The sequence below is a fragment of the Novosphingobium sp. BL-S-19 genome (assembly GCF_055521675.1).
This window is the reverse complement of record NZ_CM145498.1, coordinates 1,592,099-1,649,769: the sequence shown is the minus strand read 5'-3', so window position 1 is coordinate 1,649,769 and position 57,671 is coordinate 1,592,099. Positions and strand designations below refer to the sequence as shown.

Sequence of the window (57,671 nt, the reverse complement as noted above, 5' to 3'; positions counted from 1 at the left end):
GGCGCATGTCGCGCATCCTTCAATTTTACCCAGCTCCAAAACCGGATCTAAAACCACAAAACAACTGCATATCGCCGATATCGCAAGCATCTATTCCCTTAAATTCAGCTTCCATCATCCAAATGTTGTCGTGGTATTTTATATTTTTATTATAAATTTTTTATAATTCTCGAATCGAGCCACCATTCCTTCGCCGTAACGTTGCGGCAGCAAACGAGGAATGTGACATGGTACAGGAATGCGAAACCATCGACCTGGGCACTGCCAGCGCCGAGACCAGGGGCCCGATCGGCTCGGGCGACGATGCTGTCCTCGCCCAGAAGAACCCGGGCCTTTCGGACGACTGACGATGAGGATGCGCGGCAATCGCCGCGCATCCTTATTCCTGCTCCATTGTGTGTATCGGGATAGCCCGGATGACGACCTCATTGCGTGAAGGACTCACATTCTGCCGGCTCGGAAACCGCGTTGTGTTCCTGGATATTCCGGCCGATCGCTACTTCTGCCTCTGCCATCAGGCGGAAGCCGTGTTCTTGCGGGCATGCGAGGGCGAACGGCTTGCAGAATTCGAGCGCGCCCTCCTCTACAAGGCGGGTGTCGTGAGACGGTCCTCCGGGCGCCTCGACTTGCGTGAATGCGCCCTGCTGGCGCCGCGGCAAAGCGCCCTCGAGCAACGTGCGATTGCGGGCAATCGGCTGACAACTGCGGGGCTTTGCGGCCGCTTCCTCCATGCACGTCGCAGCCTGCGGCATCGAGGCCTCGCCGCGACGATAGCCTCACTGGCCCGCCTCAAGCCGGAGCGAGACGGCGCCGGCTTCGCCGAAGTCGCTGCCATTGCGGATGCCTATCGCAAATGCAGCAGGATCATCGGCACGCACGATCAATGTCTTCCCTATGCGATCGCGGTTGCCCGGGGCCTGTTCGCTATCGGTGCAGCGGCAGACGTCGTCATCGGCGTCGGCATGCCCCCATTTCGCGCTCATGCGTGGGTGCAATGGCGCGACGTCCTGGTGAATGAGCATCTCGAGATCGCCGCTCGCTATACCCCGATCGCGGTGCTGTAATGGCAGCGCGTTTCATCGCCGGCATCAATCTGGGCCAGGACGCCCAAGAACATCAGCGCCGCCTCGCCGAAGAGACCGGCGGGGTCATCTCCATCGATAACCCCGGCCTCTTCGTTTGCGCTGGTCGGGACACCCCCCAGATCCACCTCAATGAGGGCGGTATCGTGATCGGCGCTCTCTATAGCCGCGATTTCGGCGCAACGATCGCAAGGCTCGATCCGCATATTTGCGAGGAGATATTGCGCAGTCGCGGCCGCCATCTGCTTGAGCGATACTGGGGCGATTTCATTGCGCTCATACGGGGGCATGAGGCCGTCCATCTGCTGCGCAGTCCCTTCGGAACGCTGCCCTGCCTCTACCGTGCCGGACAGGGCACGACATGCATTGCCTCCGACATCGATTCCCTGAAGGTCGTCTCGGGCACAGGAAACTCCATCGATTACCTGGAGGTCGGCCACCAGCTGTTCGTGGGTGACATGCGCAGCGCCAGGACCTGCCTGAGCGGTATTCGGGAAGTTCGCGGCGGCGACGTAGTCTGTTTCACGGGCGTATCGACCGTGAGCGACACGCTATGGTCCCCCTGGTCCATCGATCAACGGTTGGAAGCCCCGACACCGCCGGAGGCCGATGCAGAGCAGCTACGCGAAACTGCAATCGCGTGTGTTGCCGCGAAGACCGGCTCTGTCGGATCCCCCCTGCTTATGCTGTCCGGTGGGCTCGATTCCTCGATCGTTGCAGCATGTCTCGCGGCGCACGCCCGGCCGTTTGACTGCCTCAATCTGGTGGCTCCCGCAGCGGCCGGAGACGAGCGCGCTTACGCGCGGGCGGTTACCGTATATGCCGCGAGGGAGCTCCACGAAAGGGACATGCCGCACGCCGCGCTCGATCTGCGCGAGCTTCCGGCAAGTCGATTGCCCAGACCGGTGGCCCGGGGTTTCGAGCAGCGCCTCTATCGGGAAGCCGCCGCAATAGCCGCCGAATTGGGATGTGACGCTATCATCGACGGCGGCGGCGGCGACAATGTGTTCTGCTCGCTTCAATCCGCGTCGCCCGCGGCCGATTGCCTGCTGGCCGGAGCCGGCCCCGCTGCATTCTGGCGCACCTGCCACGAAATCGGGGACCTGGCCCAGGCCTCCGTCTGGCACGTTGCAAGGAAAGCCCTGCTGCGAGCGGGACGCCGTTTCCGGCCATATCGATGGGAAACCAACGACAGCTATCTCTCTCCCGCAATTGTCGAGGCGGCAGACGCGAGAGCCCTGCACCCCTGGTTGGCCCGGCATTCATCGGGAATGCCCGGACGTGCCGGCCAGATAGCGCTGCTGGTCGCCGCGCAGAGCTTCATCGAGGATGGCCCTGCCGGAACCAAGGAGAGAGTAATTTCCCCGCTGGTCTCGCAGCCGCTGATCGAGCATTGCCTGTCTATCCCGAGTTGGCGCTGGTTCGAACATGGATGCAATCGTGCAATCGCCCGCCGCGCTTTCGAACGCCAACTGCCGCAGCAGGTCGCGTGGCGGCGCAGCAAGGGCATTCCCGACAGCTTCATAGTGCGGCTTTTCGAGGCCAACCGCTCGTACATCCGCGACAATCTCGCCGGCGGCCTGCTTGCCCGGGAAGGCGTGATCGATGCAGCGGCGGTTCTGAAGGTGATAGACGATCCGACGCCATTCAAGGGACGCGAATTCAGCCGGATCGTCAGATTGATGGATGCCGAGAAATGGGCGAAGGAGATCAGGGAGTCGTAGTGGAAGCAGTGGGCACGACCTTCTTCCGCAGGACATCCCAGCGTGCGTACTGATCCCGTTTTTCGGGGGCTGGATCCCGATAATCGCTCAGCCAGTATCTGAACCAGTCAATGTCACGATCGTAAATCGCGAGCCTGTGCGCCGGCTGCCACTTGTTGTGGTACTCGTCATTGAACACGAACACCTCGAGCGGCTTGCCGGCTTCGACCAAAGCCCCCATCGCCGGCAATCCGAGCGAAGCTTCTCGATCGGCCAGTTGCATGAGGATCGGCGTGTCGATCTGTCTCGCGTTGATCGAAAGCGAAATCGGTTTCCAGTAGTCGCGGTTGTTGTCGACTGACGGCGGGATGCCGCCGCGCCGGTTTTCCTCACCCCAGGCAAAACCTCCCAGAACCGTTTGCGTCAGAAGATCGTCGCAGCACGAACTCATGGCGGCCGCCTTGAAGCGCCGCGAATTTACCAGCGCGAATTCCACGGTTGAGGCACCGTCGCTCAGCCCACTGATCCCGATGCGTTCGGGATCGATGGTGCCGGTCGCGATAGCCGCATCGATGCCGTTCTCCAGCGCGGAAAGAATGCTCCTACGGTCCGCCCAGTTTCGCCGGCTTACTGCGCGGTTCTGCTCCCAAGTCTTCACCGTAGGATCGCTGTTGGCGACGTCTGGCGGACGCTCGAAACTGAGCACGGCCAGGCCCTTCGCCGCCATGGGATAAATGGGATAATCGTCCCCGACCCCGCCGCGTAGAAATCCGTCACTATGATACTGTACGATAACGAGCGGCAGCTTGTTCTTTCCATTGTAGTCGGGCGGCAGCGCGAGATCGCCCCAGGCCGGTAGCCCCGCACTGGTAGTAAACTTGAGGCGGGTGACCTTGCCCAGCCGGAATGCGGCGAACTCCGGATTGGGATCGAAGATGAGGCGGCTCCGCCCCGACGCAAGGTTTACCCCTACGATGCGCCGGGGCGTGGTGGCGTTCTCGCGGCCACAAATGAGTTCTTCGCCTCCAAAGATGCAGGCTGTGAGGGCATCGGTTGTTCTGAGGATGGTGGTCAACCGCCCGGTCCTGGGGGACCAACGGTGGAGGACGTATTCCTCCTTGTTCCATCCTTCGTGGCCGAGGAAAACGACCGACTTTCCGCCTTTTTCCCAGTAAAGCCGGGAAATTCTGCCCTCGCATCCGGCTCCATCGCACGGAATTTTCGGCCCGCCGGCAAATTGTGCCCATACCTTGCGCTTGGAAGCAGGATGCTCGCCGGTCCGCGCCGTCCAGGCGATGCCGCCGTTCCCGTTACTGACACTCAATTCGTATGGAGAACCAGGCGGCGGTGGCGGATTGATCGCCTTCTCTTCGTCGGTGCTTGCAGGCCTGATCGCTCCCGTAGACAAGTCTGCCACGAAGCTCTTGCGCACGAGATCCGACGCCCACGGCTGCGGCTCCCAGGATTGCATAGGGAGGATGCTCTTGTCGTAAAGCCAACCGGAAGGCGCTTCCTGCGCGACCCTCTCCTTTGCAAGCTGACGACTCGGCCGGGTGAAGTACATCAGCCGCGAACTATCGCCCGACCAGGCGAAGTCCTCGACGTTGCTGGTTTCGTGGGTAACCACCTGAGCGCCGCTGCCATCGGCATTGACGCGTATGAGTTGAACCACCCCATCGATCAGTTTGCGATAGGCGATGGACTTGCCGTCGGGCGACCAGATCGGAACGATCAGTTCCGGGAACCCGGTCGTGATGTAGAGATCCCGAAAAGGCGCTGCCAATCGAGGAATTGCGCCGCCGCGATCGACGATTCGCGGGGCCTCCTTGCCTGCGACCGACATGACGACCAAAGCCGAGCAGTACTGGTTTGATCTCGGATCACCCCGCGAAATCACAAAGGCCAGTGAACTCCCGTCCGGCGAAAGCGCATAGGGGCTGGCTGCGTTGCCCGTGTCGTCCGGATCGCCGACGTCGCGGAAGCGGGCCAGATCCATTGTCGTGATGGACCGAGGCTTGGCGAGGCCCTCCGCAGGTACCGGGAGCAAATCGTCACAGGCAGCAAGCGCCGGATGCGATAGCGAAATGGCACTCGCAAGCGCGAGTGCACTGGAAAAAACTCTTACCATTTCTTGGACACCGTAAGGCTTAGGACGCGACCGAAAGGCGAGTAGTTGGTGCTGTCGTACGGAGTGTCGTAGTACGACGTGATTGCGATCGAACTGGGCTTGTCGTTGAAGGCATTCTGGATCGAGGCGATGAGATCGATACCGGAAAGCAGGCCCTTGGAGCGATCGAGCGAATAGCGGACCGTAAAGTCGACGGGCAACATGCCGGACACCCGGACCGAAGGCGTGGAACGGATATCGCGGACTGGGCCGATGTAATTGACCGCGCCCATCAGCGAGAGCCCATCCCTTCCCCATGACATCTCTCCTCGCCCCCGGAAATGGGGCGGATTGAACAACGTTCCGGCCAATAGCGTTACCGGTTGCTCCGCGCTCAGTTGCTGCTTGCTGTCGATGTAGCTGCCATTGAGGGCGGTACGCAGCTTTCCGCCGCCAAGCGCGAACTCGTAGCTGGCGAGGATATCGACGCCGCGAACGGTTTGCCGCCCGGCATTGACGTTCGTGTTGTCGACTATGGCAACGACGGAGCTCGGATCGTAGGCGGCTCCAGTATAGTTCGTGAAAGTCGAGCCCCTGGCGATGGCCGCCGCCTGCTCGTCCGCAGTCGGATCCAGCGTCACGTAATCGGCATAGTCCGGGTTCGAAAGCGAGGTCGATGCGTAGGTGATCGGCGCGACAATCCGGTCGCGGTAGCGAATGTCGAAATAGGTGATCTGAAGGTTGGCGCCGTCGATCGCGCGTGGGTGCAGGTCAAGCGTCGCTGACCAGTTGGTCGAACGCTCGGGCTTCAGATCTGGGTTGCCCCCTGCCACATAAATTGCATTGCCGCCGGCAGTTCCACCCAGCGTAGCCGCCGTATAGAGCAAAGTCGTTGCAGGTCGGTACTGCTCATAGAGCGTAGGCGTGCGGAACGAACGCCCCCAACTGCCCTTTATCGAAACATCTTCGCTGAGCGCATAGATCACACCCAGTTTCGGAGTCACCACGGAATCGACGTCTGGATAGCGCTCGTAGCGCGCGGCGAGACTGAGATCGAGGCTATGGCCGAGCGCCGGAACTTGCCCGGCACCGAAGACCGGCACGCTCAGCTCGCCGAATGCATAATAGCTGTCCTGCGAGGCATCGATGAAGGCATTGGCCGTGGAGCCCGTCCGCCGGAATGTGGCCTTGCGATATCCGGCACCGACTGCAGCCTTGATGTCTCCGCCCGGAACCGCAATCACCTTGCCGTTGGCCGAGAGCTCAATGTTCCCGGTCGTGTTGCGATATACCCCGGAGTTGGCATCGACTTTTGTTGCGCCGTAGACGTACTCACCACCAAATTGCGAGCGATTCCAGCCATAGCTGCCGCCCAACGTCACCAGCCAGTCGGCCGGCAAAGCAAGCGTAAGCGACGGCGCGGCGCTCCACGATTCCGAAGGTCTCGAGAAGTCGGCCCTGCTGACCGAAAGATCGCCGGAAGCGTTGAGCGGGATCGTCTGTTCCCACCAGCGCCGGTTGTAGAGCGCATCGAAATCGAAAGTCAGATTGTCGAAGAGGCTCTGCCGCAGCACCAGAGAGGCATTGTGATGCCTGAGATAGGGAGACAATGTCAGTCCAGGCACGCGGTCTTCGGCGTAGGAGCGCTGGTCCGCCTCAATTGCCGTGGTGCGGGCATACTCGTAGGAAAGTACCGCGCTGCCCGACTGCCAGACTTTGCCTGCCGTTACACCGTATTGCTGCTGGAAGTTGCCGCCGTCCGTCGAACCGCCGACGCGGGCACTGGTTTCAAGGCCCTCGAAGCCATGTCGGAGTACGATGTTGGCGACGCCGGCCACGGCATCCGAGCCGAAAAGCGCAGAGGCGCCGTCGGGCACAATGTCGATCCGCTCGATCGCACCGAACGGTATGGCCGAGATATCGACCGCTTGCGCTGCGCCGGCGTAGCTCATCCGGCGGCCATCAAGCAGCGTCAGGGTCGCGTCGCTCCCCAGCCCCCGCAGGTTGATCGAGCTGCCACCATCAAGATCTGCGCCGCTCGCAGATGGGACGTTGTAGCCGAGCCCAGCATTCTGGCCGCCCCCAAAGTTTTGCGGAATGCTCCGAATGACATCGGCCACCGACGATTGACCCGCGTTGCGCATATCCTCGCGCTTGTAAGTCAGTGTGGTCGAGGCAACCGGCGCCCCTCGAATGCGCGATCCCGTGACCACGATACTGCCCTCATTGTCGCCCCGGCTGGCCTTCCCGACGACAGCGCCGCTACCCGAACGACTGGCCTGCAGACCACTGCCGGCAAGAAGCGCGTCGAGCGCGTCCTCGAATGTCATGTCACCATCGAGTGCACTGGCCTCCCGGCCTGAGACGTCGGAATCGTCGACGACGACATTTCGGCCGAACAGGCGCCCGAGGTCGCGCAGCGAAATGGCTAGCGATTGCGCAGGAAAATGAACTTCGAGCCGTTCGCCGGCTACACTCTGAGCTCCGGCCGAAACCGGCGCGCAAAGCATCGTTGCGGCCGCAGCAATGCTGCAGCACGCCAGGAGTTGATAACGCACTTATGAACCTCCGTCCCTGGGATCCGCTCTCAGCGAGATCCTTCAGGGCCGGAACACCGTGCGATCATGCCCCCCTACGGCAGCGATACATTTTTTTTCGAGGGGCCGTCGACCAGGGCAAAACTGCCGTCGTTGCGCCTTTCAACTGTCAGGCCGAAGGTCTGGGCAAGCTGGTTTGCAAAGAGCTGCGGGTCGGACCGCTTGAAAGCGCCTGTCACTTTCATCGGCCGGGCCGGTCGGGCATCGAAAACAATCGGAACCGACGCGGTGCGGTTGAAAGCCGTCACGGCATCGGCGATTTCGGCGCCTGCGAGTACGAGCATGTCGTCGGTCCAATCGCCGTTTGAAGCGGCGAGTTGCACGGCCTCGCCAACCGAGCCGCCCGCCACTGCCACGGCCTGCCCGGCGGCAAGTTCGATGCTCTTGCGTCCCGGGCCGCCGGAACTGCTGCGTACCTCGACAGCACCTTCGAGCAAGTTCACCTTCATCGCGCCTTGCGTCAGATCGACGTCGAAAAGCGTTCCATGAGCCGTGACACGTCCAGCGCCGGTCTCCACGATGAATGGCCGGGATTTGTCATGCGCCACCGAGAACCGCGCCCTGCCTGCTAGTAATCGCAGCAGCCGAATGCCCCCGCCAAATGCAATCTGCACGCGCGCGCCGCGGTCCAGGATCAACGCCGAACCGTCGGGAAGCGACACATGCCTGGGCTCCTCTTCAAGCGAAGCCACTTCCGTCCGCACAAGTTCGGCCTGCCCGATACCGTTCCTCCACATCGCGCCCAACACGAGCGAGCCGACAATGAGCGCGCCAAGCAGCGCAGCTGCGAGAGCCAGAATGGAACCACGCCCGGGCCTGATGCTGGCGGAGCCGAGGTTGCGTGCCTTTCCGGTCGCTGTGTTGGTCAGAAATTTCGTCGCGTCCCAGGCCCTCGATCTTCGATCATATGCAGCGGCATGTTCACGAACCGCATACCAGGCATCGAATGCCAGGCGCGCCTCCTCGGCTTCGGGGCCCCGCATGCGCGCGAACCAGTCATCGGCATCCCGGTCCAGACTCATGCATTTTCCATGGCGTTGAATGTCCGCATCATGCTTCGAATTGCCGCACCACATGTCCGATGGCCCGGCTCATGTGTTTCTCGACCGTCTTCACGCTGAGGCCCGTCCTGGCAGCGATTTCCGAGTAGCTCAAGCCGTCGATCCGATGCGCCAGAAATATCTCGCGCGTGCGGGGCTCCAGCAATGCCACGACATCTTCCAATCGGCCAAGCATGTCCCGCGCTTCGTAAGCCGCTGCGGGATCGGGGCCGGCAAGCTCGATGTCGTCGCACGAGACATGGAGATTTCCCGCCCGACGCTTAGTGTAGCGCGCGTCGTTGCGAATGAGGTTGATAGTCGCCTGACGCAGATAGGCATTCGGGTGCTCGACGCTGAGCGGATTGTCGCTACCTCTCGCTGCCAATCGTACGAAGAGCTGTTGCACCACATCGGGCGCACGGTCAGCCTGGGTGTGCCGCAGCGCGAACCGCAACAGTTTATCGCGATGAGTTCGGTATAGCCGCTCCAGCCAATCCATTCGGTGGATCGGCGCCCGGTCCTCCGGCGGAAGCGGATCACCTTCAGCTACCCTGCCAAAATTATCGTCCCGGTCTTCGTCTCGTTTCAGAAGCATGGCCGGAGGTCTCCAAACCGCCGGCTTGCAAGTTTGCCGTGTTCAATACGCGCAATAACGGTGCCCAGAACCATGGGCATTCTCCAATCAAGGAGGCCGCCCGTCGAAGACAGGCGGTGCCATTTCACCCCGGTTCGCTTACTGCCGCCTTTAGCTTGCGCCTGGACATTCGCGGCAATCGCCCGGCTCAAGTCCGAGCTGTTGTGACCCATCGGTGTGGCTGACTTGCCTCGGCACAGTTACTGTGCCGCACAACAAGCTAGGGATAAGCTAGCGACTTGCAAGTAAAACAAGCAGGCAAAGTGCCGGGCCTGAAGATCCAGCATCATGGTTGCTGGGCCGAAACCTTTAGCCACATCGAGACCTGGACATTCGCCTCGGCCACCCGGCATGTCAGAGTATCGCCATTCGAAACTGAGGGATGCCAATCAGTCCAGCAATCGTGAAACTGACATGGCAGGCCAGCGATCCTCATTTTTCCGCCTTATTGGACTGCCGCCACAATCAAATTAACGCTACCAAGCTGCCACGATGACCAGGAAGTTAAAATTCTGTATCTCATTTTAAAGGTTGGCAATTGGAGGCATAGTCCACTCGCCAAGCTTCAGGAACAATTCGACCGCCCGAATCCCGTCTCCGAAGAGTACTTGAATTCCCTCCATGGCGGTCGAGATTTTCGTACTTATGGCTCACCTCCTCGTGGCGATCGACACCTGGTCAGGAGGGGAGGTTTCCCTTACCGACCTTCAAGCAATCACCCACGGAAGCATTAGGGCTGCTCGGGCTTAGTTGTCGCCGCACCGCCTCTTGCCCACGACGGAAGATCGACCGCCAGGCATCCCCGCCTCGTCTCGCGCGTTACCCTTGACGGCGAACAAAGCAGCAGGTGGCAGATATCGATGGGTGCGGACTTCACCGATGCTGACCCGGCACCGGACCAGCACAACAACGAACATGACCGCGCCTCCCGGCATGAGGTTGCGCGGCGGCTCGCAGGCTTGTGCCGCGGCGTTTCCTGCCAAGAGCACGACCGGATCACCTGCTTTGACAGTGAGGGTCAACCCAGACCCTATTTCATCCCCGGCGACACGCTCCTGACATCTCAAGCCGGTGAACTGGGCATTGCCGGTGAAAAGGATCTCTATGGCGGCGTCGTTCCTTTCCGTTTCGTGGCCACGAAGGCCATCGGGCATCCGCTGGTTCCAAATCCGCGAACAGTGCCCGAAGGTTGGAACGCAGGCCTGGGAAAGACTCTGGGTGAAACGGTGCTTCCGGGCTTTTCCGCGTTCGATCTCGCTGACGCACTGACCGCAGGAACCGCACTGCTGGAGTACGGCCCCGTCCGCATCAAGCCGGTGGAAGCCACCGCAGGGCGCGGACAAGTTGTGGTGCGTAGTCCGGAGGAACTGGAAGCCGCGCTGAGCCGCCTGGACCCCGACCAGGTTCGCCGCGAGGGGCTCGTGGTGGAACAGAACCTTGTCGATGTGAAGACCTTCAGCATCGGATCGAGCAGGATTTTCGACCGCAGCATCGCGTATTGGGGAACCCAGGCGATCACTGTCGATCGCCGCGGACAGACCGTTTACGGCGGCACGCGCCTTCACGCTGTCCGCGGCGGATTGGCAGAACTTGCCGCCCGCGATTTTTCCCCCGATCTCGCCGAAGCCATCGAGAAGGCCCGTTATTACGACCGGACGATCTTCGGAAGCTTCCCCAGGATGTTCGCATCGCGCCGGAACTACGATGTGGCCAGCGGACGGGACCATCTGGGTCGCAGCCGCATTGGCGTGCTGGAACAGAGCTGGCGGGTCGGCGGAGCGACACCGGCAGAGATCACAGCGTTTGAGCGCTTCGCCGCAGACCCGCAGTGCGATGACGTGATTTGCGCCACCGTCGAAGTCCATGGAGACTGTGACGCTGCGCCGCCGGGCGCCATCGTCTACTATGCGGGGGTCGACCCGGTCGCCGGCCCGATGACGAAATATGTGATGGTGATCGAATGAAGACGAAGCATCCAGTCAGGCTCGAAATCAGCGGCCAGACACTGGACGGAACTGTCCTGACCCCGGCGAAGCTGACCCCCGGCGTGCTGTTCATTCACGGCTGGGGAGGATGCCAGGAGCAGGATTTGGCTCGGGCGGAAGAAATCGCGCAGTTGGGATGCGTGTGCTTCACCTTCGATTTGCGCGGTCACGCCCGCCATGATGAGGACCGCAATCACGTCACCCGTTCGGATGGTCTGGCAGACGTGACGGCAGCCTACGATTTCCTTGTCTCGCAACCGGGTGTCGATCTGTCCGCCATTGCCGTGGTCGGCACCAGTTACGGGGGATATCTGGCAGCCTTGCTGACCGCCGAACGCCCCGTGGCGTGGCTCGCCTTGCGCGTCCCGGCACTCTACCCGGATTCAGAATGGGATGTACCCAAGGCCCTTCTCGATCGCACCGAAATCAATCGGTATCGCAGCCACTTTCGCAGCGGCCATCAGGACCGCGCGCTGGCCGCGTGCGAAGCGTTTGCCGGTGATGTGCTGATCGTGGAGTCCGAATACGACGAATACGTCCCGCACGCCGCAATCAGTTCGTACATGGCTTCGTTCCGCCGCAGCCGTTCGCTGAATTATCGCATACTGAAAGGGGCCGATCACGCCCTTCAAGACGAGAAGCAGCGCAAAACCTACAACACGCTGCTGATTAACTGGGTGGAGGAACGGGTGCGCGAAAGCCGGCGTCCATCCTGACGGGGCCGTTCTCCATTCTCATCCGCTCGATCCAAGACGCACCGCCCGGTGCAGATCGTGAACCAGCCTCGCGTGTTCGGCCGCCCTGTCATTCGCGCCGCGAATGCGCAGCAGGAAACTGGGATGAACGGTAGCGACCAGACGGCGCCCTTCCCACTCCCCTACCTCGCCCCGAACAGAAGCGAGCGTCTGCCGCCGACCGGTGACGGCCTGTAGCGCTACGGCGCCGAGTGTGACAATCGTGGGAGCGTCGACCAGCCGAATTTCTTCCGCCAGCCACCATCGGTAGTGAGCAATCTCGTCGGTCTTGGGGCGCTGATGCAATCGGCGCTTGCCCCGCTGCACGAACTTGAAGCGCTGACGGCATTTGTGACGAAGACCTCGTCCCTGGGCATCCCGGCTTCCTGCAGGCATTCGTCCAGCAAACGGCCGGCGGGGCCTACGAAGGGATGGCCGGTGCGATCCTCCTGATCTCCGGGTTGCTCGCCGACTAGCATCACGCGGGCATAGGGCGGTCCTTCGCCGGGCACGACATGATCGGAAAACCCGGCGGAAGGGGCAACGTCCTCGCGCGCCAAAGCGCCATAGTGGCTTTGGAGATCATCGAAATGACTCCCCTGCGGTTGTTCTTTCGGGCGAAGCAGCGCCGCCTCGTCCGCTTCCGCCGGTTTTTGCCGGGAAGTCATCAGGATTTTCCCTTGTCCACCCGCACTTCATGAATGTTGCCCGGCGGTGCCGCACCCTCCTTGCTGTCCCCCATCCCCTCGCTGTTACCATGCGGGTCGGTCGCGGACCTCGGTGGCTTACCCTTTGCCGCCGGGGGGCGGATCATCTCGTTTTCCACTTCCCGGTTCTTCGGCCGTGTCTTGGCTGCATCACCGGGCCGGGCCTCATTGTCGCTCATATTCCATCTCCTCGGGAAGAGTGCCGAAGCGCGTTACATCTCCCTGCAATTCGGTGGGTCGGGCCAAAGCGTTAGCCGCCGGCATGCTTTCGGCGTGTTTCCCAACCCTTCTTCGCCGCGGCGGACCGGTCAGCGTGGCTTTGCGAAGAACCTCCAATGCGGCCGCCCTTGCGCGAAGACGCGTGACTCTCCTTCTTGCCGCGGCCTGAGCCGGACTTTTTTCCGCCACCGGATTCCTTGTTCACGGTCGCCCAGGCGCGGCGTTCCGCTTCCTTTTCGCTGACGCCGCGATCCTCGTAGCCTTCCTCGATATGTTCGGCTTTGCGCTTTTGCTTGTCGGTGTAACTCGACTTGTCGCCTCTCGGCATGAGGTCTCTCCCACTGGGTTTGCAAGGCGAACGCATGTCCTGCCCGTCAGGATTCAATCTCGATCGAGCTCGCAGGTTCCCACCGATCATCGCGAGGGAACCCGCGGCCCCGGTCTCGGTTGATCACGCGAGAGGATGCGCCGTGGCTACAGTCTCAGTCCCAGACGACCCGCACCGTGAAGAGCACAGCTTCGATCCACCGTCGAACGCGGTCGAGTTCTATGCGCACAGCCTCCAATTGCTTGCTGGCTGGGATATTCCATACCTACTTTCAGGTACTTATGCGCTGACTTGCCACACCGGCCTGGTTCGCCCCACCAAGGATATCGACATCTTCTGCAAGCCCGGCGACGCGCCGCGTCTGCTCGCGCGCTTCAAGGCAGAGGGCTACCGCGTTACCGTGGAGGACGAACGGTGGATTGCCAAAGTCTGGTCTGGCGAGGCGTTCTTCGACGTGATCTTCAACATGTCTTCTGCGTCGATCCCGATCACGGATTCATGGTTTGGCGAGATTTTCACCGCGCAAGTCTACGGAACGCAGATACGCATAACCCCGCCCACCGAATTCATCGTTTCCAAGGCCTTCATCCAGGACCGCTACCGGTACGACGGCGCCGATGTCGCCCATACAATTCTTCGCCGGCATGAAGATATCGACTGGCACCGCCTGCTGTCACTGATGGAGCTCCACTGGGAAGTGCTGCTGCTTCATGTGCTCAATTTCCGCTTCATCTATCCGACCGAACGCGATCAGATCCCGCGCTGGCTGTTCGATACGCTGATCGAGCGCATTCGCGCGCAGGCGGAACTGCCCCCCGCGGAAGTGCGCATCTGCCGTGGCAGGCTGTTCTCTCCGCGAGACTATCTCACCGACATCAGCGAATGGGGATTTGCCGATCTTGTCGGGAAAGGATTGGACGAGAAGCATGAACGCCACCACTGAACCTGCGCCCCCGCTGCGTCTGGCCGCCATCGGCGACCTTCATGTCACCGACGACGACACCCGACGGTACCGCGACCTGTTCCAGGAAATTTCCCGCAATGCCGATGTCCTGGCGCTTTGCGGCGACCTGACCAACTTCGGCAAGGCGAGCGAGGCGGAGCGGTTGGCAGAGGACCTGCGAGGATGCTCGATCCCGATGGTTGGCGTGTTGGGAAACCACGATTACGAATGCGGCAGCCCCGAAACGGTAGCGCAAATCCTGCGCCAGGCAGGGGTCAGGATCCTAGACGATCAGGCGGTTGAGATCGAGGGCGTGGGATTTGCCGGGGTCAAGGGTTTCGTTGGCGGCTTCGGGCGCGGCGAACTTGGCGCATTCGGAGAGTCGGCAATCAAGACTTTCGTGGATGAGGCCATCGGCGAAGCGCGAAAGCTGGAGAACGGCCTACGATCTCTGCGCACCGATCGCGCTGTTGCCGTCCTGCACTATGCACCGGTGGTGGAAACCGTCGCAGGAGAACCGCCCGAGATATTTCCGTTTCTGGGCTCATCACGCTTGGCCGATGCGGTGGACCGGTTCGAGAATGTCAAAGCCGTCGTCCATGGCCATGCCCATCGCGGCACTTACGAAGGGCATACGATGCGCGGCGTTCCGGTCTACAACTGCGCGCAGTTCGTGGTCTCCGAACGGTTCGGCAGGCCCTATGCGATATTGGAAATCTGACGATGCCAGCGGCTGAGTCGCGATTTTCCTGCCTTGTACCGACCCGAGTCCGAGTTGCAGCGCTGTTACGGCCCGGCAATGCTCTCTGGCCAGCATAACGCTTTTGCTTTGTTCGACGCACGGGCAGTGACGTCGCTCGGTCCCGTGCCTCATCGCTCCATGCGCGAAACTTGTCCGCTTAGCGTTTGACCCGAACAAATGGCCAGGCGACGCTTAAAGTTGAACGAACAGGCCAGCCCGGCGTTTCCACTGCAGGTACACCCATCGCGGCATACCGCGGAGTCGATGGTATTCGCTGCGCAAATACACAAGCGATGGTCAAGACACGGATGGGCGCCAAAATGCTTGAAGATGACCTGGTGACCACACTCATGCGGCTCGGCCTCGCGACCGTGTTGGGCCTCGCGCTTGGCTTTGAGCGGGAGCGACGAGGTCATGATGCAGGCCTGCGAACACACGGTTTGGTGGCGCTCAGTTCGGGCATGCTTACCCTTTCCGCGCTGGAACTGGTTGAAACGCATGGCGAGGGCGATCCCGTCAGAGTGATTCAGGGGCTCGCCCAAGCCATCGGATTTATTGCCGGCGGCCTTATTTTCGTGCGCGGGGGAGACGTGCGCAATATGACGACTGCAGCCAGTCTCTGGATGGCAGCTGCCATTGGAATAACCGCCGGTGCCGGCCAATATGTTCTGGTTCTGGCCGGCACCGTATTGGCGCTGACGTTACTCGCGGCCGTGACCGTAGTGGAACGGTTTTTCCCGCATCGCAACAGCGACTCCAATTGCTCGGAAGAAATACAGATGCCGAACCGCCGCGGCTCCTCTTCGCATTCAGCCCAGTCTGGCGATCAGGAGCACAGGCCATCGGCGCGCGACGAACGATAGCGCGGGTGCGGATCAGGCTATGATCCAATCGGAGCAAGAAGCGTCAAGTGCACGAGAGATGCATCCGCTGCCGGGATCTGCCGAAGCGGTCATTCTCGATCTCGGCTAGCAACCACGTCTGATCCCTCGCGTTTAGTATGCCATGCGAGGTTAGGAGCTGCGGCGCCGCTAATGAAACCTCCGGCGAAGAAAATCATGAAATGCGCAGCCGCAGAGGAGCTAGACGCGGCTTTCGAACTCGCAGGCGAAGGTTCTGAGATCATGCGTTATCGAGAAAAATGCTCGACTTCGGACAGATCGCGTCAACGAGGTGATACCCTCGGCCGGGCGGGAAAAGTCGATGGCTTTTCAACTCGTCTGATTGCGGTTTAGGGCAGCCTCATGGGGTTCGCCGGCAAATTCCGTGTACATCCGCACGACGCAGTGTACCTTGACGCGCTTGAGACCCGAGCTTGCCGCAGCACGGAGCGAATTCCAACAAAGGCAAAAACCAAGCGGCTGGTCGAGAGTATCGGCGATTCCCAATACCTTCTCTATGCTGGCGCCGATCGGTCACTACTGATTGTGCTGCAAGGTCCGGACGCATCGGGAAAAGACGGTCTGATCCGGCATGTATTTTCTGGCGTGAACCCGCAGGGCGTAAAAGTCACCCCTTTCGGCGAACCAAGCGAGGCGGAGGCACGGCACGATTTCCTGTGGCGGGTGCACCGGAGGACACCCGCAAAAGGCGAGATCTCGATATTCAACCGCTCGCATTATGAGGCCGTACTCGCGGAGCGGGTGCGCAAGTTGGTTCCGCGGGAAATCTGGGCCGAACGCTATGCGCTGATCAATTCGTTCGAATCGCTTCTCGCCGAAAATGGCACTGAAATCTGCAAATTCTATTTGCATATCTCGGCCGAGGAACAGCTCAAGCGTTTCCGCCGCCGGCTGGAAGACAAGTCACGCCAATGGAAGATCGACGAGGCTGATTACGACGACCGAAAGCTCTGGCGGGAATATCAGGCGGCGGCCGAAGAGATGCTGCGGCGCACGAGTACGAAGATCGCACCCTGGTACGTGATCCCCTCCGATCATAAATGGTTTCGTAATTACGCCGTCTCACGGATCATACTCCGATCGCTGCGACGGATGCGGCTTCGCATTCCCCCGGTCCAAGCGGACATTGCGGAGATTAAGCGCAAATTTCACGATACGGCAGGCGAATGACGAAAGGTCAGAAGCTTTACCAATTTGGCGCTGCGGTTATCGAACTCGAGCCTGCCAAATTGCTCCCGCAAGGACGCGACCCCAACGGGCTCGGTGCCATAAATGCGCAAAAGCCGGGCGCTCAGCCCGCTCGCGCGCAGCAAAGAGCGCGTTCGCTCCACAGGCGGGGCGCCCAACCATTTCTGCCTGCTATTCTGGGCCTACCCAAGCGACTGAAAACTATCCCCTCCGACGACTGCCGCACATCGGCTCGGCTGCAGACCCGACTTTAGATCGCAGCCTTTCCGCTGGAGGCATTGCACGTCAGCACACCGCGCCCCAATTGCCCCCCGGCCCCCGTTCCCGTCGGACTCTCCCCTCTACCCTCTGCCCATTTGCACTGCCCGGTACCGCTGCCCTCTCCCTTTTGCCTTGCTGTCGGCTCACCTTACGCACAATTCAAAAAAGTTCCCGAGATACTCAATAATACTTCCCGTACTGTGAATACATCGCAGCCTAATGGTCACTTTTGTTCACAGGAGCCAAATCGCTTCTCGTGCAATTAGTATTCACCACGCACAAGCGCGGAAGTCCAATTTTGGAGAGAGCCATGAGTATCGAAGGCAAGGCCAAGGAAGCAGCCGGCTACGTCAAGGAAGAACTGAACGAACACGGCAAGTCGCCCGAGGCGCAGAAGAAGGCCCAAGAAGGGCGTGATCTGCGCAACGAGGGCCGCGTCGAGGACGGCAAGGCGCCCAAGACCTCGAAGCCGGGCACCGAGAAGAGCGAATAAGCCAGGACGGGCCGGCGTGCCAGCCGCGCCGGCCCGGTCCCTACCCGAGAGACGCCCGCATGTTTACGCAGCTCAATCCTACTGTTCCCCTTCACGTTGTCGGCAAAGGCGACGGCTACGCGATCGGGATCATCGACTACGGGCAGGAACACAACCTGATCTGGGTCACCGCGCTCGACAGTTCGGGTGAGATATGGTGCGCGCCCAATGCGACCGTGCGACTGGGCAAAAACTGGACCATGGGCCGGCAGGAAAATCCCCTCATTACCCAGCACAAGCTCGCCGAAACGCCAGGTGAGCAGCGTTCGGCCTGCTGATGGTCCTGTCGGCCGGAAGCACCAAGAGTTTCGGTCGAGAGCCTAGAGCCGCTTTTTGACCTTTCTGGCCTGCGCGTCGCTGAAAGTTTCAACTCGCGCCCAATCGCGCGGACAGCTTTGCCAGAGGAATTCGAGGGTTAAGCCCTTTTCTACTTGTACCGGCGCCGACATGCTTCATCGTCGAGGCGTTCGTAAGAAGGGACAAGGGGCCGCAAGGATGCTACCCGATCCCGGCAACGACGACTGGCCTTTTCGACCCCCTGGCCGGCGCAGTCCCTATCCCTTCGAAATCGTCCTAAGGCAGTGGACCAGTCTTACGCGTAGGTAGGAAACCCTCCGATGCGCGGTCAGCCAGGCTGCCATGGATAGGCAATGGGGCTCAGCCATGTTTTGAGAACGCAAAAGTCGCCTCATCGGTTTGGACCGTGCGACACCGCATCCCTCGCTCGCGCAGTTTGTCCGGGTCGACCGTTCCGAAAATCACCATGATCAAGTGAGAGCGCGCGAATTGATGCGGCACGAAGCCTTGGGGCGGCGCAAGGCGCGCAGTTCGCGGCAGACGATGCCCTTGTTGTTGATCGCCGCTGAGAGGTGCCCCGGGTGATGCGGACGAAAACTTGAAACACCACCATAGAGGTAGTTCATGTATTTCTACGCAGGCAGGATCCGCGTGGTCGAGTTTTATTTCAAATTTGGCAAGCGGATTGGTGCCACCGTTCGCCAGCTGAGGTATCTCACCAAGAACGCGCTTAAAGACGGTGCCGAGAGTGCGAGCAGCAGCAGGTCTCGCGACCGCGCAGCGTAACTCGAGCGCCAAAGGACATCACACCATAGCCTCCCGCACAGCGCCGAAGACTGTGATGTTCTCGCGGCTCTAGCAACTACCATCGCCCGCCCGCAACTGTTGGCAGCCAGCGGCGTTCATGCCCTGGGAGCAAAACAAAACGAGGAGTCGAAAATGGCGGAAATTCCCACTCACACGACCACCGTTGTCGAAGGCCGACGCGGCGGCGGCGCTGGCATGATCATTGCCATAGCCGTCCTTATTGCCGTAATTGCTGGCATCTATTTTTTCAGCCAGACGACCACGAGCGAGGCCCGTAAGGACAACGCCGTCGAAAACGCGGCCAACAGCGTTGGCAATGCAGCCGACAAGGCCGGAGACGCTGCGCAGGACGCAGCGAAAAACACCGGTGACCAATAGGGCAAACCTCCGCGAATCGTCGGGGAGCGGACGCCCCCCGACAGTTCGCGAAATGAGAAGTCGCCTTCATGAGGCCGGCTCACCCCACTGCTTCGCGCAAAACACCGAGCTAACCGCAGAACACAGCAGATCGCCAGCCGACCGCTACCCTCGCGCAAAGATATCGCAAACCCGGACGCCGCGCGCGTTCTCGATATGCGCAATGCCCACCACTCCACATCGATCAGGCGCAGTTCCTCGAAGGCCTGCGAAACCGGCTCTCGTGAACCAACTCGGGTTCTCGGCCCTTCTGGCTTCCATCGCTGTCGCGGGCGGCAGCCTGGTGCCTTGAGCCGTCATGCTGGAAGCCATCGAAGAAGGCTTTAGCGGCTGGGTCATCTCCGTCCGCAGGCGGCCGTGATGGAGGCGCGCTCTCCATGGTGATGGTGGTTAGGCCGCTGTTTTCCATCAACGGAGGGTTCACGTGCTGCCGGCGTTCTTGAAGATCGCCCTCCAGACCGAAGCCGTGAAAGCGCAGCCTCCATATCGCGCGATCCCTGAAACCTTATCGCCTCGTGTCGCTTATCAGGCGTGAGAACACAGGAGCATTCATGCGCAAAACTACGATCGCCGTTGCTTTGGCTGGGACCACGCTTTTGCTCGGAGCCTGCGCAGCGATTCCCCGGGCTGGTCCAGTAGGAAACCGCGCAGTTCCGCAACCCGCCAAAGGGGTTGATATGAAGCGCTACTTGGGCCGGTGGTATGAGCAATTCCGCTACGAAGCCTCATTCCAGAAGGATATGGACGGCGTGACGGCGGATTACTCGCTCAACGACGACAATACTGTGAAGGTCGTCAATCGCGGTCAGCGTAAAGGAAAGTGGAAGCATTCGACCGGCAAGGCCAAGATCGTTGACGCTGAGACGAACGCCAAGCTCGAGGTTTCATTCTTTGGGCCCTTCTATGGCAACTACTGGGTACTCGATCACGGCGACGACTACGAATGGTCAATCGTCGGAGAGCCATCGGGCCGGTACCTGTGGGTCCTCACCCGTGATGCCCGACCCAGCGTCGAATTACTTTCGAGCCTGGAGGCGCGAGTAAAGGCATTGGGATATGACTGGTCGCTGATCCGCAGGACGCGGCAGTAAACGGCGCCCGGGGACACCCCGGTGTGATGGCGTTGCAGAACATGGGCAACAGCCTTCGGACGTCAAACCAAGCTTGGCGGAAAAAGTGATATGCGGTAGCCTTTTGGGCATGGGAAGACCGCCACTCTGGACACAGAACATGCAAGCTCGCTTTCCGGCCGGTACCTTCGAACGAATACGGGATGTTCTTTCGCCAGGCGAGAACCGCACCGACTTCGTCCGAGAGGCCGTGCGACGGGAGCTGGAACGCCGGGAACGGCAAGCGTGACATCAGTTGAACGCGCTGCGCGAGTTCGTCCCGAGCACGCGTCGAAACGGTGCAACTGCCGCTTCGAATATCGCGGTCGTCTGCCTGCGGCAGGCCGTGGTGAATTGAATTAGGTGGCCAATTTCCGATAATGCGCCATTAGCATGGCTTTAGCATGGAAAACGACTGCTCTCTCTATGGGAATAGACTGCGGCCAATGGCCGGCCTTGCGTTGCGGCGATCTGCGCTTTGCGAAATTCTCTGGTCGCCTTGTGCAGCAAACTGTCGACTGACTCACCCATGACCGACTCCGACTGAGAAAGCGCACAGGTTGCGGAACCGAAAAGATAAAGGAATGTCTCTTGGACGGAGCGTTTTGTAAATACGCCAGGCCTCTCAGTTCGACAATAATTCGAGGACGGTAACCAGGCCTTACGGCGAACCGGTGCGTCCAACACGAAAACTCTTTGGCCGACGCGACGGCACCCGAGTTGTACTGGTTGAATGGCCCTGCTGCGAGGACCGATCGAGGGCGGTCGTGAAGCCGGCTGAAACTTCGATGGTCTCAGAACCGGGGGCAACCGAGCCCCTCACTTGAGGTCTTGAATCGAATCGCGATTGTGAAGGTATTCCATCTCACAGGTCACGCCTGTCTCAACGGGGAGAGTTCGAAGAAAGGAGGCAACGCAATGCGCCTCTCCAAATTTTTTCACCCCTTCGAATGCATGGACCACCCCCAGCTAAGCCGGAAGTGAAGCGCGCGATCCTCGCATCGTGGGCTTCCGACGCAGCTTCGGTCGAAGGACGACCAGATCTTAGGCGACCACCCGGTACATCGGAACCGGTGCCTTTTGACGACTGATTGGCCAAGACCTTTCCCTTCCCGCTAGAGAGGGTTTCGGTAGTCCGCGGTATTCATCGTTTTATTTCAGGCCCTGATGTTGGATCATCCAGCAATTCAACGACCCGCCGGCTCAATGTCTCCATTGCAAAAGGCTTGGTCAGTACGTGCATACCAGGCGCCAGGTGCCCATGACTGAGAACGGCGTTTTCAGCATATCCGGTGATGAAAAGAACCTTGAGATCGGGCCGATGATCTCGAGCCGCGTCAGCCACCTGTCTGCCATTTAGCCCTCCCGGCAGGCCGACATCGGTAATCAGCAAATCTACGCGCGCATCGGATTGTAGGATTTTTAGCCCTGCAGCCCCGTCTTCCGCTTCAAGCGCTCCATACCCGAGACCCTCAAGAACTTCCACCACGAGCATGCGCACGGTCGGTTCGTCATCGACGACAAGCACTGATTCGCCTTCGCGTGCCTGCGAAGTGAGCGTGGGATCTCCTACCGGGACCGCTGCCTCTTCGGTCTCGCCGAAATGACGAGGAAGATAGAGACAGACCATCGTTCCCTGCCCGACCTCGGAATATATGCGAGTCTGGCCTCCCGATTGGCGTGCGAAGCCATAAATCATCGAGAGGCCGAGCCCAGTTCCCATCCCGATGGGCTTGGTAGTGAAGAACGGGTCGAACGCCTTGGAAATTGTCTCCTTGGTCATTCCGCAGCCGGAATCGGAAACACAAAGTGAAACGTATTGGCCAGCGTCCATGTCCCGCTCGGCGGCCGTGCGCCTGTCTAGCCAACGGTTGCCGGTCTCTATCGTTATCTTACCGCCCTCCGGCATGGCGTCCCGCGCGTTGATGCACAGGTTGAGGAGAGCATTTTCAAGCTGACTGGGGTCGACGAGCACGGGCCAAAGACCCATGGCGTTCACAACCTCCACTTGAATGGACGGGCCTACCGTTCGCTCTATGAGATCGATCATTCCATTGACTAATTCCTTCAGATTGGTCGACTGAGGAGCCAAAGTCTGCCTTCGGGAAAAGGCGAGGAGGCGATGGGTCAGCGAGGCGGCGCGGCGGGCGGCGCCCTGAGCGGCCTGGACATACCGATCGACATCCGCCGACCGACCCTGGGCGAGCCGGATTTGGATCAATTCAAGACTGCCGGTGATGCCTGTAAGCAGATTATTGAAGTCGTGCGCTAGCCCTCCAGTGAGTTGACCGACTGCCTCCATTTTTTGCGATTGCCGGAGGGCTTCCTCGGTGGCCAACAACGCCTGGGTCCGCTCCTCAACCTGCTGCTCGAGCGAAGCAGCCAACTCACTGATCTCGATTTCGGCTCGCCGACGTTCAGTTGCGGCACGCGTCCTCTCGGCAACCTCTCGGATAAAAGCCAACTCGTCTTCGGGCCATTCTCGCGGCGTGGCATGATTGAGGTAGAGAAGCGCCACGAGCCCCCCCTGTTCGGTAAGTGGCATGTTGACGACCGCCTGAGCGCTGATCGCGGCGAGCGCATCGGCGCCGTGCCTCGTCCTTGGATCACGCCACGCGTCGGCAATGATTACATCGTCGCCGCGGTTCAGGTCCTCTATGTACGATCCATAATCACGAAACCGCAAAACCCCCGCCAGCGATTTCACGCCCTCGGCATTCCAGTCGCGCTCGATGGTGATCGTTTCTGCGTCAGGATCGATCAGCCCGTAACCGACGCGGCTGACGTCGAGCGCCTCGCCTAGTATTCTGGCCGCTTCGAACGAAATGTCGGCCGGTGTCTGAACATCGCGGACGACGTCGCTCAGTTCGACCAACGCCGTGCGCATCCTCTCCGCACGGCGTTGGTCGGTAACGTCGGACGATACACCTGCAAGCCGCAATGGTCTTCCGTCCGGGCTCAGGAAAGGCTGGCCTCGCGAAGTCAGCCACCGCACCTCGCCTGAAGGTGTGATGATCCTGTAAGTCTGGTCGAAATCGACGCCGCGTCGACGCGTGTCCTCAATCGCATCGATGTTTGCCCTGCGATCTTCGGGATGGATGGCGAGGATGCGGTCCTGAAACGTGAATGTACGATATTCCCCGACACCAAACAGGGCGCGGCACGCCGGAGAAGAAGTCAATTCTTCCGTTTCGAAATTAATGCTCCAAGTACCGAATTTGGCGGCGCGTAAGGCAAAATCGAGCTCACGTTCCTGCTCGGTTTGCCGCTGCAAACGGCGGGCTGCTTCAGCCATTAATTCCGCGTTGGAGCTTTCCAGTCCTTCCAGCCGCTCTCGCTCCAGCGTGACATCGACCTGACTGGCAAAAAAATACGCCAACGCGCCGTCTTGATCGAATACAGGCGCAAGCAGAAGCCGATTCCAGAATGGTTCGCCCGATTTGCGATGATTGCGAATATCGATCTCGATCGCTCGGGCCGCCTCCACGGCATCGTGAATGGCACTAACGTGGGCAGGATCGGTATCCGGGCCCTGGAGGAACCGGCAGTTGCGACCCAATATTTCCTCGCGGCTGTATCCGGTCAGCCGGCAAAAGGAATCGTTGGCGAAAACAACGGGATTGTCGTCACGGCGAGGGTTGGTGATGATCATCGGCATTCGCGTGGCCCGTACGGCTGCCACAAACGGGTCGGTTCCGCTATCCAGGCCTAGAACTTCTGCTTCAATTCGCTTCGCGTCGTCATTTCCCGACCCGATTGCCTCGCTATCTTCCATCAGTCCCGCGCCCTCAGAATTCCGGGTTAAATCGTCTACTTAACTCAGGATATCTGAACGCAGTTCCCGGCGGTGGAGCCTCCGACAAGCGGCGTTAATCAAAGTCGACAGTTATAGGCCGCCAGCTTTCGCATTCCTGGCGAGATCGGTGTCGGCTAAACCCGAACGTTATTGCTCTCTGGCAACCACATGCGGGCCAAGCGCCTTCAATATTATGGTTTTGCGACCGATTGCCGGCTTGAAGAGCACCTGCCGCCACCGTGATCACGGTGAACATTACGGTTCAATCACATGGAGAGCGGGGGATGGAGAACACCCTTCAATATCGCGAATTCGTGGCGGTGCGAAAGCGGCCCCACTTCGTGGTGCAAGCGCTAGACTGAAGCAAGAGGGCGCAAGAGGGGCGCAAGAAAAGCCTGGCACGGCGTCCTCTCGGTGGGGGCGACGACATACCAGGCTTTACCATCCCAGAGTGACAGGGAAAATCCCCGTCCACACTAGAATTAGAAGTGGAAGATAACGCCCGCCATCGGGCGGATGCTGTCGAAGTCATAGGTTTCCGCGGAAAGGCGAAGGCGTACGCCGCTGTTGCCGGTCACGCCGCCGAGTCCAATGTCCTTGGGCCCTACTTCGACACCGACACCGTAAATCCAGTCCTTCTGGTCGCCGTAAGCACGTCGACCGTTCACCCACTGATAACCCGCAGAAGCGTAGATAAGTCCGCTTTCACCTGCTCGGCCGCCTATGCGGCCTTTGACACCGTATTCCCAGTCAATGTCGCCGAAGCCCTTGGTCGCGTTGCCCTCAACGCCAACGAACACAGGGCCGAGAGGCACGTTGACGCCGGCCACGCCGCTGACAAGCCCACCGTTCATTTGGCCGCCGCGAGGCGAACCAAATTCACTGTTGCGGGAGAATTCGTGATAGCCGCCAAGGACGCCGATATAAGGCTCGATTCCAAAGGCCTCAGTGCCGTCTGGCGCGGTTTCCTGCGCCTCTTGCGCGAAGGCAGTGCTTGGCAGCGCAGCGGTGATAGCGAGGGCGAGAAGATACTTCTTCATATTAAACTCCGAGGGAAACACCGATTTGCGGTGTGCACCTCCTTGAACCTCACACGTTCAGCTCGGTTGCAGCGACGAAGTCGGTTCTGTCATATGTGTGTCATTTCCGCATCGCCGCTAGGGCGATGCCGAAGGAGCGCGGCGAACCAATAGAGATATGTCGCGTCGGGGGGTGAACCTCGGCGAAAGAATGCTGCGCGCTGGCACTCATGATCCGCAGCAAGGCGGTCGTCCCAAACGACATCATAGCCAACCGCTTGTCCCGCAATGGCTACGAAGAGGCTGTGCACGCCCTGAAATAGCTGGTCGTCGAGGCATGCGCGCCAAAGCAATCCGATTGGACGGCTGATCGAGCACGCCCCCTAATTCAACGTCCTTGCAGGCAGTAAGTCTGAAGTCATCGCCCCTGCGGCATCCTGCACTTGGATTGCGCGCAAATCCCGCAACCCTGATCGGCAAGCGCGCGCAGCAGATCGATGACGTCGTGACTGAGGCTAAGGAGTGGACCGCGCGCTTCTGGACAGGATCTCACACAGTCCTTTGAGCAGTAGAACGTTTTGCTCCTTCGGGACAAGCTGACACTGATCAACAGTAGAATAGCCCTCCCATCCCATTTAAGGACCTCGGGACCAATAATGCGGAAGTTCATGAACTCGTAGCTCAGCAGCTACCTATTCAGCTGCGCAGCCTGCCGGAATAACAGAAATGAAATCGCCTAGGCCCCCGCGCCTTCCTACCAGGACTTCCCGGCCGGCATGATGGCTCTCAGCAAGGCGGGGGTGCCGCTGGGAACGGTAGAACCGCCAGTCACAGTATTCACATCAAGGCTCTCGAGTTTCATGCTGCGAAGACCGACGCAATCCAGGAGCGCGATGGCCAGGCATGCGGCGGTGCAACCGGCTTTTTGGCTTAATGCCTTTTGCACAGGAACCATCGGCGCCGTGGCGCAATTAAAAGTCAGGTGTCGGCGTTCCAGATCCCGCATTACGCCGATGACAAGACGTGATCGCTAAATCCATCACTACGCCCCGCGACGCGAAAGCGTCGCGGGTTCTCGTTTCCCGCTCACAATTTTGACGTTCACCAACGGAACTTGCCAGCGGGTTAGAGCTTTAATGCATGTCGTGGCTCTTCTGCCCTCATGGAGGAGCCGGCATGCGATATTAGCCTGAGCCCCGCGCCATTGCAGATGGTCGCGGGGCAATTTTTTAATGAAAGCATGTGTTTAACGAAACAAATCGGCATGCCGGCAATTATTGGGTCAGGGACGTTCCGGACGTTTCACTTCGGGCTGACATTCGACCCCCGATCAGCATGTAAGTGGCCCTCTATTCCGCAAAACAGCGACACGAGATCGTCTTGCGCCGCGCCGCCCAAACCCGGGCCCGGAGCGAGCTGCCCCCTACCTGACCGACGCGGAGACCATCCTGTCAAATAACTTCAACGACGTCTGACCGTTGTCGAGGCCCGCAATTTCGCGGATCTCGAGAAGGATCGGGCCGTCGAAGTCGGGACGTGGCCTCCTGAGGTCCAACTCCACGGAACTTCCCTGCCATTTCCTAGTGATGGTCCAAGTGCCTTCGCCTTGCCGGATCGAATAATCACCGTGCGTGAAAAGCGCGCCGTGCCTGCTCCGCAGCGCCAGCAAGTCATGGGTGAGCTTCATCTTTCGCGCGGAAAGCGATCCCTCCGCTGCATCTTCCGAACTGCAGTCGACCGGGCGGCGATTGTCCGGATCGGTCAGGCTCATGGCCAGTCTTTCGGTGCCCTGATAGATATCCGGAATGCCCGGCGCGGTGATCTGCAGGATCACTTGCGCGAGCACGACCTGTTCGAACATGCGTTCATACCTCGCCAGGGTGCCGCCTGGCCAAGCCTCGCGCCCTTGGACCATCCGCAGCATTTCGCCCGCCAGTTCGCCGCCGCGCCGTTCTGCCTCCTCATCCGGCGCCTCGTGCGAGGAGATATCTTTGGCCTCGCGCATGGCCTTCGCCATGTGGGAGCACAGTCGTGCTTCGGCTTCCGGCTCTCCGCGCAGGGCCAGCGCGGATTGCACCGCGTAGATGCCCCAGCGCTCGGGAAGGTCTATTTCCTGCGCGCGCCGCATCGCGCGATGCGTGAACGGGCCGATCATTTCGGGGACATGGCTGAGCGCAGCAATGGCTGCGCGCGCATCGGCGGAGCGCTTGGTGTCGTGCGTGGACAAAGTGCTGAGCGCCAACGGGTGCGTCCGCGCGCGTTCCTGCATCGTTTGCGCGAACCGGCCCGTATCGATCGCATCGCATTCTGGCCCGATGCCAACTTCGCAGAACGGCAGGTAAGCTACGGCGCGGAAGAACACCGTATCCTCTTCTGACTTTGCTGTAAGCGCGCCGGTCAATTGTTCAAATCGCGCCGCGAAGCTTGCGGCGCCCGGCTCGTCGGCGGCGGCGTGGAGCAGGTCAAGCAGCCAGCCCGCCTTGGGATCGACCAAGCGCAGCGCTTCCATGTCCGCGTTCGGAAAATAGCCATCTGCCGTATACGAGCGGTAGACTGGCCAATGCGCGGCCAGTTCAATCAAAGCGCGCGAAACGGAAGTTTCCGCCCCGCCGCCGCATCCCAGCGCCGCGAGCGCGGCCATACGAACACGCCGAAGTTCAGGATCGAGCGAAGTTGCGAGCAATTCACGCCGCACACGCTGAACCTCCGCGCCCGTGTCGGCAGGAACCGCGCCGCTGGATGCCGTACGGAGCGCATCGAGCCCGCCGGGATCGGTCAGCAGTCGGGTGACCGGGGCGAGAAACTCATATCCGCTCATCCCCTCAACGGGCCATGCAGCCGGAATGGTTTCGCCGTCCTTGACGATCTTCTCGACCCAGATCGGTATGTCGCCCAAGGCTTCGCGCAAGCGATGGAGATAGCATGCCGGTCGCGCAAGCCCGTCTATATGATCGATCCTCACGCCCTGGATCCGTCCCGCACGCGTCTGCTCGCTGATCCATCGGTGTGTCAGCGCGAAGACCTTGGGATCTTCCTGGCGCACCCCGACGAGACCGGAGATGTTGAAGAACCGGCGATGGATGATCGCGCCAGCCGTCGTGCGCCAGTCCCCCACCGACCAGACCTGCTGCTCCATCAGCGCGGATAATGAGGGACCATCGGGCTTTTGCCCGGCAAAATCGCGCGCTAGCGGCGTCGGGCGTAACGGATAGCATACGTCCTGGATGCAAAGCGCGTCACCGGATGTGGAGAGCGCCACCTCCCCTGCCGCAAGCCTGTCCTCTAGGCTGCCATCAATGAAGGGAAAGTGGAGCGGGCCTAGATCCCAATCCAGATCGAAGACATCCGCGAACCTGCTGTCCTGTCCGTGCCGCATGACGTCGGCGATGTAGGGATTATCTGGCGTGAAAGCCATGTGGTTGGGGACAATGTCGAGCACGATGCCGATCCCAGCCTCCCGCGCAGCATCGGCCAGCGCCACGAAAGCCGCCTCGCCGCCGAGCACCGGATCGACTTCGTTCGGATCGATCACATCATAGCCATGCGTCGATGCCTCCCCCGCCCGGAACAGAGGCGAAAGGTAAAGATGACTCACACCCAGTTCGACCAACCGGGGAAGCAGGCCGCGCGCCTCGACCAGGTCCACGCCGCTACGTAATTGCAGGCGGTAGGTGGCAATGAGGTCGGGCGCGGGGTTAGTCATGGGTCAATCTCGCTCGATGGCGGCGGAAAAGGCGAAAGGACTTTCCGGGCCGGTGACAGCCAGGATCGGAGCGTCATGCGGCCGGAACCGGGCGCTGCCCGGCGTCTGTGACGACAGAAATGCGCGCAGCGAAAGGCGCCCGCTCCCGAACTCCCATGAGGCCTCGACCAGCGCACCATCACGCCGGACATGAACCTGCGGATGCGTTGTAATCTCGAGCAGGGGGACGAGATGGGCTTGCCGCAAGGCCAGCAAATGGCGCACAAACTGCTCGTGCCGCCGTTGGTCCTCGCGCCCGGCACTGCCGATCTTGCACATAGCGAACGTTCCGGCCGAGATGGGATCGGGGACCTCCCCACCGAAAGCCTTGAATTTCGCGAACTCCTCTGCGCGGCCCTTTCGCACCGCTTCGGCAAGATCGCCCGAAAAATCGGCGAAGAACAGGAACGGCGCGTCGGTCAGGAATTCGTCGCCCATGAAAATCATCGGCACGTAGGGCGATAGCAGCGTCAGCGCCGTCACCACTTCGAGGGCCCTACGGTCGGTGACGAGCTGGTGCAGACGTTCGCCCTGCGCCCGATTGCCTACCTGGTCATGATTGCCAAGGAAATTCACGAAAGCGGTGCGCGGCAGGCCTGCGGAAGGTTCTCCGCGCAATGTTTGCGTGGCCGCGCGCGCCTGCCCCTGCTCGACGTAGCCGTCGCGCAGGGCGATCTCGATATCGGCCAGCGGGTCGACCGCGAACGGGGCGTAATAACCCTCGTCCTCGCCCGTCAGCAGGCAATGCACGGCATGATGCCAGTCGTCGTTCCAGGTGGCGTCGAAGGAGTCCCCCCTGCCGAAATAACGCGTCAGATTACGCTCGTCCTCGGTAACGAGGTGGATCGGGCGGCCCCAATCGACGGCGCGCACACGCTGGCCCAGTTCGTCCAGGAAATGAACCGGTGAACGGTCCTCGATTGCGTGCACCGCATCCAGCCGCAGCCCATCGAGCCGATATTCGGCCAGCCAGCTGAGCGCACTCTCGATGAAGAAGTCGCGTACGGCCCGCGTTTCGTAAGCGATCCCCTGCCCCCACGGCGAGCGGCGGTCAGAATGAAAGAACGAGGAGCACCATGTCGCCAAATAGTTGCCGGAAGGGCCAAGGTGATTGTGAACCACATCGAGCAGGACGCCCATCCCCAGACCGTGGGCGGTGTCTACGAACCGGCGAAAGTCGTCGGGCGAGCCATAGGCGTTGTGCGGCGCATAAGGCAGCACCCCGTCGTATCCCCAGCCATGCCGGCCGTCGAACTGGGCGACCGGCATCAGTTCCACAAGCGTGACGCCCAACTCGCGCAGACGCGCAAGTTCCACTTCTGCGGCGGCGAAAGTCCCTTCGGCGGTAAATGTTCCGAGGTGCAGTTCATAGACTATCGCCTCGTTCCACGGCAGGCCTGCCCAGGGATTCTGCCATGCGAAACCCTCAGGATCGACGAGAACCGACGGGCCGTGGACGTCGTCCTGCTGGGCCCGGGCTGCTGGATCGGGGTAGGCAGCGCCATCAACGAGGAATCGGTAGCTATCACCCGCCTTTGCGCCGGTTGCCACGCTCCACCAGCCTTTGCCCTGCCGGTTCAGATCGGTGCTGCCGGTCGGCAGTTCGACCGCAACCTTGCTCGCGTCCGGCGCCCAGAGCCGAAAGCGCCAATGTCCGTCGTCCCGCAATGTAGCGCCCCAGGACTTCGTGATGCGGTACGAAGTCGTGACCGGCATCGGCATCACTCCGGCGCGAAGACACTGACGCTTGCAGCCGCCACGATCGCGGTACCGTCCTCGACCGGTTCTACGGCGAAAGCTTCAGGGCGCGAAGTGTCGACCACGCGGTGCCATGCCTCAATGCCATTGTGGGAGGGCAGCGTGAAGGTGACCTCGTCCCCGGCATTGAACACGAGGAACAGCGGCCGTTCACCCTCAACGAAGGCTTCCTGAGCGGAATAAGTCAGGAACAGCCCCAGCACGCGCAGTTGCGCCTGCCCCCAAAGCTCGGCATCCATCTCGCGCCCGTCGGGCTGATGCCAGGCGATCTCCACCCAGCCGTCCTCCGCCGGCGTTCCATTGAGAAAATTGTCCTGCGAAAGCACCGGATGCTCGCGCCGAAATGCCACCATGCGCGTACAGAATTCGAGCAGCGCATCGTCCTTGCCGGCCCAGTCCACCCAGGCCGTCTCATTGTCCTGGCAATAGACGTTGTTGTTGCCGCTCTGGCTGTTGCCGAACTCGTCACCCGCCAAGATCATCGGTACGCCCTGGCTGAGCAGCAAGGTCGCCAGCATGGCGCGGCGGCGTGCGGCGCGCGCGGCGTTGATGCCCGCATCGTCCGTGGGGCCTTCCGCCCCCATGTCGTCGGAAAGGTTGTTGTCGTGGCCGTCTGCTCCGCCTTCCCCGTTCGCCTCGTTGTGGCGATCGTTGTAGGAAACGGTGTCAAGCAATGTGAAGCCGTCATGCGCAGCCAGGAAATTGACCGATGAGGTCGCGCCACGGTCCGAATGGTTGAACTGCTCAGGCGATCCCACCAGATGATTGGCAAGGTCGCCCACCAGCGCCTGGTCGCCCCGCCAGAATCCGCGCGTAGTGTCGCGGAACTTGTCGTTCCACTCGCGGAAGGGATAGGGAAAGCCGCCGACCTGATAGCCACCGCTACCCACGTCCCACGGTTCCGCGATCAGCTTGATCCCCGCAAGGATCGGATCCTGCCGGATGGCATCGAAAAACCCGCCCTCACGATCGAACCCCATAGCTTCGCGCCCCAGCGTGGAGGCAAGGTCGAAGCGGAAGCCGTCCACATGCATGGCCTGCACCCAGTAGCGCAGGGAATCGAGCACCATGCGAATGACCATCGGATGGGCAACGCTAAGCGTATTGCCGGTCCCCGTCTGGTCGAAGCTGTACCGGGGATTTTCGGGAGAGAGGGCGTAGTAGCTGGCATTGTCGAGCCCCCGGAAGCTGAGCGTCGGCCCGCGCTCGGATCCTTCTGCGGTATGGTTGTAGACAACGTCCATGATCACTTCGATGCCGGCCTGGTGAAAGCACTTCACCATGTCCTTGAACTGGCGGATCGCTCCAGAGCCCGTCGCCCCTTCCCGTCCCGGCCCGAGATAGCGCGGTTCCGGCGCGAAGTAGCCCAGCGTCTGATAGCCCCAGTAGTTCGACAGGCCGTTGTCCAGCAGCATGCGGTCGTCGAGAAAGAATTGGCAGGGCAGCAATTCCACTGCCGAAACGCCCAGCTTCTGCAAGTGTTCGAGAATCGGATCGCTGACCATTCCCGCGTATGTCCCGCGCAGGTCCTCCGGGACGCCCGGATGCAGCATCGTCAGTCCGCGAACATGGGCTTCGTAGACCAGTGTCTCACCCCAGGGGCGGCGGATCGAATTGTCCCCCTCCCAGTCGAAGGCCGGGTCCTGGACGACGCCCTTGATCATGAAAGGCGCGGAATCGCGCGTGTCAAACGTCAGGTCGTCCCCGCTCGAAAGGTCATAGCCCCAAAGCGCATCATCCCATCGCAGTGTACCGGCGATCTCGCGCGCATAAGGGTCGAGCAACAGCTTGTTGGCATTGAACCTGTGTCCGCGCTCCGGATCGTAAGGACCATGCGCGCGGTAGCCATAGAGCTGGCCGGGAACGACGCCCGGAACGTATCCGGAAAAGATCGAACCTTCCCGGCTGGGCATTTCCAGCCGGGCCAGTTCATCCTTCCCGTCGTGCGAATACAGGCAAAGCTCCAGAGCTTCGGCATTCTCGGAAAAGATTGCGAAGTGCGTACCTTCGCCTGTGAATTCCGCGCCCAGTTCGTGATATTGCCTCTCGGGCTTCGCAAAGGCGTAGTCCATCGGCTCAGTTCACCGGAACTGGCGAGATTGCAGGGCTCGGCGCTTCCAAGACGGTCCGAACGGGTGGTCGTTTCCGCACAGGCGTGCTGCGGCCCTGTAACAGCGCAAGATCAGCCAGCGCGCGCGCCGAAACCACCCGAATGCCGCCGGACGAGATGGTGCACCACCCTTCGTATTGCGCCAGCAACGCGCCGAGATCGAAACCGTCGGGCACGATGGCATCGGCTGTGACGATCGCGTCCGAGATGGTCACCCATTGGCCGATGCGCGCGCCCGGCAGGACAACCACGTTGCGCAGTATCGTGCCTGCCCCGACCGTGGGCGAAGCGCCGTTTCGGTGGCCGCTGGAAGCCGGCGCGGGCCATTCGGGATCGAGAGCGAGGGAGCCGGCGGCAAGCTGCATCTGCACCGCGTGATAGGCGTCCAAGGTGCCCAGGTCCTGCCAAAGCGGCTCCGAACCCGCGCGTCCCGGCAAGGCATAGGCGTAAGCTTCGTCCGCGGCGACAAGGCGCGGAACGATGTGACTGCCGAAATCGAGATCGGCGACGGTTTGCGCCATTTCCACCAGCAGCGCGCGGAGGGCCTTCCATTCAAAAACATAGATGCCCATGGAGGCAAGCGCATGGCCTGGCCGATCCAGCGTGCTGGGCGCGATACGCGGCTTTTCAACGAAAGCGGTTATCCTGCCACTCGGATCGGCGGCCAGTATGCCGAATTCGCTGGCTTGCGCTACCGGTACATGAACGACACCTACCGTGACCGAGGCGCCCCGATCCAGGTGACAGGCGATCAACGGACGATAGTCCATCTGGTAGAGATGGTCGCCCGCCAGCACGACGACATGATCGGGCGCTTCGCTGTCGATCTCGTCCATTACGCTGAAGACGGCGTGGGCAGTGCCCGCGAAGGGTCCGCGTTCGGCACCATCCAGGACCTTGAACGCGCAATCCGAATGGCCGGAATGCCAGACCTGTTCCAGATGGTCGTGCAACGTTGCCGGCGCATGCTGCGTTAGCACCATCGCTTTGTGCAATCCGGAATTGACGACATTTGCCAATGTGAAGTCGATCAGCCGGAAATCGGCACCGATCGGAATGGCAGGTTTCGCTTCATCGTTCGTCAGATCGTGAAGGCGGCTTCCTTTGCCGCCGGCCAGTACGATGGACAGAACTCCACTGGGCGACGGAACAACTTTCGCAGGTGCCATGTATCCCCTCGGTCGGATCTCGGGTTCTGCGGCACAATTCACCAACCGGGCCGGCGGTTCCGACCTCTTAACGTGTATCATGACGATTTTTCCGAGCGCAGCGGCAAAGATCGTGTCCCCAGAGGTGGTGTAGCTTTTCTGGACCACCTTGCTTTTCGGCTTCAGCCTGAGCCGATCATGAGCCAGGTACTGCCGACAGCATGACAATAGGATTGTCGCTGAGCGGGGCCATCGTTTCAAGCGTCATGTAACGTGCGCGCTGGACGGCCCATTCGTCGGACTGTTCCATGAGGATGGCTCCGACGAGACGGGTGATGGCGGCTTCGTTTGGGAAGATCCCAACGACCTCGGTCCGCCGTTTGATTTCGCCATTGAGGCGCTCGATGGGGTTTGTGCTGTGTAGTTTGGCGCGATGCTCGCGCGGGAATGTCATGTAGGCCAACACATCGGGCTCAGCGTCGTCCATCAGCGTGGCTAGCTTGGGCAGTTTGGGCCGCACTTGGTCGGCGATCGAGCGCCACTGCTGGCTCGCAGCTTCTGGGGTTTCCTGGGCGAAGGCGGTGGCGATGAACGCGGAGACCACGCGCCTGCCGCTCTTGCCGGCATGGGCGAGTGCATTGCGCATGAAGTGGACGCGGCAGCGCTGCCAGGTCGCGCACAGCAGCTTGGAGACCGCCGCCTTAATGCCTTCGTGCGCATCGGAGATGACCAGCTTGACGCCACGCAGTCCTCGGCGCGTCAGTTTGCGCAGGAAAGCGGTCCAGAACGGCTCGGCCTCGGAAGGACCGATATCCATACCTAGCACCTCGCGGCGGCCATCGCTGTTGACGCCCACCGCGACGATCACCGCCACCGAGACGATACGCCCGTTCTGCCGCACTTTCACGTAGGTGGCGTCAATCCATAGGTACGGCCAGTCGCCTTCGATTGGGCGTTCGAGGAAGGCACCGACTTTCTCGTCGAGTTCCTCGCAAAGCCGGCTGACCTGGCTTTTCGAGATCCCATCCATACCCAGCGCCTTCACCAGGTCATCTACCGAGCGGGTGGAGATGCCCTGGATATACGCTTCCTGGATCACCGCGGTCAGCGCCCGCTCGGCCATGCGACGGGGTTCGAGGAAGCCGGGGAAGTAGCTTCCCTTCCTGAGCTTGGGGATGCGCAGTTCGACCGTCCCTGCTCGCGTCTGCCAGTCGCGCTCGCGGTAGCCGTTGCGCTGGACCAGCCTCGCCGCAGATTTCTCGCCATGGCCGGCACCGGTCAGGTTGCCGACTTCCATCTCCATCAGCCGCTCGGCGGCAAACGAGATCATCTCGCGCAGAATATCTGCATCCGGGGTCTTCTCTACCAGCGAACGCAAGTGCATCATCGGATCGGTCATCGTGATTCCTTCCGTCAAGTTTGAGCTTCGCAACCCAAACCTACCCGAAAATCACGGTGACCACCTCAGCCTTCAGCTACACCACGTCCTGGGACACGATCGCGGCAAAGCCTTCGCGGTTCACCGCGCTACATCACGGATGCGCCCTCCTGCGCGGTTCGCCGGGAACGACTTTACCCTAGCCCGCCTGATGACGAGAGACGAGAAATGCCATGACCCAATACGAACCTGAGGCTTCGCGAAAGCAATCGGGAGCAACACCTCGCCCGACGGGCGCTGGACCAGACCCGAGCGCAAGTCGCCCATGGGCGTTTCGCAGCTTGGCCCCGACAGCCCGCCTCATCCCGACAAAGAGGATGAGCGACTTAATCCGGATCAGAATACCCAAGCGACCGGATGAGCCGGTAACTTCGGCTTCTTCATTCAAACGATCCAGATCAAATCACCTTTGATTTGGCGTGATCTCATTCGGGAGGCATTGTCCGGATCACGGTCGGTGGAGAGCACCCACGTCGTATCCCCGGTCTTAAGGGGACCAATCGCGTTTTTCCAAGCCTTGCAGCCTAGGCTAGAGACTCTGCCCAAGATCGAGTTTGGGCGAACGAAGATGCCGGGCAATGATGCCCGGCGCTCCTCGGCGTTCCCGCCATTGCTATCTCAGCTAAAATAGTCCGGGTCCGCTAGGCATTTCTGCCGAGGACAGCCCTTTCCTGGCCCACTAGCCCGGTTTGCGACCGACGTCACCGCCACCGCCATGCATGCCTGGATGGCGGCGCTCGGAAATCATGTCGCTCCGCTCGTTGGGTTCTTTGCTTGGAGGAGCGCCCCCTTCCGAAGTCGCGGAGTCTTCACGGTCGCCCTGCTTTTCGGCCAAGGGCTGCACTGCAGGGTCCTTGCTGGACGTTCTCTCGGTCTGACCGCCTTTCAGACCACGGGCTTCGAGTTCACTCGTCTTCTGCGCGTCCACGCCTTCAACGATTTCCTCGTTTTGAGAGTCGACATTGGCACCATCGCCCGACGTGATAGCTGGGCCGATGGATGTTTGACCGTTCATGATCGTTCTCCTTTTTAGAGAGAAGGCCTGCCCTGTGACAAAGTTCCCCTACCACAGCCCCGCTGCTTCAGCGACGCACACCCGTTGACTTCGTCCCAACGCGCCGGGTTGGAGCACGGAGCATGTTGGAACTGGCTGCTAAAGTGCTGCCGCCGCCCCGCCTCCGCCTCAAGAGCGCTCTTTACCGCCTTGCGAATGGGCCGTTTGCAGTTTCTAGCTTTAGGCGTGTTCGAGGCGCCTGAGGGTGACGGACAATCGCTTGCAACTGAGCTGCTGGCTGCGCGCTCACTTAACCCAAATCAGGCCGATTCTATCTCAAGCTCGGGAGCCAAATCGGATTCCACCGCATTGTCTGGGCATGGCACAAAGCACGAAAGAGAAGCCGGTGGCGCTGGTACTTGCTGGCTCACGCCGCGTGGCGATGGATTGGATCCGCCGTCTTGAGCACGGCGGCTTCACGGTGCGGTTTTTTGATGCCGCATGGGACGCCCTTGCTGTTTTCGGGGAGGAGATGCCGCAAGTCGCGTACATAGGGGCACTCCCTTGGAGTTCCCAATTGGAACTCTTGCTTGCCGATCTCGATCGGTATGGCGTGCCGGTTGAACGCTTGGCGCGAGCAAGTGCCGTTTCGGACCTGCGCACGGCCTCAGCATCCGTGAATGGCCAGATGTCTAGCGCCCCACGGCGCTTCCAGCGCTGATTTTGACCGGCAGGCGTCCCCCTCTTGCCGAGTTGCCGGGACGCCTTGATTTGGAGATCGAGATGCTTGAGATGAAATTTGCAGATTGCGCCTCCGAGGCCCAGGATCGGGTCCGAGGCGGCTTCTATCTGACGGAAGATTTTCAACAAAGGCTCGCCCGCTGGAACAGAGAACGTCTCATGCCTCAGTTTCCGGTGGAGGACTGGACCTCTGAACTAGCCCGAAATGCCCGGATGCAGAAACTCGAGGGAGAATTCCTTGAGCAACTACGCACTGACGTGCGGGAAGATGCCGCAAAGGCACCTGGGGAACCGGCCGCCTTCGTCGAATGGTTCGAAAGCTTGATCGATGTCGGCCCAGGTCAGAACGACCCGCTCTTTCCCTGGCTGGCCGATGAAGCCTCCCGCGAGCAAATCCGCTGGTTTTTCGAGCAGGAAGCCGCTGGGGAAGCGGGATTCGATGATCTGGTAGCCCTTACGCAGATCAAGCTTCCAGATCAGGCCAAACTCGAACTTGCCCGAAATTACTGGGACGAAATGGGTCGAGGAAATCCCAAGGGCATGCACGGTCCGATGTTGCATATCGTCGCCGACGCGCTCGCGGTAGAACCCAGGATCGAGACCACCGTGGCCGAAAGCCTTGCCCTCGCAAACGCCATGACCGGCATGGCGACCTCCCGTCGGTATGCGTGGCATTCAGTCGGGGCGCTGGGCGTGATTGAACTTACTGCGCCCGGCCGCTCAGCGCTCGTGGCAAAAGGCCTGCGGCGGATTGGCCTGAGCGGGAAAGAACGCCGCTACTTCGATCTCCATGCTGTCCTTGACGTAAAGCACAGCGAGGATTGGAACCGCGAAGCCCTCAGGCCCTTGGTCGAAGAAGATCCTCGCCGCGCTACTGCCATTGCCGAAGGCGCTTTGATGCGGCTGAAATGTGGAGCAAGCTGCTTCGAGCGCTACCGCGCCGAACTCTGGAGGGATCAAACCTTCAAAAAGGCCTCCTGAATTCGCAGCATTCGGAGATCGACCAGTCGCCGGTGATGGTTGCTGATAGGCCCTGCGGGGCGGCTCCCTCCCGGGATCGCCGAGATAGCCTCAAACGAGTCGGAGCCAGCGCCATGACAAACACGCAAGGGGATGTAGAACAACTGGAAGCTGTGAGCCCTTGGGTGCTTGCCCTGCGGGCTGAACTGGCGAACGGCTCCTTGATCTCCCGAAGCAGCTTCGGATTTGGAAAACTGAACTGCGATGTGGACCAAGGGAGATACGCTCTGGGCTATCTTGCGCCGTCCGGAACACGGCGGACTTGCAATCAGGCTCGCGTATGCGCCCGGCGGGATCGACCGGGTCAAGCAGCTGCGTCGGCGCCCCGGCGAAAAACTGCGCTTTTCGGTCCACAGCGCCATGGGACGGCACGTAATTGCGCTCAAGACTGATGGGCTCGATCTGCAGCGATTGCGCGTCACCATTGAGCTGACGCCCGCAGCTCCTCTTCTCCTGCCATTTATGCCGCGGGATCTCTATCCGCTTGATGCGCAGGATGACCCGGCGGGCACGGCAGGCAGGGTCGAGGCCGCCCAGCGCGGCCTGAAGGCCGGTCTTCTTTACTTTCACGTCGACACCCCGACGCTGGGCAGCGTGCTCTATTTTCAGAACCTCACTGCGATGAATGCCTACTACCGCACGACGGAAACGAAGCCCGATGGCGCGGTGGGCGGGGAATGGCTAGAGCTTGGTTATCTTCCGCCGACGCCGCCGCAGAGCGGGACACCCCCAACCAAGCCGTTATCGGCTGGCGTGACGGTGACAATTTCCGATGTGGTTCTAATATTTCGAGACCAGACGCCGCCCGACGAGCGCGATTCCGCCCGCAGGTTCTTGCAGATGTTGGGCGCGGCATACACGCGCTTGAGTTGCCGCCCGTGCAGCACCGCGATTGGGTTGGACGTGCAGAGCAGACGCGAGCTTTCATGGCAAAAGCCGGTGTCGCGCGCGTTCCAACCCTCGATTCGGCTCGTCGACAGGCTTGCAGACGATTGCCTTAGTCGTCTCGCCAAGTGATTGAAAAATTAGGCCGCGCCGATCGGGGGCGGACCGACCAAGGTACGGAAAGTGATCGACCAGCGGGCGCTGTCCAGCTCAGCAATACTATGCTCCCACTGATGCCTAACCTCATCGGTCAGCAGATAGAGACCGCGCCGCGGCGCTTCATGAGTAAAACGTTCGAACTTCTCGTCTCCGATTTTGCGTCGGAACCGCAGCGGAGCATTCCTGCCCAGAGAAATGCCGGCGACATGCTCGAACATAGACCTATCCTTATGCCAGCCGATGACCGCGCCTGGATCATAACGGATGATAAGCGCTTGTTCGAAACGTTCCGGCGGCAAGCCCGCATGATCGGCAACGCGGGTCCTCATGGGAAGGAGCCAGGCCGGGAGGGGCGGGCCCCGTTCTGCAAAACCGCGATCGAAATCGTAAGTCCATCCAAACGAGCGGGTAAGCCGTTTGCCCAACCATCCTTGAAAGCGAAAGGGTTGGAGCTGTGAAGCATCGATCCGCGCAATAAGATCGTTTTCCTCAGCGGGTGAAATGACGTCTCGCCAACTATGGAAACCCTCAGGTGCAGCGCGCGCAGCGGCGGGAGCGGGGCCAAAAACGTCCCACTGAGCTACGTTCGCACCGTCTGTTCGATCGCTCACCTGAGTTGGCTATCCTTACTCCCCCGCCGATTGATCGCCGAGACAACCGGGCGGTGTTCCCGTTTCGATTGGCACGTAACGCATGTACGCACGCCGGGAACCGCGCGCCGTCTGCCTTCCGGGATCATCTCGCCGCAGACCTCGCAGTCAGGCAAACCCTCGCCGCGCGGCATGGATGCGCGAGCAGCAGCCACCGCATCGTTGAGACTGTCCTCGATCTGATCCTGTACGGCGCTATCGGGCGCCCAGCCATTCGCCATATCGTACTCCTCCTTACCGAAGGTGGGGACGTAGGAGAGGGATTTCACCCCTGATGTGTCCAACCGTCACGAAACAGGGGTTCGGCCTTTTGAGCCCCATCCAGTTCGCACCACCCCGCTCCTGGGCGGTGAAAGGGACGTTTCGGTTCCGCAGGCAATCTGTGCGTCAATGTCGAACGCGAAACGCAAGCATCAAGACCGGCGCTGTCGGCGGTCACATGATCGGCGGGAACGACCTGCCACCATTCAACATCGGCCCAATGAGAGAACGCGTCAAACGCGTGCTCGTCTGCGCGAATTGCAATCTCGGCTCCCGAGCATGGGCCGCCATGCTCGGGTTTCGTCGCGGCGACTAGCGGACTATCGGGCGGCGGGCGGTGCATCCAGATCGACCTCCAGTTCGCGAGGCCAGTGGCGTAGAGCGCGGCAGCTTTCGATGAAGGCTTGCGCGTCGGCGGCCTCATCAAGCGGCAGGCATCCTTCATCGAGGTCATTTACACCGATGCCGGCCTTCGCGAGGAGCACTGCGGCCTCGGCAGTGAACCCGATGAACTTGCAGTGTGCGAATGCATCGGCGACGAAATTCTTGGCTGGCGCATCGAGCGAGAGCATCGCCGCCCCCTCCTGCGGTACCACGATCGCGACGGCGTCGAACAGGACCGAAGGACCGCCGTCGATCTTGTGTCTGGCGGCAACCGTGGTCCCGTCCGACAAGGTGACCCCAGCGATCTTGGGCGCTACCACCTCGTATACCGCGCCTTCGCCATCCACCGCCTTCAGCAGCGCTGCAAGGATCTTGGCGTCGGCCCCGTCGGTCAACAAAATGCCGAGTTTGCGGCCCTTGAAGCTGTCGGGCCCATTTTTCACGATACTGAGCCTATCGGACGGCGCAAGGTCGGCAATTGGCTCCCGTGCAGCGACCGCCGGGCGAGGCATCACAAGGCCGAGCCCATCTGCGACCTTGGCCGCCAGTCCGGCATCGATATTCAAAAGGTGCGACACGGTCCGCGAACGGATGTCCGGCCGCTCCACCTTTGAAAGCTCGAAGACCAGGGCGTCCCCGATATGCTTCTGCTCGATAGGAGTCTGGCTGACGTAGAACTGCCGTGCCTGACTATAGTGATCAGCAAAGCTTTCCGACCGAACTCGTTGTTTGGGTCCTTCGGCCACTTCGGCAAAGCTTGTGAAACCCTTGGCAGGGTCTTCTCGCGGACCGCCCTCTGTAGCGCCCCAGCTATTCGGCTCGTAGTTCGCGCGCCCCTTCGGGTTGCGCATTGCCATGTGACCGTCCTGCTGGAAATGTGCCATCGGACACTTCGGCGCGTTGATCGGTATATGGGTGAAGTTGGGGCCGCCGAGTCGCTTGATCTGCGTATCGAGATACGAGAAATTGCGACCCTGGAGCAGCGGGTCGTTGGAAAAGTCGATGCCCGGTGGGACGTTTTGGGTGCAGAAGGCGACTTGCTCGGTCTCGGCGAAGAAGTTGTCGACGACGCGGTCGAGTACCAAGCGCCCGATGATGCGGACCGGCACCAATTCCTCGGGGATCAACTTGGTTGCGTCGAGAACGTCGAAGTCGAAGCTGTCGGCAAAAGCATCGTCGAAAAGCTGAACTCCAAGCTCCCATTCGGGAAGATCGCCGGAATTGATGGCATCCCACAGGTCACGGCGATGGAAGTCGGGATCGGCGCCGTTGATTTTCACCGCCTCGTTCCACATGACCGACTGCAGGCCCTGTTTCGGTTTCCAATGGAACTTCACGAATGTCGATTTGCCGTCGGAATTGACCAAGCGGAAGGTGTGAACCCCGAAACCCTCCATCGTCCGGAACGAGCGCGGGATCGCGCGGTCCGACATGGTCCACATGATCATGTGGAAGCTCTCGGGCGTAAGACTTACGAAGTCCCAGAAATTATCATGGGCTGTCTGGGCTTGGGGAAAGTTTCGGTCGGGCTCAGGCTTGGCAGCATGGATCAGGTCGGGGAACTTGATCGCATCCTGAATGAAGAAGACAGGGATGTTGTTACCGACGAGATCCCAGTTTCCTTCCTGGGTGTAGAGCTTGACCGCAAAGCCTCGGACGTCGCGGGCAAGATCGAACGAGCCCTTCGAGCCGGCGACAGTCGAGAAGCGCACAAAGGCAGGCGTCCGCTCACCGACCCGCTGGAAGACGTCCGCACGGCTGACGTCCGAAAGGCTTTCGGTGAGTTCGAAGAATCCGTGCGCACCGTAACCGCGAGCGTGAACCACTCGTTCGGGTATCCGCTCGTGATCGAAATGGAATATCTTTCCGCGGAAGTGGGCATCCTCCAACAGAGTTGGCCCCCGCACCCCCTGCTTCAGGCTATTCTGGTCGTCAGCGACCGGAATTCCCTGCTCGGTGGTGAGGGTCTCGACGTCCCCACCGGCAACCTGATGGGTATCTCCCCCCTCTGCCTGAGGTTCGGCAAACGAGGGTGAGACCGAGATGTCGCTGGGGAACCGAGAAGCCTTCTGCGGGGATTCGCCGGCAATGTCGGCGGGCGCGAGATCGAGCGGCGAAATCGTCGGCGCCGGCTTGGCAGCGCGAGTAGGAGCGTTCGAGGGCGTCTTGGCCATGGGGCAATCCTCGTCATGGAAAAAAGCTGCGCCGCGAGCTCGGACGACACTTGATCGGCCAGTACTGCACCGCGGTGATAGTTTCGCTCTAATCTCTGAGCGACCTGCCCGGTTTCGGATCGCTCCACTAAACTAACCTGCATCAACACGAATGCGCGGCACGGGCGGAAACAAGACGCTGCGCCTATAGTTTCAGCTCTGTCACATTCGTTTGACCTTTATGGACACCCCAACCATTCCATGTTCAGCGAACGATTTCTCAGGAACAAGATCAACGTTCACATCTCCGCCGCCGAGCGGGCGAGATTGGAAGCTGCGATCGTCGAAGTGCGCGCGATAGAGCCGCGCAGTGTGCTGGTACGTGCGGGAACTATGCTCGATCACAGCACGCTTCTGATCGAGGGCATCATGTCGCGCTACATCGATGACCGGAATGGGTTGAGGCAACTCGTCGCGATCCATCTACCCGGCGATTTCGTTGATCTTCATGCCTATCCGCTGAAGTTCCTCGACCACGATGTTGCGACCATGACGGCAGCTACAGTGGCAATCGTTCCCCATGCGAATCTTGGCAACTTGATCGGTGAGAACCCGGAACTGGGTCGTAAGCTCTGGTACGCAACGCTGATCGATGCGGCGATCCACCGCGCGTGGCTGTTCCGTCTTGGACGGCTCGATGCGATGGGGCGCGTTGCCCACTTCCTGTGCGAGACAAATACACGACTGGAGGCAGTGGGGCTGAGCGATGGTCGCCGGTTCGCGCTTTCCCTCACCCAGGTCGACCTAGCAGAAATTTGCGGCCTGACACCTATTCATGTGAACAGGATCCTGCGCCAGCTGCGGGAGGAGCGCCTGTGCGTCTTTCGCTCGTCGCTCGTGGAAATCCTAGATCCGACACGGTTGGCCGCCCGGGGTCAATTCGATCCGGGCTATCTCTACACCGAGGCGGCTCCGTCCTCCAGCGCAGGGTTAAATCGATGAACACACCAACAGGCGCAATTCCACCCTATTCCGATCCCGGCATCGCGAGTGCGGAAGACGGCCTCGTCATTCTCGATGGACCAAATGGCGTGGCCGTGACGATGACGCCGGAAGCCGCGGCGCGAACGGGACATAGTCTGGTGGCCGCAGCCCGCGATGCCGAGAGGCAGATAGAGGGCCGCGGAGATAGCTTTAGCGCGCGCCGGCCGCCTGATGACTGATCTGACGCTCGCATCGCGCCGCCCTGGTCGCTTTTCGCAAACCTGATCAGGGAGGGCGCTCGCTTCGCCGTCCCACGGCATCGAGGTTAGTCGAACAGGGCACACTTCCCAAAAAGGAAAAAGGCCATCCAGCCGTGTGCGCTGCCACAGATCGGGACAGAGCGTTGCTGACAAGCGGTAACATTTCATCTCGGCCGGGGCCTAGAGGATGTCTGGATCGTTATACCGTTAACGCTGGGTCTGTGCCGGGTCTCGAAGTATTTCAAGATCAGTGCGGCATGGCCGAAGCGCCGGCCATGCCTTGTCCGTCATTTACCCGACTGGCGCCGTGACGCCCCCTGAACTTGCAGGACGTCGGCCCGATTGATCTCAAGCCGAAGCCAACTGCTTCCCATCTGGAGAATCGCAATGCGTGCACTGCTGAGATTAGGAATCCTCGCCGGACTTGGCTACTTCGCCTACTCCAAGTTCGCAGCATCGCGGTCGCTTGACGATGATGACCGCGGCCCCGTGGGCTCGTCGGGCATTGTTCGCAACGCAGGCCCGGAGGAGCAATCGGGCATCCGTAACGACGATTGGGACACGGTAGACGAACAGATCGACGGGAGTTTCCCTGCCAGTGATCCTCCGGGCAGCTACTGAGGGCCCCGCGGATCTCCCAGTTTATGCTCCCGAACATCGTGGCGAGCGAGCTCACTCGGAGCGCGAACCCGAACGGGCTTGGCCGTATCGCACTGCCCCAGTACGCCGCGTCATTTGACCGGGGGACTGGGCGCGGTCTCGGCATGCTAAAGCATGACGGATGCCGCGCTTTCAGTGGGCGAACCTAAACCAATCGCATGGCCGATTGCCGCGAGAAAGAGTCCGGTTCCATGCTGCCAGTGTCATACACCAATGCGCCGCGCCAATTTGTCGGGGGTATGAGCAATGAAATATGATGTCGACGCCTTGGTGGTTCTCCCCGACGACATTGATTTGGGTCGTTCCCCGCTCGCAAATCACATCGAAGCTGAAACGTTCGTGCTGGGTGCTTTTAATCCTGGGCTGACCAGGTTGCCCAATGGCAATTTGCTGCTGATGGTGCGCGTTGCAGAGGCACTGCGCGATCCGATCGCTGATGGCCACCTGCATACAATTCGCTGGGAGGCTGCGAGCGGTGGCCGTTTTGTCACCGACGCTTGGCCCTTGGAGCTCGTTGACACGTCGGATCCCCGCGCAGTCCGCCTTCGTGGTGGCGGCTGGAATATCATGGTCCTGACTTCGCTCTCGTGGCTATTGCCGGTCGAGCTGACCCCGGACGGGACGAACCCAGTAGCGTTTCACTACGAAAAGGCGATTGCACCGATCAATGGCTTGCAATGCTACGGCGTGGAGGATCCGCGCATCAGCTACGTGGAAGGTCAATGGTTCATGACAACCTGCTCGATCGGTCCAGAGCGGCAGTGCACGACGCTCTACACCTCAAGCAACGGACTGGATTGGACATACGCTGACATCCTCCTGGACCATCAAAACAAAGATATGCTGCTGTTCGAAGGCCTCATAAATAATGAGTACTGGGCACAGACCCGGCCCCTTGGCGATGCTTACTTTGCGTACCCCCCTGGTAGTGAATGGCGGGCCGGACCATCGATAAATCTCGCTCATTCGCCGGACGGCCGGTTTTGGAAGCCATACTCGAAGCCGGGAATTCGGCCACACGCCGCTACCCTGGCAACCGCGCGAATGGGTGGGGGCAGCCCTCCCCTGCTGACAACCGGCATCGAGGAAGGTGGATGGCTGTCTCTCTGGCACGGTGTTGAACCAAAAGAACTGGTCGGAATTTATCGGACCTATTGGTCAATACTGGCACGCGACGACCCCAGCATTACTGTCCGTTCGAGCCACAAACCGCTCATAGAACCTAACCCGGAACTCACCAAGCCGATCGAGCATCAAATGTATTTGCGAGATGTGGTTTTCACCACCGGGATTGTAGACGCCGGAAGCTACTATGTAGTTGCCTCTGGAGAAGCGGATCTCGCATGCCGCATCACCCATATACCAAAGGCAGCTTTCTCGCCATAATCACGCCGGCAGCTCTCTAATGCAAGACGAAGCGCTCTTTATCTGAGGCTTAAGCGATACGCCAAGTCGTCCGGAGCCGGCCGCGCTGACACCTGAGGGCGCAGGACAGGCGCGCTACCGAAATCTATCGCGGCTCCGGCACTATGAGCAGTGCTTCGCGTTCCACAATTCTCACCCCAGCTAAGGAATTGCCTGCATGGAAGACGTCGCCGGTTGGATCGCGCCTGCCGCCACGATGATCGCCGCCATGATGACCGCAGCCAATCTCGGCGCTCGGGTCACGGGTTGGGGCTTCGTCGTCTTCACGATCGGCTCGATCGCCTGGTCGGCGGTGGGGCTGGCGTCCGGGCAGAACAATCTCCTCGCCACCAACGTTTTCCTGACCTTCGTCAATCTGATGGGCGTGTGGCGCTGGCTGGGCAAGCAGCGATCCTATGAAGATGGCGGCAAGTCGGCCTCCGAGGCCAGCCGGCGCTCTGCTTACCCGTCGCTTTTCACCGCTACGGGTATCGCCGGCATGCCTGTAGCGTCGGCTGACGGCGAGACGATCGGCAAAGCGGTCGAAGCGCTCGTCACATGCGAGAGCGGCAACGTGAGCTATGTCGTGATCGCCTCGAGCGGTGTCGGTGGGATCGGCGAAGAACTGCGCGCGGTGGATCGGGCGCAGATCGATTTCACCTGCGATCGGATGAAGCTTCGTCGCCCGCGCGCCTGGTTCGAAGGCCTTCCGCTGCTTGCCGATGGAGACTGGCCCGCCGCACGTGCGGAGATGGCTGCGAGTCTTGCCCGATGACCGCTTCTCGCGGGCTGGGAGAGACCGCCCTGGCGCTTTCCGGGGCCCTGCGCGTCAGCGATCTCCTTTACCTGGCAGACGACGACCGTGAGGCCGAGATGGTCGCTGCCGCTCTAGCATCATTGGTTCCCAACGCCCGCGTCGTCTTCGTTCCATCGAGTGACACTCTGCCCGGCGACCGCGCGCCTGCCTCCCCGGCAAATATCGGTCGGCGGATCGCGGCCCTGCGAGATCTGCGCCGGCTCGTGCTTGACAAAGAGCGCCCGCGCCTCGCAGCGATTATGAGCGGCGAGGCCGCGGCCAGGCTTTATGCGAAGCCCTCCGCATTCGACGCCGCCCCACCGACGGTGCGGACCGGTGACCCGATCCACATCGAGGGTTTCGCTGCCCAGATGGAGGGGCTCGGATATTTCACCGACGACCGGGTGGACGAGCCCGGAGAAGTCGCGGTGCGCGGCGATGTTATCGACATATTCCCTGCCGACGCTGGCCTTCCCGCGCGGATCGATGTCGCAGACGGGCGGATCGCCGGGATCCGTCGCTATGACCCTGCAACGCAGCTTAGCGAAGAGCCATGCGAGTACCTGGAAATCGGCCGGGCCGCCGAACCGGTCTCGAAGGAAAAGGTCTCGATCCTCGCCCATTTGGTGCCCGGCAATGTTTATTTGTCGCCCAAGGCGGACAAGCGCCGGCAGCGCTTCGTCCGCCTTGCCGATCAAGCGGCCAGCGCGGGCGGCACAGCGATCGACGCCGTTTCCGAGGACGTTTGGACTAACGACCTTGCCGCGTGGGTGCAGAGCGAACTGGAAGCGGAAGTTTCGCCAACACCGCGCTTTGCCGAGCAGAAATCCCCCCTCACCGCGCTGCGGCGCTTCGCGTCGCCGTTGCTCGCCGCCGGCCAGCGCATGCTGTTGGTTGGAAGCGAACGTGATATTCGGTTCCTGAGAGCGAAGCTCGCCAAGATCCTCAACGTCGAGGTGCAAACGCTCGAAGCGCTCGAAGACTTGGCGGGGCTTCCCGCCGGCGGCGTCGCAGCGCTTGTCGCGCCGATCGACCGTGGCGCTGCCTCGAATGATGTGGTGATGATCGCCGCGGCCGATCTTCTCGGCAGCCGCGCCCTGTTGGAGAATGTCGAACAGAGGCAAGCTGGATTGCAGCTTGCAAGCGGCGACATCCGCTCGGGTGATCTCGTGGTCCATCAGGATCATGGAGTCGGCCGGGTGGTGGGCCTTGAACATGCGCCCGGCGAAGCCGGGGTCGATCTCATCGTGCTCGAATATGCCGGGGGCCACCGCCGTTTGGTCCCGGTGCACGAGGCCGGCCGCCTATGGCGCTACGGCGGCGACGGAGAGGCGGTGAAGCTCGACAGGCTCGACGGCTCGAGCTGGGAGAAACGGCGCGGTTCGATCGACGAAGCCGTCGCCGAAAGCGCGCGCGAACTGCTCCTCCTTGCAGAGCAGCGGCGCCGGCTCGAAGCGCCGGTGATCGAACCCGACTCCGCCAGCTACGAACAATTCGTCGCGACCTTTCCATTCAACGAGACCGCGGATCAGGCACGGGCAATCCAGGCCGCCCGCGACGATCTGGCTTCGGGCCGGCCAATGGACCGCCTCGTCATCGGCGATGTCGGCTATGGCAAGACCGAGGTCGCACTGCGCGCTGCGGCACTCGCCGCCCTGGCGGGCTACCAGGTCATTCTGGCAGCGCCGACAACCGTACTGGTACGCCAGCACCTGCAGGCATTCGCGCGCCGCTTCGAAGGCACGGGTGTGAAAATTGCCGGTCTGTCCCGGCTGTCGAGCGCGGCGGAGAGAAAAGCGACCAAAGCCGGCCTCGCCGATGGCTCTATTGGAATCGTCGTTGGCACGGCCGCGGTCATGGCGAAGGACGTCCGCTATGCGCGGCTCGGACTCGTCATCATCGACGAGGAACAGCGCTTTGGAGCGGCCGATAAGGCCCGGTTGCGAGGCCGCGCGGAAGTACACCTTCTGGCAATGAGCGCGACGCCGATACCGCGCACGCTCCACCGCGCGATGATCGGTCTGCAGCAGATTTCGGTTATCGCCACCCCGCCGGCGCGGCGCCAGCCGATCCGCACGATCCTTGCCGCTCCCGAGGATACCATGATCCGAACAGCGCTCCTGCGCGAACGCTCACGGGGCGGACAAAGCTTCGTTGTCACGCCTCGGATTGAGGACCTCGGGTCCCTCGCCGCACGCTTGGCCCGCATCGTGCCCGACCTCACCGTCATCGAAGCGCACGGCAAGATGGCGGCCGGCGCCATCGACGAGGCAATGGTCCGCTTTGGCGATGGCGAAGGCGATGTTCTGTTGGCGACCAATATCATAGAAGCGGGCCTCGACGTCCCGCGCGCCAATACCATGCTCATCTGGCGCGCCGACCGCTTCGGCCTCGCCCAGCTTCACCAACTGCGCGGACGGGTGGGGCGCGGCAATCGCAGGGGGCAGGTCATCATGCTGACCGAAGGCGGCGAGATCGCCGAGCGGACGATGAAGCGGCTGCGTACGCTGACCGCTCACGACCGGCTTGGTGCAGGCTTCGAGATTAGCGCGGCAGACCTCGACCAGCGCGGCGCCGGCGACCCGCTCGCCGATACCCAGGCGGGTCACATGAAACTCGTCGGCGTCGACCTCTATCAACACCTGTTCGAAGCCGCGCTACGGCAGGCCCTCGGGCAGGATCCGGGTTTTTGGGCGCCCGACCTCAATCTGGGAGATCCCGGAGGCCTGCCGGCCCAATGGATACCCGACCCCGATATCCGGCTCGGTCTTTACGTGCGTCTCGCGCGCCTTACGGATGAGGGCGAACTCAACGCATTCGAAGCAGAACTTGCCGACCGGTTCGGCCGGCTTCCGGCGCATGCCGAGCGGCTGCTCGCAGCAGCGCGGATCGGCATCCTCGCCCGCACGGCAGGAATAGAGCGCGTAGATGCCGGACCCGCAGCCATCGCTCTCACCCCGCGCGGCGGCGAACTGCACCTGCCGAATGGCACTGATCTCACCGAGAAGGATGGACGCTGGTTGCTGAAAGAACAGACAAACGAAGCCACCCGACTGGCGCGGGTAGCTGACCTTCTCGAGACTCTGGTGCCTTAAGGAGGTTGATGCATGTCGGACGCCCGGAGCGCCCCTTCCGATTGCCTGATTGTCGGCGCGGGCCCGGCCGGCCTTACCGCAGCGATCTATCTGGCGCGCTTCCGTTTACGCGTGGAAATCGTCGATGCTGGCAAGAGCCGAGCTGCCTTGATCCCGCGCACACACAATCATGCCGGCTATCCTGGCGGCATTCCTGGCCGCGAGTTGCTTTCACTCATGCGCAAGCAGGCCTCGGAGTTCGGTGCGAGCGCCCGTGCGGGACTGGTCGAAAGGATCGAGCGAAAAGGCGAGCTTTTTATCGCCCGCATCGGCGATGAAACCCTGCATGCACGCACCGTCCTCCTGGCGACGGGTGTCGTGAACAATCCGCCCAGGATGGCTCCAGAGATCCATGACGCCGCGCTGGCTCGCGGACTCTTGCGCTATTGCCCAATTTGCGATGGCTATGAGGTGACCGACAAGAAGATCGGCGTGATCGGCTCGCGCGCGCGCGGTCATAACGAGGCGTTGTTTCTCCGGATGTATTCGAGGGACGTGACGCTCATCGCACCCGAGGGCGGCCACACGCTTAGCAAGGAAGAATTGGTCCAGCTAAAGAAAGCTGGCATCGTCTTGCGGGACGGTCCATGCGCGCCGCTACGCATCGAAGGCGAGACGATCCTGGTTCCGGTGCCCGGCGAAACCCTCGCTTTCGACACGGTCTATCCCGCGCTGGGATCTGTTATCCGCTCAGAACTTGCCGTAATGCTGGGCGCGGAAGCGACCGAAGACGGTTGTCTCGTTGTCGACGCCCACCAGCGGACCAGCCTGCCGGGCCTCTATGCGGCCGGCGATGTCGCCAAGGGCCTCGATCAGATCAGTCATGCGATGGGGGAAGCCGGCGTCGCGGCGACGACCATTCGAAACGATCTCGCCGCCAAGCAACCGCTGCTGCGCTGAGCGTGCTCGGCAGTGAGTTCGCCCTCGCCGGCATCCCATTCGTTGTGGGCATTGCGCCAATTTGCCAGCCCCACTTCTATTACGACATAACCGCTGGCATCTGCGGCTAAATGCCTAACCGGACAGTTACGTCGGGCGCGAACCAGCAGAAATCAGGCCATAGGCACAGCAGGGCGGGGCCCCTCGCCTGATCTTCGAGCAACTCGATGAGCTAGGTGTCGGGCGCCCGAGATCGCGCGCATGACGGCCGCCGCATCCTGCAACGTACGCATTGCGGTGTCTGCCGCGCGCATTGGACAGGCTAAAAGCGATCCCAACCACCTTGGCGTCATCAGCGCCGAACGCCCGAAAAAGAGTTCCGGACAGCATCACGCAGGATCGGCAGCCGGGCACGGCCATCTTGCTCGCACCCATGAATTCTTCGGAGACATGTCGCGAACCAGCGTTGCGGGGACAATCCATGGTTCAAGCCGCTCAAGGGACCAGTCATCGTCGCAGGGCTCGTGCTGAAACACGACAACACTCTGCGCTGCAACGTGGTTCCGTCTATGGCGCTTCTATCCGACCTTGGGGGAATGCTGCGGTGTCGGATTGATCATGCACTGAACTGGTCAGCGGCAGCGCAGAGCCGCCGAGCCGGATTCTGCCGCAATCCTTTCATAAACCTGCGCATCGCGGGCGGCGACTGCCGAAGCCTGCTCCCCGGCCGCTTTGTTGATGAGGTCTGCGCTCGCCTGCGCGAAGCGCGACCATATTGTCGACCGGCCTCGCGCATAGGCGCGTTCCTTCAACTCGGCCAGAGAATATGGGCGATCGAGAAGATCGTTGACTGCCGCCGATATGGCAGATGGTTTTTCTGGCGGGACGATGCAGCCAACCCCGTTGGCGAGTAGCTCGCGGGCGTGGATATAGGGTGTGGAAACGACAGCCTTGCCGAGAGCTACAGCGTAGCTCAGCGTGCCGGACGTCGACTGCTGGAGGTTAGGATAGGGGGTGAGATAAATGTCGCAGGCCTCGATCTGATCGAGCAGTTCCTCAGTGTCGACAAAGCGATTGTCCCATTGCACATTGTCTTCGACCCCGAGCTCCGAGACCCGCGTTTCGAGGAGTTTTCGGTATGCCTCGCCCTGCTCGCGGAGGAGATTGGGATGCGTGGCACCGACAATCCGGTAGAGCACATCGGGATGCGCGGCGGTAATCGCCGGCAACGCTTCGATCGCATGCTCGAGGCCCTTGCCCGGCCCCAATAGACCAAATGTCATGAGAACGGGGCGACCTGCTACGCCGAGGCGCGCTTTGAACCCCGCCTCTCGGCCAAAGGGTCGGTCGGGAGCTCCGTGGGGAATCATCGTGATACGATCCGGCGAAAAACCATACAGCTCGGTGAGAAGGCTGCGACCATGCTCTGACATGACCATGGCTTGGTCGGTACGCGCCAGAATATGTCCGAGGACTTCACGCTGACCAGCGGATGGCTGAGAGAGTATCGTATGGAAGGTGACGATGAGCGGTACCTCGATCCGGTCGACCAGTTCGGTCACGAGAATTCCGTCGGGCCCGCCGAAGATGCCGTACTCGTGTTGAAGCCAGACGGCATCGACGCCGGAACGGTTGATCTGCCGGGCCGCTTTCCGGTAGCTCTCCGGTTCGTCAACGTTGATGAGGTTGACGCGATCGCCGTAGAGCGGTGCCGCCTCGTGCAGGTCGAGTGCATAGACGTCGAAACTCGTGCGAGGATAAAAAGTCTCGACTTTCGTCTTGAGGTCCTCGGTAAATGTCGCAATGCCGCATTTACGCGGTGCGTATGTGCCAATCACGGCAACATTGAAGCTTGTGTTGTCGGGTTTCGGCAAGAAAGATTTCTGGCCCAACGATGTGAATGGGACCAGCTGAGAGAAAGCGTTCTGTGAATTGATCATGCCGTCACCGTGATGGAGGGTTCGAACAATAAACGGACGGGGCAGCCGCGCGTTCCACAGCCCTGCCGCGTTTCAAAGTGCGGGGATCTTGGGCTTGTCCGCGAGGCGACGTTGCAGAAAAGCGAGGACCACTGCCTCCTCGGGGCGAAGCCGGGACAATTCGTCCCGCAGCTCTTTTTCGACCGCGTCCCGTGCCTCAAGCACGAGTTCGTCGCTCAAGTAGCTGTCAAACACCTCTGGGTGAATGTAGCATTTTCGGCAGACCGTCGGCGTGTTGCCTAGGCGCGAGGCCACCGCTTCGATAGCCGCGCGCACGTTTCGCTTGGCGGCGGCCTCGTTATCCACCTTTTCGTATTCGGCAAGAGCCAGCGCAGCGAGCACCGTGCCATTCCAGGTACGGAAGTCCTTCGCTGTGATGTCTGCCCCTGAGATTTCTTTCAGATAGCTGTTGATATCGTTCGAGGTGACTTCGTACTGCTCGCCGTCCTCGCCGATGTACTGGAAGAGATGCTGGCCCGGCAGGTCCTGGCTAGCCTTCACAATCTTCGCGATGCGCCGGTCCCTGAGCCTTAGCTTCCACTGCTTGCCGCTCTTGCCCTTGAAGTTGAAACGAAGCTCCGCCCCTTCGACCGCGACATGGCGGTCCTGGAGCGTCGTAAGCCCGTAGCTCCTGTTCTGCTTGACATAGTCCGCGTTGCCAACGCGGATCATCGTGGTTTCTAGCAGGTGGACGACCGCAGCCAGAACCTTCTCGCGTGGCAGACCGCGCTTCTGGAGATCGGCGTCAATCCTCTCGCGCACGGCTGGCAGGGCTTTGGCAAAATCGAGCATGTGCTCGTACTTCGTGCTGTCGCGCACCTCGCGAAACTTGGCGTGGTAGCGATACTGCTTGCGGCCCTTGGCGTCGCGGCCGGTCGCCTGGATATGGCCATTGGGTTTGGCGCAAATCCACACATCCGTGTATGCCGGGGGGATTGCCAGCGATGCAATGCGTTTCAGGGTCTTGTCGTCCTTGACGACGTTACCGCGCGGATCGCGGTAGCGAAACCTGCCGCGATACGTTTGGCGGCTCATCCCGGGGGTGTCATCAGTGACATAGACAAGGCCCGCGTATTCCGCCGCCTCCTGCGCATCGACGATAATTCCTGCCTCGCCGGCATGGGCCGGCGCGTCCTCTCGCGTTTTCATACCGCCTGAATCGCACGAAGCCGGATCGCGTTCCCCGACCTCGGAACATGCATCTGCTCGTCACGGTCCTTCATAATATCCCTGGCGCCGGAGAATTTATCCACGTGCCGGCGTGCCCGGGCGCGGATGGACTTAAGGCAGCCTGGCCTATGACTGCGCCGATGTGCGGTGATTCAAGCGCACAAAAGAAATCTATACGCAGGTTGACGTTAAGCAGACTGAGTTTTTATCGCATCGAGAATACCGCTCATGACCTTGGAGCTCTTGGGCTGGCCGCTTTCCCATGCGGTCTATGTCCCAGCAATTCTCCGGCAGCATGCGGGCCGCTCCATGATGGTGCATCTCCAATCCTCGATGCATCTCGTTTTTCCCAGTTAACAGACTTTACTTGGATGCTGCCCCTGCAGGGATGCAGGCACACATCACTACCGACCGCGGAACGAGAAAATGACCTCGCGCCTGGACCAGCAACTAGGCGATGGCCGCTGCTGACCAAGGCTCCCGGCGAATGTCGAACCAATCAGGATAGCCGACGCATGGCCAGGTGATTGGCCACGCATTTCGCGGCAAAGATACCGTCGGGGGCGTTTTCCCGAGCAACGGTCGCTACCCTAATACCCCCTCACTTGAGTCTTGATTCGAATCGCCATTCTGAAGATATTTCAACCGACAGGTCACCCCTGTCGCGACGAGGAGAGTTGGAAGAAAGGAGGCAACGCAATGTCCCTCTCCAAATTTTTTCATCCCTTCGAATTCATGGAACATCCCCAGCTTGAGCCCGAGGTAAAGCGCGCGATCCTTGCATCGTGGGCATCGGACGCCTCTGCCGTGGAAGGTCAACCAGATCTGAGGCGACCGCCAGGCGCTTCGGAACCAGTTCGGTTCGACGACATTATGTCCGCCATGCGCACACTTGATAATCGCGAGGCATGATCATGGCAGACAAACTGTTCAGCCTGCTGCGCAAAGAACGAGAACGCCTTGAGCTCGCTATCCAGCGCGCTGAAGCACGGGGTGAGTCTGGTAAGCCGGACGTGCGCCGGCTAAAAGCCCTGCACCGTGCCGTGAATGATCAAATCCAGAGTTGGATGCTTGATCTTTACGGCGATGATCTCGACACCTTGCGGACAGCGGCGTGACCGGAAGGGATCGGAAGCGAAGCTTCCGATCCTTTTCTTTGGCTACTCGGCGGCGTCCACCCTTGATTGTTGACACCTGGAAATGCCCGGCCTGTTCAGGCTCGATGACGCCATGTCCAACACTCTATGACCTCTCGCTCATCACAGATAGAAGTCGGCCAACATGGGTCATTCTCGGTGGACGTTTACGCCTCTCGGATTCCTTCTCGGCGGCAATCAACACCCGCTGATAGCCGCGGCCTCTTCACTTGGGAGTTCCCATCCGAACACACTTCGGCCACCGTATTCATGCGATCGTGTGCGTTCCTCGGCGAGGTAATCGTCAACAGATGGGCCCGAAGCGGTTGCCTCAAGTCTCCGCGCCTGCGCATCTAGCCGCCGGATTGCTGCCAATTCTTCGCCGTGCCCGAGCCTGGCCCTGCGCACCGCAGACTTCATTACCGCAATCGTATGGTCGTACACGTTCGTGGGCACCGGATAAGGATGTCTATCCTTGCCGCCGTGCGCGAGGGAGAATCGAGCCGGATCGCTGAAGCGGCACGGCGCGCCGTGAACGACTTCCGCCACCATAGCCAGCGAACGAACCGTTCGTGCTCCCACTCCTGGAACCAGCAGTAATTCGGAAAAATCCTTGGGACCGAGATCCGCCGCAGCTGCAAGGGCACCATGCAATCGCCGCTCAATCACATTTTCGGGACGAACATCGTGATGGTCCGGCATGATCAGATGAGGAAGAAGGCCTTGTTCCGGTGCGGCCCTGGGCGTCATGCGCCGCAATTCGCGCAAGATCCCGTCCGGCCCGTTCGATCCCAGGAGCTCCAGTTGCCCGCTGCGCGAGGCTGCCGCGCGGCGATCGGCAAGGTTGACGATTTGGCCACCGCCTCGCCCCTCTATCGCCGCATGAGGAGCGTCGACAAAATCCTGGATGCCTTCGCTCAGCCAGTGATAACGTCGAGCCTGCCGCCGATCAGCATTCATGCCTTGCTGCACAATCACCCACCGCCCGTCGTCAGCGACGATGAAGCCGTGCAGGTACAAGTCGAAGCCATCCTGAAGCGCCGCGCTGTCCACTTTGGCGACCAGACGACTGGTGGCAGCGAGGGCAGCACCGTCGATACCGGTGCGTTCCCCCACTAGCACCAACTCATCAGGCGTTTTGCGGCTGTGCTTGCCCCTGCCGCCGCAGACATGAATGCCAAGCTCACCCGACAATGGCGCCAGTCCGCGCTTCAATGCGCCAATAACGCTGGTTGTGATGCCTGAGGAATGCCAGTCCATTCCCATCACCGCACCGAACGACTGAAACCAGAAGGGATGGGACAAACGGCGAAGGAATTCATCGCGGCCATACTCGATCACGATGGCCTGGGCGATAACGGCGCCCAATCGGGACATGCGTTCGCCCAGCCATGCGGGAACCTTGCCGCCGTGCAGGGGAAGGTCGGCGCTGCCGCCGCGCCGGCTCAAGAGTTCTTTCCCGTCGGCAGATGGCTGGTCACGGGCTGGCTTGGAAAGCGGGCTGACGATGGAAAAGCGATCATGGTCGGGATGCTAGCACACGCCGAACATAATATGAACATATGGGTAAAGCCCGCCGTCCCCCGAACAAACACCGTATCGTGCGGAACGGGAGAAGCCTCGCATCCGTTGACCATGCGAGGGCAAAAAAGGCGAGCGTCATGGCAAATACGAAAAACACTTATCCGATCCGGGACAAGTCTGATCATGATCATGAGCGTGCCGCTCCCGGTCAGGACACCGGAGGTACCGGCGGCGTTGGAGCCCGGCCGAGCGAAAACCATGGCGGCCGGGCAGCGAAGGATATTCCGCTCGACACCAGAACCGGTGTTCAGGCGGGGAGCTCTCGCGGCAAGCCCAGCCAATAAGGAACGTTTTCAACAAATCAGTGGGCGACTGGGAGAGCGTTCACCAGGAAGGACGGCGAGCACTCCGATCGCTGCGCCTGGCAGCCAGGTGGAACTTAAGACGATCAATCGGCCCCGCCTTCTCGATCGCCAGCGCTGACGGGGTTTTGGAAGGCGAAGAATTCCAGGCACTTTCCAGATGGGCGGCCGCAGCCAGGAGCGACGAGACTTGTGAAAATCGCAACCTACAACGTCAACGGCGTCAACGGGCGGCTACCCGTGCTCTTGCGCTGGCTTGAGCTTTCGGAACCGGACATCGTCTGTCTGCAGGAACTGAAGGCACCGCAGGACAGGTTCCCAGATGCTGCGATTACGGCTGCGGGCTACAAGGCCATCTGGCATGGACAGAGCCGCTGGAACGGCGTCGCGATCCTCAGCAGGATCGGTAATATTCACGAAACCCGTCGCGGGCTTCCTGGCGACCCAAATGATGAGCAGAGCCGCTACATAGAAGCGGCGATCAATGGAGCGCTCATCGCCTGCCTCTACCTTCCCAATGGCAATCCGAGGCCGAGCGCCAAATTCGAATTCAAATTGAGATGGTTTGAGCGTTTGAGCGATCGTCTTGCCGAGCTTGTCGCGCTGGACGCTCCGGTGATTGTTGCGGGAGACTTCAACGTTATGCCGACGGATCTCGATGTTTACGCGCCCGAGCGCTGGCGTGACGATGCCCTTTTTGCACCGGAAGTGAGAGCGGCTTACGCCGGGTTGCTCCAGCAGGGATGGACCGACGCGCTACGGCATCTTCATCCGGACGAGGCCATATACAC

At 60.8% G+C, this 57,671-nt stretch carries 47 protein-coding genes and 1 pseudogene (1 of these 48 cut by a window edge); 26 read left to right on the top strand and 22 right to left on the bottom strand.

Going from position 1 to position 57,671, the window contains the following annotated elements; all coding sequences use genetic code 11:
• Positions 1 to 227 precede the first annotated feature (227 nt).
• The 3 genes from ACZ1JV_RS15970 to ACZ1JV_RS15960 all read left to right on the top strand — a co-directional run bounded on the left by ACZ1JV_RS15970 (position 228) and on the right by ACZ1JV_RS15960 (position 2,806).
• Entirely contained in the window at positions 228 to 347 is a 120-nt protein-coding gene (locus ACZ1JV_RS15970) for a benenodin family lasso peptide (RefSeq protein WP_465152325.1), read from the top strand.
• 69 nt (positions 348 to 416) lie between these two features.
• Positions 417 to 1,064, top strand: coding sequence for a lasso peptide biosynthesis B2 protein (locus tag ACZ1JV_RS15965; RefSeq protein ID WP_465152324.1), 648 nt, complete (start codon positions 417 to 419; stop codon positions 1,062 to 1,064).
• Entirely contained in the window at positions 1,064 to 2,806 is a 1,743-nt protein-coding gene (locus ACZ1JV_RS15960) for an asparagine synthase-related protein (RefSeq protein WP_465152323.1), read from the top strand. The genes ACZ1JV_RS15965 and ACZ1JV_RS15960 overlap by 1 nt, the downstream gene beginning before the upstream one ends.
• Here ACZ1JV_RS15960 and ACZ1JV_RS15955 read toward each other — a convergent pair.
• The 4 genes from ACZ1JV_RS15955 to ACZ1JV_RS15940 form a co-directional block, all read right to left on the bottom strand.
• Positions 2,793 to 4,781: an Atxe2 family lasso peptide isopeptidase gene (locus ACZ1JV_RS15955; protein WP_465152322.1), complete on the bottom strand. Its 1,989-nt coding sequence runs from the start codon at positions 4,779 to 4,781 to the stop codon at positions 2,793 to 2,795. The genes ACZ1JV_RS15960 and ACZ1JV_RS15955 overlap by 14 nt on opposite strands.
• A gap of 125 nt (positions 4,782 to 4,906) precedes the next feature.
• Positions 4,907 to 7,450: a TonB-dependent receptor domain-containing protein gene (locus ACZ1JV_RS15950; RefSeq protein WP_465152321.1), complete on the bottom strand. Its 2,544-nt coding sequence runs from the start codon at positions 7,448 to 7,450 to the stop codon at positions 4,907 to 4,909.
• Positions 7,451 to 7,524: 74 nt separating this feature from the next.
• Positions 7,525 to 8,511 carry a FecR family protein gene (locus tag ACZ1JV_RS15945; protein ID WP_465152320.1) on the bottom strand — a complete coding sequence of 329 codons (987 nt, stop codon included), beginning with the start codon at positions 8,509 to 8,511 and terminating at the stop codon, positions 7,525 to 7,527.
• 28 nt (positions 8,512 to 8,539) lie between these two features.
• Positions 8,540 to 9,124, bottom strand: coding sequence for an RNA polymerase sigma factor (locus tag ACZ1JV_RS15940; RefSeq protein ID WP_465138073.1), 585 nt, complete (start codon positions 9,122 to 9,124; stop codon positions 8,540 to 8,542).
• Between the two features lie 899 nt (positions 9,125 to 10,023).
• Between ACZ1JV_RS15940 and ACZ1JV_RS15935 the strand changes: the two genes are divergently transcribed.
• On the top strand, positions 10,024 to 11,127 hold the full coding sequence (locus ACZ1JV_RS15935; RefSeq protein ID WP_465152319.1) for a DUF3182 family protein: 1,104 nt from the start codon (positions 10,024 to 10,026) through the stop codon (positions 11,125 to 11,127).
• On the top strand, positions 11,124 to 11,864 hold the full coding sequence (locus ACZ1JV_RS15930; RefSeq protein WP_465152318.1) for an alpha/beta hydrolase family protein: 741 nt from the start codon (positions 11,124 to 11,126) through the stop codon (positions 11,862 to 11,864). The genes ACZ1JV_RS15935 and ACZ1JV_RS15930 overlap by 4 nt, the downstream gene beginning before the upstream one ends.
• An 18-nt stretch (positions 11,865 to 11,882) precedes the next feature.
• Here ACZ1JV_RS15930 and ACZ1JV_RS15925 read toward each other — a convergent pair.
• The 3 genes and pseudogenes from ACZ1JV_RS15925 to ACZ1JV_RS15915 all read right to left on the bottom strand — a co-directional run bounded on the left by ACZ1JV_RS15925 (position 11,883) and on the right by ACZ1JV_RS15915 (position 13,136).
• Positions 11,883 to 12,361 (bottom strand): annotated as a pseudogene (locus ACZ1JV_RS15925) (UdgX family uracil-DNA binding protein).
• Between the two features lie 188 nt (positions 12,362 to 12,549).
• Complete coding sequence (locus tag ACZ1JV_RS15920; protein WP_465152317.1) at positions 12,550 to 12,768, bottom strand: hypothetical protein; 219 nt, start codon at positions 12,766 to 12,768, stop codon at positions 12,550 to 12,552.
• Positions 12,769 to 12,839: 71 nt separating this feature from the next.
• On the bottom strand, positions 12,840 to 13,136 hold the full coding sequence (locus ACZ1JV_RS15915) for a plasmid stabilization protein (protein ID WP_465152583.1): 297 nt from the start codon (positions 13,134 to 13,136) through the stop codon (positions 12,840 to 12,842).
• A 142-nt stretch (positions 13,137 to 13,278) separates the two neighbouring features.
• Here ACZ1JV_RS15915 and ACZ1JV_RS15910 point away from each other — a divergent pair, with 142 nt between their 5' ends.
• From ACZ1JV_RS15910 to ACZ1JV_RS15885, 6 genes are all read left to right on the top strand, one after another.
• Positions 13,279 to 14,079 carry a nucleotidyltransferase family protein gene (locus ACZ1JV_RS15910; RefSeq protein ID WP_465152316.1) on the top strand — a complete coding sequence of 267 codons (801 nt, stop codon included), beginning with the start codon at positions 13,279 to 13,281 and terminating at the stop codon, positions 14,077 to 14,079.
• Positions 14,063 to 14,800 (top strand): metallophosphoesterase family protein, encoded by a 738-nt coding sequence (locus ACZ1JV_RS15905; protein ID WP_465152315.1) that lies wholly within the window; start codon positions 14,063 to 14,065, stop codon positions 14,798 to 14,800. Before ACZ1JV_RS15910 ends, ACZ1JV_RS15905 begins: the two co-directional genes overlap by 17 nt.
• Positions 14,801 to 15,141: 341 nt before the next feature.
• Positions 15,142 to 15,684, top strand: a complete 543-nt coding sequence (locus tag ACZ1JV_RS15900; RefSeq protein WP_465138067.1) for an MgtC/SapB family protein — start codon at positions 15,142 to 15,144, stop codon at positions 15,682 to 15,684.
• Between the two features lie 381 nt (positions 15,685 to 16,065).
• Complete coding sequence (locus tag ACZ1JV_RS15895) at positions 16,066 to 16,893, top strand: PPK2 family polyphosphate kinase (protein ID WP_465138066.1); 828 nt, start codon at positions 16,066 to 16,068, stop codon at positions 16,891 to 16,893.
• A gap of 589 nt (positions 16,894 to 17,482) precedes the next feature.
• Positions 17,483 to 17,665 (top strand): hypothetical protein, encoded by a 183-nt coding sequence (locus tag ACZ1JV_RS15890; RefSeq protein WP_465138065.1) that lies wholly within the window; start codon positions 17,483 to 17,485, stop codon positions 17,663 to 17,665.
• A 59-nt stretch (positions 17,666 to 17,724) separates the two neighbouring features.
• Positions 17,725 to 17,982: a hypothetical protein gene (locus tag ACZ1JV_RS15885; RefSeq protein WP_465138064.1), complete on the top strand. Its 258-nt coding sequence runs from the start codon at positions 17,725 to 17,727 to the stop codon at positions 17,980 to 17,982.
• Between the two features lie 489 nt (positions 17,983 to 18,471).
• On the opposite strand, the gene ACZ1JV_RS15880 is transcribed toward ACZ1JV_RS15885, so the two are convergent.
• A complete protein-coding gene (locus ACZ1JV_RS15880; protein WP_465138063.1) occupies positions 18,472 to 18,627 on the bottom strand; it encodes a hypothetical protein in 156 nt (51 codons plus the stop codon).
• 313 nt (positions 18,628 to 18,940) lie between these two features.
• On the opposite strand from ACZ1JV_RS15880, the gene ACZ1JV_RS15875 reads away from it, so the two are divergent.
• From ACZ1JV_RS15875 to ACZ1JV_RS15865, 3 genes are all read left to right on the top strand, one after another.
• Positions 18,941 to 19,186 (top strand): hypothetical protein, encoded by a 246-nt coding sequence (locus ACZ1JV_RS15875; protein WP_465138062.1) that lies wholly within the window; start codon positions 18,941 to 18,943, stop codon positions 19,184 to 19,186.
• A gap of 590 nt (positions 19,187 to 19,776) precedes the next feature.
• The gene (locus ACZ1JV_RS15870) at positions 19,777 to 20,316 is read left to right on the top strand and encodes a lipocalin family protein (RefSeq protein ID WP_465152314.1); all 540 of its coding nucleotides are present in this window, start codon (positions 19,777 to 19,779) and stop codon (positions 20,314 to 20,316) included.
• 109 nt (positions 20,317 to 20,425) lie between these two features.
• Positions 20,426 to 20,584 (top strand): YlcI/YnfO family protein, encoded by a 159-nt coding sequence (locus tag ACZ1JV_RS15865; RefSeq protein ID WP_465152313.1) that lies wholly within the window; start codon positions 20,426 to 20,428, stop codon positions 20,582 to 20,584.
• A gap of 894 nt (positions 20,585 to 21,478) precedes the next feature.
• On the opposite strand, the gene ACZ1JV_RS15860 is transcribed toward ACZ1JV_RS15865, so the two are convergent.
• The 8 genes from ACZ1JV_RS15860 to ACZ1JV_RS15825 all read right to left on the bottom strand — a co-directional run bounded on the left by ACZ1JV_RS15860 (position 21,479) and on the right by ACZ1JV_RS15825 (position 36,360).
• A complete protein-coding gene (locus ACZ1JV_RS15860; RefSeq protein ID WP_465152312.1) occupies positions 21,479 to 24,109 on the bottom strand; it encodes a PAS domain-containing protein in 2,631 nt (876 codons plus the stop codon).
• Positions 24,110 to 24,612: 503 nt separating this feature from the next.
• A complete protein-coding gene (locus tag ACZ1JV_RS15855; protein WP_465138058.1) occupies positions 24,613 to 25,170 on the bottom strand; it encodes an opacity protein in 558 nt (185 codons plus the stop codon).
• 1,402 nt (positions 25,171 to 26,572) lie between these two features.
• The gene (gene treY, locus ACZ1JV_RS15850; RefSeq protein ID WP_465152311.1) at positions 26,573 to 28,852 is read right to left on the bottom strand and encodes a malto-oligosyltrehalose synthase; all 2,280 of its coding nucleotides are present in this window, start codon (positions 28,850 to 28,852) and stop codon (positions 26,573 to 26,575) included.
• A gap of 3 nt (positions 28,853 to 28,855) precedes the next feature.
• Complete coding sequence (gene treZ, locus ACZ1JV_RS15845; RefSeq protein ID WP_465152310.1) at positions 28,856 to 30,607, bottom strand: malto-oligosyltrehalose trehalohydrolase; 1,752 nt, start codon at positions 30,605 to 30,607, stop codon at positions 28,856 to 28,858.
• 5 nt (positions 30,608 to 30,612) lie between these two features.
• Entirely contained in the window at positions 30,613 to 32,721 is a 2,109-nt protein-coding gene (glgX, locus tag ACZ1JV_RS15840; RefSeq protein WP_465152309.1) for a glycogen debranching protein GlgX, read from the bottom strand.
• Positions 32,722 to 32,725: 4 nt separating this feature from the next.
• On the bottom strand, positions 32,726 to 33,928 hold the full coding sequence (locus ACZ1JV_RS15835) for a glucose-1-phosphate adenylyltransferase family protein (protein WP_465152308.1): 1,203 nt from the start codon (positions 33,926 to 33,928) through the stop codon (positions 32,726 to 32,728).
• A 175-nt stretch (positions 33,929 to 34,103) separates the two neighbouring features.
• A complete protein-coding gene (locus tag ACZ1JV_RS15830) occupies positions 34,104 to 35,306 on the bottom strand; it encodes an IS256 family transposase (protein ID WP_465149753.1) in 1,203 nt (400 codons plus the stop codon).
• A 718-nt stretch (positions 35,307 to 36,024) separates the two neighbouring features.
• On the bottom strand, positions 36,025 to 36,360 hold the full coding sequence (locus tag ACZ1JV_RS15825) for a hypothetical protein (RefSeq protein WP_465152307.1): 336 nt from the start codon (positions 36,358 to 36,360) through the stop codon (positions 36,025 to 36,027).
• 244 nt (positions 36,361 to 36,604) lie between these two features.
• On the opposite strand from ACZ1JV_RS15825, the gene ACZ1JV_RS15820 reads away from it, so the two are divergent.
• From ACZ1JV_RS15820 to ACZ1JV_RS15810, 3 genes are all read left to right on the top strand, one after another.
• Positions 36,605 to 37,060 carry a hypothetical protein gene (locus ACZ1JV_RS15820; RefSeq protein WP_465152306.1) on the top strand — a complete coding sequence of 152 codons (456 nt, stop codon included), beginning with the start codon at positions 36,605 to 36,607 and terminating at the stop codon, positions 37,058 to 37,060.
• 71 nt (positions 37,061 to 37,131) lie between these two features.
• On the top strand, positions 37,132 to 38,061 hold the full coding sequence (locus ACZ1JV_RS15815) for an iron-containing redox enzyme family protein (RefSeq protein WP_465152582.1): 930 nt from the start codon (positions 37,132 to 37,134) through the stop codon (positions 38,059 to 38,061).
• A gap of 243 nt (positions 38,062 to 38,304) precedes the next feature.
• Positions 38,305 to 39,117, top strand: a complete 813-nt coding sequence (locus ACZ1JV_RS15810; RefSeq protein ID WP_465152305.1) for a hypothetical protein — start codon at positions 38,305 to 38,307, stop codon at positions 39,115 to 39,117.
• Positions 39,118 to 39,125: 8 nt separating this feature from the next.
• On the opposite strand, the gene ACZ1JV_RS15805 is transcribed toward ACZ1JV_RS15810, so the two are convergent.
• The 3 genes from ACZ1JV_RS15805 to katE form a co-directional block, all read right to left on the bottom strand.
• Positions 39,126 to 39,755: an alpha-ketoglutarate-dependent dioxygenase AlkB gene (locus ACZ1JV_RS15805; RefSeq protein WP_465152304.1), complete on the bottom strand. Its 630-nt coding sequence runs from the start codon at positions 39,753 to 39,755 to the stop codon at positions 39,126 to 39,128.
• Entirely contained in the window at positions 39,752 to 40,015 is a 264-nt protein-coding gene (locus tag ACZ1JV_RS15800) for a DksA/TraR family C4-type zinc finger protein (RefSeq protein ID WP_185999019.1), read from the bottom strand. Before ACZ1JV_RS15800 ends, ACZ1JV_RS15805 begins: the two co-directional genes overlap by 4 nt.
• Positions 40,016 to 40,375: 360 nt before the next feature.
• Positions 40,376 to 42,613 (bottom strand): catalase, encoded by a 2,238-nt coding sequence (katE, locus tag ACZ1JV_RS15795; protein ID WP_465152303.1) that lies wholly within the window; start codon positions 42,611 to 42,613, stop codon positions 40,376 to 40,378.
• Between the two features lie 240 nt (positions 42,614 to 42,853).
• On the opposite strand from katE, the gene ACZ1JV_RS15790 reads away from it, so the two are divergent.
• From ACZ1JV_RS15790 to ACZ1JV_RS15760, 7 genes are all read left to right on the top strand, one after another.
• Positions 42,854 to 43,594, top strand: a complete 741-nt coding sequence (locus ACZ1JV_RS15790) for a Crp/Fnr family transcriptional regulator (protein ID WP_465152302.1) — start codon at positions 42,854 to 42,856, stop codon at positions 43,592 to 43,594.
• Positions 43,591 to 43,815: a hypothetical protein gene (locus tag ACZ1JV_RS15785; RefSeq protein WP_465152301.1), complete on the top strand. Its 225-nt coding sequence runs from the start codon at positions 43,591 to 43,593 to the stop codon at positions 43,813 to 43,815. Before ACZ1JV_RS15790 ends, ACZ1JV_RS15785 begins: the two co-directional genes overlap by 4 nt.
• A 408-nt stretch (positions 43,816 to 44,223) precedes the next feature.
• A complete protein-coding gene (locus ACZ1JV_RS15780; RefSeq protein ID WP_465152300.1) occupies positions 44,224 to 44,457 on the top strand; it encodes a hypothetical protein in 234 nt (77 codons plus the stop codon).
• Positions 44,458 to 44,742: 285 nt separating this feature from the next.
• Complete coding sequence (locus tag ACZ1JV_RS15775; protein WP_465152299.1) at positions 44,743 to 45,882, top strand: glycoside hydrolase family 130 protein; 1,140 nt, start codon at positions 44,743 to 44,745, stop codon at positions 45,880 to 45,882.
• Between the two features lie 235 nt (positions 45,883 to 46,117).
• Positions 46,118 to 46,675 carry a PRC-barrel domain-containing protein gene (locus ACZ1JV_RS15770; protein ID WP_465152581.1) on the top strand — a complete coding sequence of 186 codons (558 nt, stop codon included), beginning with the start codon at positions 46,118 to 46,120 and terminating at the stop codon, positions 46,673 to 46,675.
• Entirely contained in the window at positions 46,672 to 49,791 is a 3,120-nt protein-coding gene (locus ACZ1JV_RS15765; RefSeq protein ID WP_465152298.1) for a DEAD/DEAH box helicase, read from the top strand. The genes ACZ1JV_RS15770 and ACZ1JV_RS15765 overlap by 4 nt, the downstream gene beginning before the upstream one ends.
• Before the next feature lie 12 nt (positions 49,792 to 49,803).
• Positions 49,804 to 50,730: an NAD(P)/FAD-dependent oxidoreductase gene (locus ACZ1JV_RS15760; RefSeq protein ID WP_465152297.1), complete on the top strand. Its 927-nt coding sequence runs from the start codon at positions 49,804 to 49,806 to the stop codon at positions 50,728 to 50,730.
• Positions 50,731 to 51,341: 611 nt separating this feature from the next.
• Here the strand turns inward: ACZ1JV_RS15760 and ACZ1JV_RS15755 are convergent.
• Both ACZ1JV_RS15755 and ACZ1JV_RS15750 read right to left on the bottom strand, forming a co-directional pair.
• A complete protein-coding gene (locus tag ACZ1JV_RS15755) occupies positions 51,342 to 52,649 on the bottom strand; it encodes a glycosyltransferase family 4 protein (RefSeq protein ID WP_465152296.1) in 1,308 nt (435 codons plus the stop codon).
• Between the two features lie 72 nt (positions 52,650 to 52,721).
• A complete protein-coding gene (locus ACZ1JV_RS15750) occupies positions 52,722 to 53,837 on the bottom strand; it encodes a DNA topoisomerase IB (RefSeq protein ID WP_465152295.1) in 1,116 nt (371 codons plus the stop codon).
• Between the two features lie 935 nt (positions 53,838 to 54,772).
• Between ACZ1JV_RS15750 and ACZ1JV_RS15745 the strand changes: the two genes are divergently transcribed.
• A complete protein-coding gene (locus tag ACZ1JV_RS15745; RefSeq protein ID WP_465152294.1) occupies positions 54,773 to 54,976 on the top strand; it encodes a hypothetical protein in 204 nt (67 codons plus the stop codon).
• Between the two features lie 216 nt (positions 54,977 to 55,192).
• Here the strand turns inward: ACZ1JV_RS15745 and ACZ1JV_RS15740 are convergent, their stop codons facing one another.
• A complete protein-coding gene (locus ACZ1JV_RS15740) occupies positions 55,193 to 56,443 on the bottom strand; it encodes a DUF763 domain-containing protein (RefSeq protein WP_465152293.1) in 1,251 nt (416 codons plus the stop codon).
• Positions 56,444 to 57,072: 629 nt separating this feature from the next.
• Between ACZ1JV_RS15740 and xth the strand changes: the two genes are divergently transcribed.
• Positions 57,073 to 57,671 carry the 5' portion of an exodeoxyribonuclease III gene (gene xth, locus ACZ1JV_RS15735; protein ID WP_465152292.1) on the top strand. Its footprint extends 205 nt past the window's final position, so only the first 599 of its 804 coding nucleotides appear in the window; it begins with the start codon at positions 57,073 to 57,075; its stop codon lies off the right edge, out of view.

Excerpts from the sequence above, each read along its gene's own strand:
- ACZ1JV_RS15890 (WP_465138065.1), top strand. The coding sequence starts at position 17,483 with ATGAGTATCGAAGGCAAGGCCAAGGAAGCAGCCGGCTACGTCAAGGAA.
- ACZ1JV_RS15965 (WP_465152324.1), top strand. The coding sequence starts at position 417 with ATGACGACCTCATTGCGTGAAGGACTCACATTCTGCCGGCTCGGAAAC.
- ACZ1JV_RS15860 (WP_465152312.1), bottom strand. The coding sequence starts at position 24,109 with ATGGAAGATAGCGAGGCAATCGGGTCGGGAAATGACGACGCGAAGCGA.
- treY (WP_465152311.1), bottom strand. The coding sequence starts at position 28,852 with ATGACTAACCCCGCGCCCGACCTCATTGCCACCTACCGCCTGCAATTA.
- ACZ1JV_RS15750 (WP_465152295.1), bottom strand. The coding sequence starts at position 53,837 with ATGAAAACGCGAGAGGACGCGCCGGCCCATGCCGGCGAGGCAGGAATT.
- ACZ1JV_RS15895 (WP_465138066.1), top strand. The coding sequence starts at position 16,066 with ATGGGGTTCGCCGGCAAATTCCGTGTACATCCGCACGACGCAGTGTAC.
- ACZ1JV_RS15935 (WP_465152319.1), top strand. The coding sequence starts at position 10,024 with ATGGGTGCGGACTTCACCGATGCTGACCCGGCACCGGACCAGCACAAC.
- ACZ1JV_RS15865 (WP_465152313.1), top strand. The coding sequence starts at position 20,426 with ATGGGAAGACCGCCACTCTGGACACAGAACATGCAAGCTCGCTTTCCG.
- ACZ1JV_RS15785 (WP_465152301.1), top strand. The coding sequence starts at position 43,591 with ATGAACACACCAACAGGCGCAATTCCACCCTATTCCGATCCCGGCATC.
- ACZ1JV_RS15855 (WP_465138058.1), bottom strand. The coding sequence starts at position 25,170 with ATGAAGAAGTATCTTCTCGCCCTCGCTATCACCGCTGCGCTGCCAAGC.
- ACZ1JV_RS15945 (WP_465152320.1), bottom strand. The coding sequence starts at position 8,511 with ATGAGTCTGGACCGGGATGCCGATGACTGGTTCGCGCGCATGCGGGGC.
- ACZ1JV_RS15765 (WP_465152298.1), top strand. The coding sequence starts at position 46,672 with ATGACCGCTTCTCGCGGGCTGGGAGAGACCGCCCTGGCGCTTTCCGGG.
- ACZ1JV_RS15745 (WP_465152294.1), top strand. The coding sequence starts at position 54,773 with ATGGCAGACAAACTGTTCAGCCTGCTGCGCAAAGAACGAGAACGCCTT.
- ACZ1JV_RS15930 (WP_465152318.1), top strand. The coding sequence starts at position 11,124 with ATGAAGACGAAGCATCCAGTCAGGCTCGAAATCAGCGGCCAGACACTG.
- katE (WP_465152303.1), bottom strand. The coding sequence starts at position 42,613 with ATGGCCAAGACGCCCTCGAACGCTCCTACTCGCGCTGCCAAGCCGGCG.
- ACZ1JV_RS15915 (WP_465152583.1), bottom strand. The coding sequence starts at position 13,136 with ATGCCGAGAGGCGACAAGTCGAGTTACACCGACAAGCAAAAGCGCAAA.
- ACZ1JV_RS15870 (WP_465152314.1), top strand. The coding sequence starts at position 19,777 with ATGCGCAAAACTACGATCGCCGTTGCTTTGGCTGGGACCACGCTTTTG.
- ACZ1JV_RS15800 (WP_185999019.1), bottom strand. The coding sequence starts at position 40,015 with ATGGCGAATGGCTGGGCGCCCGATAGCGCCGTACAGGATCAGATCGAG.
- ACZ1JV_RS15780 (WP_465152300.1), top strand. The coding sequence starts at position 44,224 with ATGCGTGCACTGCTGAGATTAGGAATCCTCGCCGGACTTGGCTACTTC.
- ACZ1JV_RS15770 (WP_465152581.1), top strand. The coding sequence starts at position 46,118 with ATGATCGCCGCCATGATGACCGCAGCCAATCTCGGCGCTCGGGTCACG.
- ACZ1JV_RS15900 (WP_465138067.1), top strand. The coding sequence starts at position 15,142 with ATGCTTGAAGATGACCTGGTGACCACACTCATGCGGCTCGGCCTCGCG.
- ACZ1JV_RS15815 (WP_465152582.1), top strand. The coding sequence starts at position 37,132 with ATGAAATTTGCAGATTGCGCCTCCGAGGCCCAGGATCGGGTCCGAGGC.
- ACZ1JV_RS15955 (WP_465152322.1), bottom strand. The coding sequence starts at position 4,781 with ATGGATCTGGCCCGCTTCCGCGACGTCGGCGATCCGGACGACACGGGC.
- ACZ1JV_RS15755 (WP_465152296.1), bottom strand. The coding sequence starts at position 52,649 with ATGATCAATTCACAGAACGCTTTCTCTCAGCTGGTCCCATTCACATCG.
- ACZ1JV_RS15825 (WP_465152307.1), bottom strand. The coding sequence starts at position 36,360 with ATGAACGGTCAAACATCCATCGGCCCAGCTATCACGTCGGGCGATGGT.
- ACZ1JV_RS15775 (WP_465152299.1), top strand. The coding sequence starts at position 44,743 with ATGAAATATGATGTCGACGCCTTGGTGGTTCTCCCCGACGACATTGAT.
- ACZ1JV_RS15830 (WP_465149753.1), bottom strand. The coding sequence starts at position 35,306 with ATGACCGATCCGATGATGCACTTGCGTTCGCTGGTAGAGAAGACCCCG.
- ACZ1JV_RS15790 (WP_465152302.1), top strand. The coding sequence starts at position 42,854 with ATGTTCAGCGAACGATTTCTCAGGAACAAGATCAACGTTCACATCTCC.
- ACZ1JV_RS15905 (WP_465152315.1), top strand. The coding sequence starts at position 14,063 with ATGAACGCCACCACTGAACCTGCGCCCCCGCTGCGTCTGGCCGCCATC.
- ACZ1JV_RS15960 (WP_465152323.1), top strand. The coding sequence starts at position 1,064 with ATGGCAGCGCGTTTCATCGCCGGCATCAATCTGGGCCAGGACGCCCAA.
- glgX (WP_465152309.1), bottom strand. The coding sequence starts at position 32,721 with ATGGACTACGCCTTTGCGAAGCCCGAGAGGCAATATCACGAACTGGGC.
- ACZ1JV_RS15970 (WP_465152325.1), top strand. The coding sequence starts at position 228 with ATGGTACAGGAATGCGAAACCATCGACCTGGGCACTGCCAGCGCCGAG.
- ACZ1JV_RS15835 (WP_465152308.1), bottom strand. The coding sequence starts at position 33,928 with ATGGCACCTGCGAAAGTTGTTCCGTCGCCCAGTGGAGTTCTGTCCATC.
- ACZ1JV_RS15920 (WP_465152317.1), bottom strand. The coding sequence starts at position 12,768 with ATGAGCGACAATGAGGCCCGGCCCGGTGATGCAGCCAAGACACGGCCG.
- ACZ1JV_RS15885 (WP_465138064.1), top strand. The coding sequence starts at position 17,725 with ATGTTTACGCAGCTCAATCCTACTGTTCCCCTTCACGTTGTCGGCAAA.
- ACZ1JV_RS15760 (WP_465152297.1), top strand. The coding sequence starts at position 49,804 with ATGTCGGACGCCCGGAGCGCCCCTTCCGATTGCCTGATTGTCGGCGCG.
- ACZ1JV_RS15940 (WP_465138073.1), bottom strand. The coding sequence starts at position 9,124 with ATGCTTCTGAAACGAGACGAAGACCGGGACGATAATTTTGGCAGGGTA.
- ACZ1JV_RS15875 (WP_465138062.1), top strand. The coding sequence starts at position 18,941 with ATGGCGGAAATTCCCACTCACACGACCACCGTTGTCGAAGGCCGACGC.
- ACZ1JV_RS15880 (WP_465138063.1), bottom strand. The coding sequence starts at position 18,627 with ATGAACTACCTCTATGGTGGTGTTTCAAGTTTTCGTCCGCATCACCCG.
- ACZ1JV_RS15810 (WP_465152305.1), top strand. The coding sequence starts at position 38,305 with ATGTGGACCAAGGGAGATACGCTCTGGGCTATCTTGCGCCGTCCGGAA.
- treZ (WP_465152310.1), bottom strand. The coding sequence starts at position 30,607 with ATGCCGGTCACGACTTCGTACCGCATCACGAAGTCCTGGGGCGCTACA.